The organism is Paenibacillus sp. H1-7 (genome assembly GCF_022354825.1).
Lineage (GTDB): Bacteria > Bacillota > Bacilli > Paenibacillales > NBRC-103111 > Paenibacillus_S.
In genome coordinates, this window is record NZ_CP031168.1 from 3,226,430 (window position 1) to 3,283,094 (window position 56,665).

Here is a 56,665-nt window from a genome sequence, read left to right on the forward strand (position 1 = left end):
CGTGGGCGGCTTTCTTACGTTACTTGTCCAAAAATTCGTTGCTCTTTGAAATAGTTTCTTTTATATTTAAGCTAAAAGCATGAAGTGAAAGAGGTTTTTTTGTGCGGTTATTGCCAACGCGATCTTGCATTCCAGGTATGAGGCTCGGCAAGTGCATCTTTAATGAGGACGGCATCATCCTGCTGAACGAGCATGTGGAGCTGACTCAAGGGCTGCTCAATCGGCTTCAGAATCTGGGTATCGATTTTGTTTATGTCGAGGATGAAGCGACGGACGATATAGTAGTAGAAGATCCGATTTCCGATGAGACCCGGGTCAAAGCACTCGCTGAAATAAGAAGCAACTTCCGTATCGTGATGGAAGGCAGCAGTAAAGCGAAATTTTCCAAAAGCCCCTACATGGGCAAAGCCTTTAACAACGTTATCAAAATGATTATGGATGATCTGGATTCCCGGGAAGACACGATGATCATGCTAATGAACATGAACGTGCTGAATAACTACTTGTACCAGCATTCGTTGAACGTGTGCATTTATGCGACGATGCTCGGGATGGCTCATGGATATGGCCGTGATGAATTGACGACACTTTCTCTTGGGGCGCTGCTCCACGATATTGGCAAGACCAAGATCAATCCGGACATCATCAAGAAGCCGGGGCCATTATCTCCTGCAGAGCTAGCCGAGGTACAGAAGCACGCCGAGCACGGCTTTAAACTATTGAAGGACGAGCCCAACATTCCGCTGCTTGCCGCGCACTGCGCGTTTCAGCATCACGAACGGTTGGATGGCTCCGGCTATCCTCGCGGCATCAGCGGCAATGAGATTCACGATTACGCCAAATGGATCGCCATCGTCGACAGCTACGATGCCATGACGACTCACAGGCCACACCGGTTGGCGATGCTGCCGCATCAGGCTATGGAGATTTTGTTCGCCGGCGTCGGAACGCTCTATGATCATAAGAAGGTGGCCTTGTTCCGGGATAATGTCGCGATTTACCCTTTGGGGCTTTCGGTAGAGCTCAGTACCGGGGAGCGGGGCGTAGTGGTGCGAATTAATCCGGCGGTTCCTCAGCGTCCGGTAATCCGGATTTTGGAGAACGAAGCCAAAGAGAGATTGTCACAGCCTTACGAGATTGATTTATCGGAGAAGCTGACGCTGTTTATAAACCGCGTGGACGAATGAGTTGGAGAAGGGAGATGGGGGAAAGCCATGTGCGGACGATACACGGTTACCGTTACGATGGAAGAGCTGATGCTGCACTTTATGCTGGGCAACTCTTTTCAATACAGTCCCCGATACAACATCGCCCCGGGTCAATGGATTCCAGCCATCATCGGCAGTGAAGCTGCGGATCAACGCCGCATAGGCGAGCTTAGATGGGGGCTTGTGCCGCATTGGTCCAAGGAGGAGAAAGGCGGAGCGCAGCCGATCAATCTGCGTGCGGAAACCGTTGCCGAGAAGCCTTCTTTTCAGCAGCTGTTAACCCGGAAAAGATGCCTCATTCCAGCCGACGGCTTTTACGAATGGAAAAAATCCGGAAATGTCAAGCAGCCGGTCCGCTTTATCATGAAAGACCAGTCGTTGTTCGGAATGGCCGCTCTGTACGATACGTGGATTCAGCCGGACGGCGGGAAGCTGCATACCTGTACGATCATTACTACGGAACCGAATCCGCTTGTGGCCGAAGTTCATAACCGGATGCCCGTCATTTTGCCTCGCGAAGCGGAGAGCCTTTGGCTGGACCGGTCCGTGACAGAAGCCAAAAAGCTGATCCCTTTGCTGCAAACCTTTCCCGAGGAGCAAATGAGGGCGTATGAAGTCGACCGGAAAGTAGGCAATTCCCGGTACGACGAGGCGGATTGTATCGAGCCTTTACAAGCGCTTTGGTAACAAAGCTTACATAAAACCTGTATGGCACTTAGCTGCCGTACAGGTTTTTTTGCATATATAGAATTTATAAAATAGGGGCTCTCCGCAAAGTATCTGATTGACTTCGAAGCCAAAGTTCCGCTTTGTGGGGTTATTTTGTGCTGCCGGCGCATTCGGCCGAATGAGTCCTTTCTCAATCAGACATTGGACATAACCTAGGTGGATAAGCATATACATGTACAAGATGGCAGAATGCGGTTGAGAAGCGTGCCATGTTCTCGCCGAGTGTATAACGGTGTAGGAGGAACGATAGCCACATGAAAAGATGGGTTTCATTTTGTATGGCGGGAATATTGTCTGCTGCCGTGCTGATTTGGCCGTTTACGGTACAAGCTGCTCCGCCGTCGGTTAGTACGAATGCGGAAACGGCCGCATTGATTGATGTGACCTCAGGACGGATATTGTACAGCAAGCAGGGAGACAAGCCGATGCGGATCGCCAGCTTGACCAAGATCATGACGGCTATAGTTGCTATCGAGCACGGCAACCTGTCGGATATGGTCAGAGTGAGCAAAAACGCGTTCGGCAAGGAAGGCTCCTCGATCTACTTGAAGCTGGATGAGGAAATGAGCTTGAATAACTTGCTGTACGGGATGATGCTGCGCTCGGGCAACGACGCTGCAACGGCGATTGCAGAGCATGTGGGGGGCACTGTCGAGGGCTTCGCTTACATGATGAACGAAAAGGCGCGCATGATCGGCATGGAGCGAACGACCTTCAAAAACCCTCACGGCCTCGATGCCGACGGCCACTTGTCTACAGCGAACGATATGGCAAAGCTTGCCGCTTATGCGCTTCATAATCCGGTGTTCCAGGAAATTGTCAAAACAAAGGTGAAAAAAGCCCCCAATCCTAACGATCCATGGGATTATACGTGGCTGAACAAAAATAAGATGCTGAACATGTACGATGGTGCCGACGGCGTTAAAACAGGCTATACGAAGACGGCAAAGCGGTGCCTCGTCTCCTCGGCAACCCGCAACGGACAGCAGTTGGCCGTGGTCACTTTAAACGACGGCGACGATTGGGCTGATCATGCCAAGCTGCTCGATTACGGGTTCCAAAATTACCCTCTTCAGAAGGTGATCGGCAAGGGAGACCCCGTGGAAGGCACGGAGTACGTAGCGGGCACTACCTTTATGTATCCGGTGCTGGATTCCGAGAAAGGGCAGTTCACTTCCAAAGTACAGCTGAACGCCGCGAATTCCATCAACAATAGACTAGGAGAGGCCGGAAAGCTTCAGCTTAGCTTAAGCGGCAAGCCTATAGGCAGCATTCCTGTGTATACCAAAGGAAGCCCGCGGCTGAAGCTGCCCGAGCGGCCGGCTTTTACGTTCAACCAGTCCGATAAACCGGTAGTGGGCTTTGCCGATAAATGGCTGTATACGATCCAGTTCCTGGTTCGCGTCCTGTTCACCGGCCGATCTGTATAAGTTCATGAACTAGAAAGAAAGGGGCTCGGTTTATGGTCAATCTGATCTGGCTGTTCTTCATCGTTGCCGGCTTTGCCGTCGCAGCCTTTCAAGGGAACATCGAGGTAGTAACCCAAGCGGCTTTTGACGGGGCCAAGAGCGGCGTTACCGTCTGCTTCGGGCTGATCAGCGTGATGGTGTTCTGGCTCGGAATGATGCGTATTGCCGAAGACGCCGGATTGCTGCAGAAGCTGGCTGTGCTGCTCGGGCCCATTGTACGCTTCTTATTCCCGAGCGTCCCTAAGGATCACCCCGCTCTGGGCTACATCATGTCCAATATGAGCGCCAACATATTGGGACTCGGCAATGCAGCTACTCCGATGGGAATTAAAGCGATGCAGGAGCTGCAGCTGCTGAATCCCGACAAGGATGTGGCGAGTCCTGCGATGTGCACGCTGCTTGCCTTGAACACGGCCAGCATAACGCTGATCCCGACGACGCTGATTGCCATCCGAATGAACTACAATTCGGTCAATCCGGCGGAAATCGTCGGTACGACGCTGATGGCCACGGCGATCTCCACGCTCGCTGCCATTCTGGTCGATAAATGGTACCGGCGCAAGAGCCGGTTTATTACGGGAAGGCCTCCTGTCAATCCGAAAGGGAAAGGATGATCCGACTTGTACTCGTTCGTCAGTTTAATCTCCGCATGGGCCATTCCGGTGATCATCGTGTTCATCCCTTTGTTTGCCGCTTACCGCAAGGTTCCCGTCTACGAATCGTTCGTAGACGGGGCTAAGGACGGCTTCGATACCGCGATCCGGATTATTCCGCACCTGGTCGGCATGATGGTAGCCATCAGCGTGTTCCGCGCGTCCGGAGCCATGGAGCTGATGATCGGCTGGATCCGCCCGTTATGCGCCATGCTCGGCATTCCGAGCGAGGTGCTGCCTTTGGCCATTCTGCGACCTATCACCGGTGCGGGCTCGCTTGCTTTTACCACCGACTTAATGCAGCAATTCGGTCCGGATTCGATGATCGGACGAATCGCCTCGACCATCCAGGGCAGTACGGACACGACGATGTACGTGATTACCGTTTATTTCGGAGCTATCGGCATCCGCAAAGCCAGCTACGCTCTAAAGGTAGGACTGATTTCCGATGCGGTCGGCTTCATTGCCTCCATCGTCATCTGTTATTTGGTATTTGCCTAGAACCCCTGTTTTTCTCCGCACATATACTGTACCAGCCAGACAAAGCAGAGGTGAGCTGTGTGCAGTATTACGGAATTATCATTCATCACTCCGCCTGTTCCTCGATTAACGGCAAGGGCTACGATTATTTTATAACCCGAGACGGTTCCATCATTCCATCCTCTGACAAGACCGATCCCCTTTACATTCATATTTGCGTGGAGGGAAACTTCTCCGCGCCCCGCACCCATTTGACGCCAGCCGAGCAAGAGCAGTTTTTCGTATTGAATAAATTGATCATTCGCCTTGCGGAAGTGTACCGGTTCGAGCCGGATGATCTGTTTCCGCACGATATTTCGTGTCCAGGTCCGCTTTTTCCTTGGTCTCAGCTTGTGATTTCACCTGAGGATAGGTATCATTAGGGTTGAGGTGAAGAGAGTCCAATGGAACGATTACAAAAAGTGTTGGCAGAAGCGGGAGTGGCCTCCCGGAGAAAATGTGAAGAATTGATCACCGCAGGCCGCGTGCAGGTGAACGATAAAGTGGTAACCGAATTAGGGGTTAAGGTCGACGCTCAGAAGGATGTTATTCAGGTTGACGGAAAGGTAATCCGGCAGCAGAAAAAAGTATATGTGCTGTTCAATAAGCCGAAAGGGGTTATTACGAGCGCGTCCGACCCGGCAGGCAGAAAAATCGTAACGGATTATATGAAGGATATCAAAGAACGGATCTATCCGATCGGAAGATTGGATTACGATACGGAAGGGCTGCTGCTGCTTACGAATGACGGGGAGTTTGCGAACCTGTTGACGCACCCTAAGCATCACGTTCCTCGTACATATCATGCTACGGTCAAAGGCGTGCCCCACGGCTCCCTGCTGGACAAGCTGAGAGACGGGATCGAGCTGGAGGACGGCATGACGGCTCCTGCCGAAGTGGAATATTACGATGTTAAAGAGGAAACTAATGAAACTATCGTAACGATTACGATTTATGAAGGGCGCAACCGTCAAGTAAGAAGAATGTTCGACGCCATTCAATTTCCCGTGATCAAGCTCAGGCGCGTACAATTCGGCCATATTCCGTTAACGGGAGTGCCTCGGGGCAAATACCGGTTTTTGAAGCCGCAGGAAGTGAAGGAACTCACCGATAGCGCTCTCAAGACACATAAAATTCAAAAAGGGAAATAAGCGTATGCGGTAAATTTCGCTATAATGAGGATAGACTCGACTAGAGATCGTTTGAGGTGGGGAACAATGGGAAAAAATAAACGTTGGGTACAGCTGGCTATTTTTACGGTGGTCATTGTAATCGGGGCGCTGACCCTGATCAACAATTTGTATGCGACAGACAAGAAGCCTGTCGAAGGCTCCAAAGCTCCGGATTTCACCCTCGTCGGCCTGGACGGCAAGCAGCATCAGCTATCCGAGTATAAGGGAAAGACGGTTATGGTAAACTTCTGGGGAACCTTCTGTCCACCCTGTAAAGACGAGATGCCGGCAATTCAGCACCAGTACGACAAGCTGAACAAGCAGAACGCGGAGTTTCTGGCATTGAATTTGGGTGAAAGCAAAATTACCGTTCAAAGCTTCGTTGATCAGTATAAGATTAATTTCCCGATCCTGCTGGACGATAAGGAAGAAGTGCGTAAGCGGTATGGCGTCATGCAATATCCAACGACGTTTTTTATTGACCCGGAGGGCAAGATAGCCAAGATTCGGATCGGGGAAATGGATGAAGCGTTCATTGAGCAGACTATGGCTTCCATCCAGGGAGCAAGCGGCAAATAAACGCCGGCTTGTCCCGCAACGGCTGGCAGCTTAAGGAGAACAGTGCCGGGAAAGCAAACGCGCTGGCTCTGCGGAGCGAGTTCGTTTGCTTGCCGCCTTTGAAAATGGGTAATTGCCGGAGACATCCATATTAAATTACCCATTTTCAATGTCGGCCGGAGGCGCTTCCTTTTCCAATCGGATGTTTCAACGACCGTCCGGAGCTTCCCTACGTATGCTTTCGAAGTCGAAGTAAGCTTTTCTAAGAGAAAGGTGCTCAGGAGGACATCATGATTGAGAATACAAAATGCGAATGCGGCCACCAAAATTTTGTCGGTACCGTACTTTGCGAATCATGCGGGAAGCCGCTGTTCGAGGACGATCAATCGGCTCCGCTTGAGATGCGTTACGACGGAGTAGCCAGGAGATCGCAAAAAACGAATCCAGGCTTGATAGACAAGGTGTGGAATTTCTTCTCCTCTGTCAAAATTGCCGTATACCTGATTATTATTACGTTATTGGGCGCGTCTCTCGGAACGATATTCCGGCAGGAGAGCAATTTCATCAACTTCGATCCGTCCACCTATTATAAAGAAAACTACGGGACGTTCGGAGACATCTATTACAAGCTGGGGCTGTCCCACACCTATGAATCCTGGTGGTTCATTACGCTTCTGTTTATGATCGGCACGTCGCTGGTCGTATGCAGTCTGGACCGGGTGCTTCCGTTGTACCGGGCGCTCAGCAAGCAGCAGATCCGTAAGCATCTCAGCTTTATTTTGCGCCAAAAAGTAAGGTACTCGGGGCAATTAAAGAGCGGGGACACCGATTATTCCGAATCGGAATCCAAGGCATGGATCGAGCAGACAGCCAAGGCGCTTAAGAAATACCGCTACAACGTACATACGGACGGTTCGGCGCTCCTTGCGGAGAAAAACCGCTTCAGCCGGTGGGGCCCCTATATCAACCATATCGGTCTAATCATTTTCTTGATGGCCGTTCTCATGCGAAGCTTGCCGGGATGGCATATGGACCAATACGTTTCCGTAGCCGAAGGGCAGACCGTCAAGCTGCCGGATACGTCTTTTTATTTGAAGAACGAGAAGTTCACGCTGGAATATTACAGCCCGGAGGAAATGTCCGAGGAGTTCAGAGCGAAGAATATGGCGGTACCGAAAATTTTCGAGACCAAGGCCGTTTTGTACAAATGTACCGCGAATTGCGACGACCCGCTGAACGAGCCGAAGCTGGAAGAGGTTCACCGTCAGGATATCATCGTCAACAAGCCGCTGAATTACAGGGGGCTGCTCGCGTACCAAAGCGAATATTCGCAATTTCCGCTTCTCATCTCCGTTAAGCCTTCCCTAAAGAACAAGAAGACAGGGGAAAACTACGGGAGCATCGATCTATCGATGTCCAGACCGGTGGAAAGCTATAAAATCGGCCCTTACGATTTGAAGCTGAAAGGGTATTATCCCGACTTCGGCATCGAGAACGGAATGCCGATTACGAAGTCCAAAGATCCGGTGGCTCCGGCATTTATCTTTCATATTACCGGTCCCGATCTTGCGCCGGAAGGACAGCCTTACATCTACTTCCCGCTGCCCGTCGATAAGGAAGAGTTCAAGCAGGATGCGATTAACCGCGAGATTGCGGACAAGCTCGATCTATCCGTAAACTCCATGCAGGACGTTCAATTCTCAGAGTACACCAGCTACTTGAATATTCGTGTCGATCGCGCGCTGCCGTACATATGGACGGGGGCTGCCATCTCGATGATCGGACTGGTTATGGGCTTTTACTGGCATCACCGCCGTATATGGATCCGGATCGATAACGGCAAGCTTTCGTTGGGCGCCCATACGAACAAAAACTGGTACGGCATCCGCAAAGAAGTAGAACACATCTTAAAAAAATCAGGGATTGATGTGGATCCTAAAACGTTAGAGGCAGGGGTGGGTCGCAATGGATAGCAGTTCATTTTTATTTCTTGCTTTTATTGTTTATAGCGTTGCCTTTTTAATATTTGTCGTGGCGATAACGGGGAAGCAGTGGAATCAGCAAAACCCTGAGGAGCATGTGGCAAAATGGGGCAAGGTGGGCATCATCGCCTCCATTATCGGCTTTGCCTGTCACGCGGCCTTCTTCTTCCTGCGGTGGGCGGAGGCCGGACATATTCCGACGAGCAATATGTTCGAGTTCATGACGTTCCTCGGAATGATGATTATGCTTGCCTTCATTATCGTGTACTTTATTTACCGGACGCCGGTGCTTGGCGTGTTCGCCTTGCCGGTGGGCATTATTATTATCGCGTACGCATCGGTATTCCCGAAAGAAATTCAGCCGCTCATCCCGGCGCTGCAAAGCTACTGGTTGAAAATTCACGTGACGACGGCCGCCTTGGGCGAAGCCTTCTTCGCAGTAGGGTTCGCAGCGGGACTCATGTATTTGCTTCGGACCATTGATTTCGGCAATAAGGACAGGTCTTCGAAGAAAGAACGCGTCGGCGTAGAAATCACGATGGGCTTCCTGATCGTTATCGTAGCCTTCGTCGTATCCATTTTCAGCTTCAATGCCGCAGGGTATCATGCTTCCTTTGCCGTTACGAGTACGGACGATACCGGCAATACGGTGCAGTCTACTTCCAAGTATGTGCTTCCGCCTATTTTTGCGCCGGATAATTCCGAAGTGATTGAGATGAAGCCGTTCCTCGGCATGACAGAACCGCTGCTCGAAGCTCCGTCGTTCTTCAAGGGCAGCGATGCAGGAAGAAAATTAAATACGGTGGTCTGGTCCATCCTTGGCGGTATTGTCCTATATCTCTTGCTGCGTCTAGCTGCCCGCAAACCGCTGTCCGCCGCTATCAGCCCCTTGATGAAAGGGATGGAGGAAGAGGACATCGATGAAATCAGCTATCGGGCCATCGCTATCGGCTATCCTATCTTTACGCTGGGTGCCCTTATCTTTGCAATGATCTGGGCTGCTGAGGCCTGGGGCCGATTCTGGGGCTGGGACCCGAAGGAAGTATGGGCTTTGATTACATGGCTGTACTATGCCGCTTACTTGCACCTCCGCCTGTCGAGAGGCTGGCAGGGGAAGAAGTCGGCCTGGCTGTCCGTAATCGGATTTATGGTCGTCATGTTTACGCTGGTAGGAGTAAATCTGGTCATTGCCGGACTTCATTCCTACGCCGGAGTATAACCCATTGCGCAGTGCAATAAGAAAGGATTGAGGCCCATGTCGGAAAGAAAGATGACTATTTTGGTAGTTGACGATGAAGAGCGGATTCGCCGTTTGCTTCGGATGTATTTGGAAAAGGAAAACTTCGCTATAGATGAAGCCGAGGACGGCGAGACTGCTTTGAAAAAAGCGGTGGAGTCGGACTACGATCTGATATTGCTCGATATTATGCTTCCCGGCATCGACGGGAATGAAGTATGCGCCAGACTTCGCCAGGTGAAATCGACACCCGTTATTATGCTGACGGCCAAAGGGGAAGAAACGAACCGGGTGCAGGGCTTTGAAGTGGGGGCTGACGATTACGTGGTCAAGCCATTCAGCCCGCGTGAGGTCATCTACCGGGTGAAGGCGATCCTTCGCCGTTCTTCGGTAACCGCGTATTTGTCCAAAGAGGTCAATTCGAGCAACAATATCGTATTTCCTAATCTCGTGATCGAGCATGATGCGCACCGTGTAACGGCAGGCGGTCAAGAGGTGGCTCTGACGCCGAAAGAATACGAGCTGCTTCATTATTTGGCTGTATCGCCCGATAAAGTGTTTTCCCGTGAAGAGCTGCTGAAGGATGTATGGAACTACGAGTTTTTCGGGGATTTGCGGACGGTAGATACCCATGTGAAACGGCTTCGCGAGAAGCTGAACAAAGTCTCCCCTGACGCAGCGTCCATGATCACAACCGTATGGGGCGTCGGGTACAAGCTTGAGGTGCCTAAATAGGTGTTTATTCTAAGAAGCATCGTCGGCAAGCTGTGGATAACGATCATCGGGCTGGTAGCGGTCATATTGATGCTGTTGGGCTTGTTTTTGCTGAATTACATTCAAACCTCGTTCCCGAAGTCTCAGGATCAGATCGAGAACCTGCATAAGCTCGCCAAGAAGGTAGCCAGCGGCATTTCGGTTCACAGTGAAGACGATCATTATATCACGATGGTTAACGATCTCCTGAGCGCTCAGGAAGCGACGGTTTTTATAGTGGATACCCAGTTCAAGCAGTCCGGATTTTTCGACGACGGATCGCTTGGGGATCTGCATTACGACGACTTTTTCAGTAATCAGGATATGCAAAAGGTGTTTGCCGGCGAATCGATTGACAATCAGCTGGAAGGGAAAGCTGGAGTGAAGCTGCGGGCCAACAATCTGTATTCGGCCGTTGCCGTTCCTCTGATGGATGCTTCTCAGCAAAAGATTATAGGTGCCGCCGTGCTGTATCAGTCGACCCAGTCGGTTGAGGCGACGCAGACGTATGTCATGCGATTGTTCGTTTATGTCGGCATCGCCGGGTTTCTGATGACCACATTTTTTGCGTTCTTCCTGTTGACCAAGATTACCCAGCCGCTGCAGCAGCTAAGAAAAGCGGCCGATCTCATATCCCATGGGGAATTTGGAACGAGAGTGCCTATCGCGTCCGATGATGAACTCGGGGAGCTGTCCAAGACGTTCAACCGGATGGGTGAGGAGCTATCGGATACGATCAAGGCGTTGAACCACGAGAAGGAGCATTTATCCAGCGTCCTGCGCAGTATGTCCGATGCGGTCATTACGTTCGATGCCGACGGGCAGGTGATCTTGACCAATCCGCAGGGCTACAAGATCGTTCGCGACTGGAATCAGCTCGAATGGAACGATTTTGACGCCGATCCAGACACGGATCCGCAGCAGAGTACGCAGCTTGGCACGATTCCGCCTCCGGTCCGGCCGTTGTTCGAAGAAGTGATTAACGGGGCCAATGAAATAACGGAAAACCTTCACGTGAAGAATGAAGTATGGTCCATTGTGATGGCTCCGCTGCATTCTCGTGATGTCGTACGGGGCGTCGTCGCCGTAATGAGGAACGTGACCGAGGAGTTCCGTCTCGATAAGCTTCGCAAAGATTTCGTGGCCAATGTGTCCCACGAGCTTCGCACGCCGCTGTCCATGCTGCAGGGCTACAGCGAGGCGCTGCTCGACGATATCGCCTCCTCGCCGGAGGAGCGGCAGGAGCTCGCTCAAGTCATCCATGACGAATCGCTGCGTATGGGCAGACTCGTTCGCGATCTGCTAGATCTCGCAAGAATGGAGACAGGCAATCTGGAGCTTCACATCCGGCAGGTCGATGTCGGGGGCTTCATGAGAAGGATGCATCGCAAATTCGCCGTACTGTCGAAGGAGCGGGGCATTACCATGACGTTGGAGCTGCCGGAAGACAGCCTGAACATTCAGGCGGACGAAGACAGGCTGGAACAGGTTATGACGAATTTGCTCGACAATGCAATCCGGCATACGCCTTCGCAAGCACAAATTCGGATGCGTGCCGTAACTGTGATGCATATGGGCAGGGAGGCCGCGCTGCTGGAAATATCCGATGAAGGGCAGGGGATCCCTGCAGGCGATCTGCCTTTTATATTTGAACGGTTTTACAAGGCGGATAAGGCGCGTACGCGAGGCACGACAGGGGGAACCGGCTTAGGTCTCTCCATTGTGAAAAACCTGGTGGATGCGCACCAGGGAACGGTACAAGCAAAGAGTATGGTAGGGCAGGGAACGACGTTCTCCGTCATTATTCCATGCCGGCAGGCATAGAGATTATACTCCTTACAACTGACTCCAGAGCGCGTTTTTGCTCGAAAAAAAAGAGAGCATTCGATAATCGTATCGGATGCCCTCTTTTTTTGTTGAAAAAACAAAGTAAATCTTGTTGTTCGTGAAACAAAGGATGGATTATTGTAAAGTCAGCTCGGTTACTTTCTCGATCTCTGGAAGCTGACCCAGTTGATCCAACACGTCTTTCGGCGCCGGTTTATCTGTGGTGAGCACCATGATTGCGGAACCGCCGATCACTTTACGTCCTACTTGCATCGTAGCGATGTTGACGTCGTTGCTGCCGAGCAGCGTACCGACGCGGCCGATGATTCCCGGCTTATCGTTATGGGAGATCAGAAGCAGGTTGCCTTGAGGCGCAATATCGACAGGGTATTGATCGATTTGCACGATACGCTCGCCATAGCCGGACAGAAGCGTTCCTGCCAATGTGCGCTCTTCGGTTTTGGTTTTCAATGTAACGGATACCAGGTTGGTGAATGTTTTGGATGCCGTAGATTTTTGAGTCACGATATTCACGTCGCGCGTTTTAGCCAAATGCATAGCGTTGACGATGTTTACGCCTTCGAGCTGGTTGGCCAGAACGCCTCTTACAATATAACGGGTTAGAGGAGTCGTGTCGACATCGCTCAAATCACCGGAGTAGTTAACGATAATTTCCTGCACCGCGCCTTCGGTCATTTGGCCGACGAATTGTCCCAGGTGCTCGCCCAAGTTGAAGTAAGGCTGCAGCTTGTTGAGGACGGTCGGAGGTACCGGCGGCATGTTAACCGCATTTTTGAACGGCTGGTCACGCAAAATGTGCAGTACTTCTTCCGATACGTCGATCGCAACGTTCTCTTGCGCTTCTACAGTAGAAGCTCCCAAGTGCGGAGTTACGATGATTTTCGGATTGTTCAGGAACGGATGATCCGCTTTAGGCGGCTCTTGCTCGAATACGTCAAACGCAGCTCCTGCAACGATTCCGGCATCGATAGCTTCTACCAAAGCCATTTCGTCGATAATACCGCCGCGAGCACAGTTGATAAGGCGTACACCTTTTCTCATCAGCTCGAATTGAGGGCGCGAAATCATATGGCGCGTTTCATTCGTGAGCGGAGTATGAACAGTAATGAAATCGGCTTGAGCACAAATCTCGTTCACCGTGCCCAATTTGACACCGATCTTTTCGGCACGCTCTTCGGTCAAGAACGGGTCGTAGCCGACTACGTTCATACCGAAAACTTTGGCGCGCTTAGCTACTTCGCTTCCGATACGTCCCATACCCAAAATACCTAACGTTTTGTTGCGCAGCTCTACGCCAACGAACGTTTTGCGGTCCCATTCGCCGCCAACGGTTTTTTTGTAAGCCTGAGGGATCGAGCGTGCCACCGACATCATCATGGCGAAGGTCAGCTCACAAGTTGCGATAGTGTTGCCGTCCGGAGCGTTGATAACGACGATACCGCGTTTGGTAGCAGCTTCAAGGTCAATGTTGTCTACACCGACGCCTGCACGGCCGACGACCTTCAGGTTGGAAGCGGCAGCCATGATTTTCTCGGTTACCTTTGTCTGGCTTCTAACCATCAAAGCGTCGTATTCGGCGATAATGGCAACCAGCTCATCTTCGGACAATCCGTTTTTCTTCTCAACCGTTACATCTTCCGCATCATACAGCATTTGAATCCCCATGTCGCTGATGCCATCCATTACTAACACTTTAAACATTGTTCATTGACCTCCATTTATAATCATTTTCATTGCCAGAATGCTTGCCGGGTGGCGAGTAGGAATGCAGCCGGAGACAAATTGGGCATAAAAAAACTCCTCATCCCCATACGATTGCCGTATTATGAAGGGACGAAGAGTAACTCTCGTGGTACCACCCTAATTCGCTGCGCGTTCGCACGTTGCAGCCTTGTCGAGTCCAATGACTCAGAAATGTAACGGTTTCTAACCGGCTGTACCTACTAGGGCTCTGTCCGAATAATCGGTAGAGGTTCAATACAGCAACTCTGAAGTGCTCCGTGTAAAAGATAATGTCCGATTCGCACCTACCATCGGCTCTCTGCGCATTACCGGTTCACACTGTCTCCGTCGGTGTTGATTACTAGATGAAATTTTCATTAGCGTAACATGACCCTCAAGCTTGTGTCAATAGGTGTCGAAAACGATTAGCGCACCCTGTAACAGCATTGGAACACTCGGTAAATCTACGTACATAACATAGAGAAGATTGATAGATTGTTCGTCTTTACCGGGTCACAAACCATATTTTATGGCAATTTCACCGGAATTGCAATGGTTTTTACTTGTTTAATTGTGAATTTTTCGTTATGCTTCTATACAGTACAGCGCGAAGGAAAGGATGAAGGTCATGGAACCGTTTGAAATGATAGATCCGAGATCGTTTGTTGAGAAGCTCGAGACCAAACAGCTCGGAGATGCGCTGATCATCGATGTCCGCGAGTCGTGGGAGTGGGAGTACTATCATCTGGACGAAGCGAAGCTCATTCCGATGAATACGATTCCGGCGAGGATGGGGGAGCTGCCCGAGGAGCAAACCCTTTATATTGTTTGCGCACATGGAGTTCGAAGCGCGAATGTGTGCTATTATTTGCGCCAGCAGGGATACGAGAATGTGGTCAATGTAGAGGGCGGAATGGCCGCAGTGGCCATGCTGAGAGGGTTTCAATACGATTGATTTCGTCTTCAGGGCATTCAATTCAATAAAGCCGCTAAGTCATAAGTCAGCTGCTGCTGTCTTGGTCTTAGCGGCTTTTGTTTTTCTTACCATATTGGAACTAATTAATGTTTTCTCAATTCGCACTGGCGAAAAACGGGATTTGCGGCAGCGTTTCGTTCGCGTACCAGCGGGTTTTGTTGCGGGCAAAATCGCCGGAACCAACCGCATTGGTCGCCAACAGCACGTCGATGACGTTCTGCACCTGGGATAAATTCATCTTGCCCGATTGGCCGGATGCAATCATCTCGTCGATTTTCATCGACAAATCCTGCGGCGTGAACGGCTTGAACACATTGTCTTGCGCAAGCTTGCTTGCTATGTATAAGTTCTTCGCATTTAAGGACAGCGTATTCCACTCCGCTATTGCGAGCGGATTGTCTTTGCCCGCGTGCTTGAATTGAGGATTTTCCGATTCGTTCCATTTCACGATGGATTCGTAATAATTGCTTTGCGCGGCCAAGGCGAACTTCCGTGCTTCAGTGAAGTAAGGGTCGCTATTCATCGCTTTTACAAGCTCGCTTCCCGGTATGGAATTGGCTTTGGCCTGGAAGCTCGTCAGCGCTTCATGGAACAGCTTCAGGCTTTTCGCATAATTTTGTTGGCCTTGCTGAAGCAGAGGCGACGAATCCGGCATGGACGTGGAGCTTACCGCGTCGTACTTCGCTTTGGCCAGCTTGCCCAAATCTTTAAGAATCAAGGAGGCATCAGCCGATCGGTTGATCTCCAGCTCGTGAGTTTTGTCGAACCAGCTCTGCTGAAATTCCCTGTACGGCTCATAAATGGTATGATAATATGACACCAAATACTGTTGATGATAAGCGGAATAACCTTTGGCAGCTTCGTTTTGTTTGGAGAAGAGCTCCTCATACTTGGCTGCGGATCGTTCCTGTCCTAATTTCAACCCCATGAAAAAAGTGCCAACCGATAAGACAAGCATAAAAATGAAGGTAAGGACAAACAAGTAATCTGTACGGTTAAGACTTCTGTCCATAAGCATGCTCCTCGCAGTATGTTATCAATTGATAGTATAGGTGATATTGTCGATAAAAGGAATAATTTGCATGAAAAAATTCGATTTCAAACCGTTTAAATTCAGGAAATTGAGTATTGACGAAATGGACGACCGGTTTCTGCTCATCAATTTGTACGTAACGCAACTTATCGTTCTTTTATTGGGCGTCATCATTATGCTGTTTCAAAAGCCTTCGCTAAGCGCCATGTTCTCTATTAAGGGCGGGTATTGGATTCTGCTCTGGGGCGCCGCTTATGCCGCGGCCGTCCTGATTGTAGATATTCTCATCTCCAGATGGGTACCGCCTGAAGTGACGGATGACGGCGGCATCAACGATATGCTGTTCAAAAATCGGCCGTTATGGCATATCGCCGTAATGTCGTTTATTGTAGCTTTTTGCGAGGAGCTGTTGTTTCGCGGAGCGGTCCAGGCGGCTTGGGGGCCTTATTGGACAAGCATATTGTTCGCAGCCATTCATATCCGCTACCTGCAGCATTGGCTTATGACGGGACTTGTTTTCGGCATCAGCTACGGACTCGGCTGGATCTATATTCAATCGGGCTCCTTGTGGGCGCCTATCGCCGCACATTTTGTCATTGATTTCGTTATGGGTTGTATTATTCGTTACAGGAGAGAGGATTAAATGAGTTCCAGACAGCCAGAGGATAACAGCACAATGATGCAGCATCCGATAGAGGAGAAGGAGGAAACCTTTCTCCCTCCCCGTAAGACTGTTCACGCTACGGAGAAGGAAAAGTGGCTTCCGATCTTTTACCGGACTTTGCTTTGGTTATTTATTGCGCTTGTCGTTGGACTGCTTGTTTGGGGATGGCGCCGTTATATCAACGGACTTTTGTAAGGTGTATGGTTTAAGGTGCGACCTCGATGGAAGCCGGATCGACAAATCCGTACTGCTTCTGCTCGAGCTCCGTCAGCAGTTTATCCAGAGCTTTATCGGTCCATGCGAGCTCGTGCATCAAAATATTGCTGCCCGGACGGAGTTGTTCCAGCACATTGGCTACGACCTGATCCGGGTTATTGCTTTTGGAAGTCATTTCCCAATCCTTCGAACCGTTGGACCAGGTCATGAAGAGCATTTGCTCCTCCAGTGCCTTGGCCCGAACCTCATCGCTCCCGGAACCGAACGGCGGACGGAAAAATTTCGGCGCGGTGCCGATCGTATCTTTTACTAACTGCTGAACGTCCCCGATCTGCTGATTCACCTTCTCCTTGCTTTCCTTCTTGAGATCGATATGATCCCACGAATGGTTGCCAATCGTTTGGCCTCTGTCATGGATCAGCTTCAACAGCTCGGGCTTTTGCTTGGCTCGGTAGCCGTTGACGAAAAAGATCGCTTTGGCATGATGCTTGTCCAGCGTGTTCAGCATCGACTCCAGCATGTCTTTGTCTTTGGGGCCGTCATCGAACGTTAAAAGGACGACCTTTTTCTCCGTCGCGGCAGAATCTATAGGAACGATATCGTAGCTTTTCGGATTCATTCGGTACAAGGGCTTCGCTTGTTGAATCGGCGCAGGTGTAGGAGCAGGAGTTGCCGCAGCTGTACTGCCGGCTTTATTGTCAGCTGCTCCGTTTCCTTGTGCGGGCTGGACTTGCTCCGTCTCTTTTGCAGAGGAGCCGGCGTTAGGAGCTGGCGCGGCATTCGTCGGTTCTGCGGCGGATGGGACAGGCGGCTTCGATTCGTTTTGGCAGGCGGCCGCGGCCATGAGAAGAAGGGCGGCAAGTCCGCACAGCAGCTTTTTGTTCATGTTGGTAACTCCTATTCTCAGATGGTTTCCTGATTTTATCATGCATGGTTCGTCCCATCATAGCGGAAAATACATTCGAATACTACTCTGATGGAGGGATGGCCATGAAATTCGGATCTTTCTTGCTCGGCGGACTTGTCGGCGCTGCTGCGGTTATCTATATCAATAATAAAAGCAAGTCCATGCTGTTCTCCGCGATGAGCAGCAATCAGTCGCTTGGCAGCTCGGCCGATAGGGGCAGATCGAATGAGCGTTCGATGGATTCATCGAATCAAAACAAAACAAAAATGAATCAAACTGCCGCCTCTAGCCTGAAAAAAGATGAGCATTCATCTTCATCTTTATCATCCTCTTCGACCCTCGGTAAGGTAGAGGAAATCATCAGCCAGGATCCCGAGCTCAAATCGACCGTCAACGAAATTTTAGCCGAGAACGGCCAAGAAGAAGTATACCAGAAGCACTGATGGTTGTAGATGGATCATAAGCACCAGACACAGGCAGAGCAACCTGCTTGTGTCTTTTCTTTTTTTCAGGACATTCGCACATTTCTTGTTATGTTGTGATATAATAGTCATATAATTGAATACAAGCTGTAAAAGCTTACTCACCTTTTTAACCTTACTTCATAAGCTGTTAATATATGCGTCGGCAAGGAGGAAACCTGTATGAAAATGGAGCGTTTAAGTCAGGACAAGATACGGATTTTCCTCACATTCGACGACTTGACGGAGCGAGGCATTCAAAAGGATGACATGTGGAGAGAAATTCCGAAAGTACACGAGCTGTTTAGCGACATGATGGATCAGGCATACAGCGAGCTCGGATTCGAACCATCCGGTCCGTTAGCCGTAGAAGTGCTGCAGCTGCCAGCACAAGGTATGGTTGTCATCGTTACCCGCGGTAAAGTCGATTTCCAATCCTCCGTCGAGACCTATGACGAGGAAGTGGAGGAAATGTATGAGCTGGAGGTTACTCTAGAGCAATCCGACCAAATTTCTTACGTTTTCCATGACTTTGAAGACTTGATCCGTATGGCCAAGGTGTTGAATCCATTCGTTACTGACGGAGGTACCCTGTTCTCATACAAGAACAGATGGTTCCTGCTGTTAAATGCCGACGAACTTGATGAGAGCGGATACCAAGCAGTAATTGCGGTATTATCGGAATTTGGCGATGCTGCTACCGTAACAAGAGCCGTGCTTGAGGAATATGGCAAGACGGTGATTGAAACCAATGCCGTACAAGTGCTGTGTTCCCATTTTAAATAACCCATATGAACGATTAAGAAACAGGTTGGCGGAAGCATTCTTCAAAAACAGTAGTTTTTGCGGAGTGCTTTTTTTGCGGCTTCTTTTGCTGAGAATGACAGCAGCCGCGCATAAATAGATAGCTTTGCAAACAGACGATAGCAGCATGTAGGGGGAGACCGTATGACGGCAATGAATATGGGGGCGTCCAAGTCCACCTTCGATTTGGAGGATTTGGTCCATCATTATCAGAAACAGCTTCGGGATGAAGCTTTTTTGTATTTGTATAAAAGAGGGATCGAGGAAGAGACGATCGAGCAGTATCGCTTGGGCTTCGATCAGGGGAAAATAGGCTTTACCGTCAATCCGGATGTTCTGAGCGATTACTTTGCCAACCGGGTCATCATTCCCGTCTGTGATGCCAATGGAGCGGTCATTGAACTGATCGGCCGCGCCGTCGATCACCGGGAGCCCAAATATAAAGCGCTTCTCGGCATCGAGGATTACATGTTCAATGAACAAATATTGGAGGAGACGGAAGATGTCATCCTGTGCAACGGGCTGTTCGATGTGATGAGTCTGGCCCAAGCAAGGCTCCCTGCCGTCTGCGTCCCTCACTGGTTCGGCTTTAAGGACATTCATGCCGAGCGTTTGAAGGGGAAACGGGTGTTTATTTGCATGGGGAACGATGAATTAGGCAGAAGGGAAAGTGTCAAAATACAAACGATGCTGCAGGAAACGGCTGCGGAAACGTATATTGTTAATTTGCCGGAATCGATCCGCGATTTGAACGACTTTTTCGTTAAAGTCCAAAATCCGCTGGAAACGTTCATGCAGCTTCTGAATCAAACGATGGAAGAAGCGATGCTTGTACCGGTTGCTCCCGATGTGAAAAATATTACGGTATATGCCGAAGAGTACATGAAGCGGTACCGCGGGCAGGTAACTGGCGTTTCGAGCGGTATCAGCCGTTTGGACGAAGTACTGTACGGCGGCTTCCAAAGCGGATTGTATTTGATATGCGGGGCGGCTTCCAGCGGGAAGACGATGCTAATGAAGCAGATGGCCGATCACATTGCCGAAGGACAAACCCCGGTCGTATATGTGTCGTGGGATATGACGAGCTTTGAGCTGTGGGCGAGAAGCATCGCGAGAATTATCGGCGTCGAGCCGCAGAAGGTATTGAACGGAAAGGTCGATCCCGAGCAAATAAACGAAGCAAACAAAGCGTATCTGCCTATAAGCAAAATGCTGTGGACATTGGAATGCTCGCTCGATACAACGCTCGACAAAGTGATGGGCTCTATTGAAAAAATAGCTTCGCTGGCCGATAAGACACCGGTTGTTTTCATCGACCATTTGAATAGGGTGCCGGCGCGGGCTTCCGGGCATGCTTCGTCTTCCGACGATCACCGGACGTTGATCACCTATGCGCTTAAGCAGTGGTCCAAGGAATGGAATGCAACGGTCATAGCGGCGATGCCCGGGGAATGCAGTCCCAACCGGTTCCCGGAAGGCATTGAAGCGTGCGCCGATGTCATCATGCTGCTCCAACCGCAAGAGGCTAAAGAAAATCAGGAAACGGAGATGACTTCCGTCATGCTGAAACTTCTGAAAAACAGAAACGGCACACTGGTCGACATTCCGCTAAGCTTCCAGCAGGAGAAAGCAATGTTTACGGAAAAATAGAAAGCAAAAAGGATGGTTCCGATGGCTGAAAACCTTAACGTGCTTCATGCTACACAGGTAATCATTGAGCAGGCGCTCGTCAAGCTGGGCTACCCACAAGCGATGGTGGACCTATTGAAGGAGCCGATGCGAATTATGACGGTTCGCATTCCGATTCGTATGGATGATGATTCGATCAAAATTTTCACCGGTTACCGCGCGCAGCATAATGACGCTGTAGGTCCTACTAAGGGCGGCGTCCGCTTTCATCCTGACGTAACCGAGGACGAGGTCAAAGCTCTGTCCATCTGGATGAGCTTGAAGTGCGGCATTGTCGATTTGCCGTACGGCGGAGGCAAAGGGGGCATTATTTGCGACCCGCGGCAAATGTCGTTTCGGGAGCTGGAGCGGCTAAGCAGAGGATACGTTAGGGCGATCAGCCAAATCGTCGGGCCGACCAAGGACATTCCGGCGCCTGATGTCATGACGAACTCGCAGATTATGGCCTGGATGATGGACGAGTACAGCCGGATCCGCGAATTTGACGCCCCGAACTTTATTACGGGCAAGCCGGTCGTCTTGGGAGGCTCTCATGGTCGGGAGACGGCTACGGCCAAGGGCGTAACGATCATGATCGATCAGGCGCTGAAGAAGAAAGGGATCCGGATTCAAGACGCCAAGGTGATCATCCAAGGCTTCGGCAATGCCGGGAGCTTCCTGGCCAAATTCATGCATGAAGCGGGAGCGAAGGTTATCGGGATATCCGATGCTTACGGCGCGCTGTACAACAAAGACGGGCTGGATATCGAATACTTGCTGGACCGTCGCGATTCGTTCGGCACCGTAACCAAGCTGTTCCAGAATACAATTACGAATAAGGAGCTGCTCGAGCAAGATTGCGATATTCTTGTCCCGGCCGCGATCGAGAATCAGATCACATTGGACAATGCCGATCGGATCAAGGCGTCCATAGTGGTGGAAGCGGCCAACGGCCCAACGACTCTGGAAGCGACGAAAATTTTGACCGACCGCGGCATCCTGCTGGTTCCCGATGTGCTGGCGAGCGCAGGCGGGGTGGTCGTATCTTACTTCGAGTGGGTGCAGAACAATCAGGGATATTATTGGACGGAAGCGGAAGTGCATTCCAAGCTGCAAGAAGTAATGGAAAAAGGCTTTGAAAATGTCTATAATATTCATATTACAAGAAATGTGGATATGCGTTTGGCCGCTTATATGGTGGGCGTTCGTAAGATGGCTGAAGCCGCCCGTTTTCGCGGGTGGGTTTAATTTTATAAATAATGGCATGTTTTTGATTGGGGTTCACTTGGCTATCGTCATATGGAAAACGGAGGTCGGCATAACTGCCGGAAGAGTTTACGTGCCGCCTTTGAAATCGGGTTATCACCGCCAATTCTCATCCATTTAACCCGATTTCAACAGCGGCCGGAGGCAGTTTGTGCTGATCCGGAGTTTTTCTTCATATGACGTACTTGCTCTTGAACCGCATCAAAAACACGGAAACGGAGGGGGACACATGAGCGTCTTCTCAGTCTTGACGGCAGCGATAGCGCCCGGTGTCGCTCTGATGGCTTATTTTTATTTGAAGGACCGTTACGATACGGAGCCGATCCATCTCGTCATGAAAGTATTTTTATTCGGAGTGCTGCTGGTATTCCCGGTCATGGTCATCCAGCGCGCCTTGGTTCATGGCTTGGGTGAGAATCCGTTCGTATTCAGCTTTATCATTTCATCCGGAATTGAAGAATTTCTGAAATGGTTTCTCGTTTATTTCATCATCTACAAGCATACTTCGTTCGACGAGCCTTATGACGGAATCGTCTATGCGGTAGCCGCTTCGCTCGGCTTCGCTACGCTAGAGAACGTATTTTATGCGCTGCTCAATTCCTCGTCCATTTCGAGTCTGTTATACAGAGCGCTGCTGCCGGTATCGGGGCACGCGATGTTCGGCGTTATCATGGGCTATCATTTGGGAAGAGCCAAATTCGTAGAGGAGCTGAGGACGCGCCACTTGATCTTCTCGCTTATGCTCCCGATTTTTTGGCACGGGGTATTCGATTATGTGCTCCTTACCGCCAAGGCGTATTGGATCTGGTTTATGATCCCGTTAATGGCATTCTTGTGGATAAGAAGCATAAGGAAGGTCAACCGCGCGAATGCCCGATCGCCGCTGCGCGTCGTGCGCAGGGAGGAGCAGATTAAAATTTAACCGGTTTGTCTATACTTGTCAGTATAGAATTCATGCCGGGAGGGTAAACATGACCGTAAACGAACGAGTAAAGGTAACGATTCGCTGCAACTGGTGCGGGGAACGGTTCATTTTGAAAGGAAGAAGAGACAAGGGCAAGATCGATACGGGATTCAAGCAGTGCATTTGCAACAACGAGAACGACTTTGATATCGAAACCCATGATTTCTAAACGGGAGAGGCCTGATGCAGGCTTCTTTTTTTGTGAATAAGACATCTTCCTTGGGCGAAAACTAAAGCCAAGTTTGGCTGAAGAAGGGAGAATTCACATCCATGTACAGAAGATTAAGCATCGTAATGTTTCCGATTTTAGTCGTTGCCTTGATCGGGGCGGGCGTATGGGGGTATTTGGAGCATCAGGAGAAAAACGCGATTCTCATTAAAGCGGAAAACCAGTATCAGCGGGCATTCCATGACCTTTCCTTTCATGTGGACCGGCTCCATAACGAGCTGGGCAACACATTGGCCATTAATACCGCATCTCAGGACAGCTACAAAAAAGGGTTGGTCAATGTATGGCGTATAACGAATCAGGCTCAAAGTGAAATAAGCCAGCTTCCACTATCGCTGCTGCCGTTCAATAAAACGGGGGAATTTCTGGCGAACATGTCGAACTTCGCGTACCGGGCCGCCGTTAGAGATCTTAACAAGCAGCCGTTAAATCAGGAGGAAATGGCCACATTAAACGCATTGTACACCCATGCGGACGAAATCAGCAAAGATCTGCGCGGCATGCAAAACAAAGTGCTGGCGAACAATTTGCGATGGATGGACGTTGAAATGGCGCTGGCGACAGAGAAAGAGCCGCTGGACAATACGATCATCGACGGCTTCCAGACGGTCGACAAGAAGGTATCCGAATACTCCGACGTCAAGTGGAGTCCTTCGATCATGAACCTGTTCCAGACTCGCGATATGAAAATGCTGTCCGGCAACGACGTCACCGCAGACGAAGTGAAACAGAAGGCGGCGACCTTCCTGAACATCGATCCTTCCGCTCTGCAGGTCGTCGAGAATGGAGCTGGTTCCGAGTACCATTCGTTCAGCGTTTCAGCCAATCGGGGCAATAATCCGGGCGGAATCCAAATGGATTACAGCACCAAAGGAGGCCAGCTGCTCTGGTTCTCGGCCGACAGAGAAGTGCCTGAGAAGAAGCTGGATTTCCGCCGTGCCCGCGACGCGGCGGCTGAGTTCCTCGATAGCCACGACTTCAAAAATATGACGGCGGTAGCTTACGACGAATACAGCAACAATGCCAATATTACGTTTGCCAGCCGTGACAATAACATGATCAACTACCTCGACAAAGTAGCGGTCAAGGTGGCGATGGATAATGGAGAAATCATCGGGCTTCAGGCAACCGACTACGTGTTTGATCACAAGGAACGCCAGCTGAAGGCACCTAAGCTGACGCAGGAGGAGGCGCGCAAGGTGCTGAATCCGAATTTCAAAGTCGATGGAGAAGCGATGGCTTTGATCCGCAACGATATGAAGGAAGAAGTGCAGTGCTATCAGTACACGGGGAAAATCAACGGCGGCATCTATAAAATTTTTATTAACGCCGATACGGGTGCCGAAGAAAAAATCGAGCATGTCCGCAAGGAAGATCAACAAGTACAAACATAACATCTGATGGAAGAAGCTGAGAGGCTTCTTCTTTTTTTTCTTCCCATATGAAAGCCGCATGGTATAATATAGGTGGATTCTAGTTCTTAGGCACTGTTTTTTGTCAAATTCTGGGGGGAGGAAGCTTTTTGCTGCCGAAAGTCAATCAGATTTTACATATACAAGTCAATTCCATCGACGATGAAGAGGCGAAGCAAGAGTTCAAATCGAGAATCGCCGATATCAATGATCGCCAAATCATTATGGAAGTACCATTAAACGAGAAGACGGGACGATTGAAAAGACTCTACATGGGCGATGAATTGTCCGTTTATTTTATTACCGACGGCGGGGTTAAAAATTATTTCAATACGTCTGTGCTCGCCTTCTCGGAAGAAACGATCCGGATGGTTCATATTAAAAAACCGGAGCCCGAGACGATAACGAAGGTGCAGCGGCGCAACTTCCTGCGGGTACCTGCGGAGCTGGAGCTTGCGGTTACTTATTCGGAGCAGCTGCGATTTGTCGCTCTAACCGATGATGTCGGCGGGGGAGGGATCTCCTTCCTCTGCGACGGTTACATACCGCTGAATATTCAGCAGTCGGTTCATTGCTGGATGCTGGTTCCTTACAAGAACGGGCAAATCGAGCATGTTCCTTTTCGCGGGGAGCTGGTTCGAATCAAGCCGCTGGAAACAGGCATACAGCAGGTTATGATGAGGTTCGCGGAAATTACGGACCGAGACAGGCAAAAAATCATCCGTTATTGCTTCGAAAGGCAGCTGGACTTGCGTAAATAATCCGCTGCATGAAATGTCGAAATTTGGATAGACTACCACGAAAAGAGCTTTTTTTGGAGTGGTAGATGATGGAAGAAGAGACAAGCGTGGAAAAGGAAAATGGGTACGAGGACCTATTTTTACAATTTTCCTCGATTTTTGAACGATGGGTCAAAAGAGTGCTGCTGGTGCTCGTATCCTTGCTGATCTTGAGCCAGCTGCTGCTGCAAGTACCTTTTCTACGATATTATATGGTCAAAGTGGAGCAGTTGGAAGGAGTTCCTTACTCCCGAACCGCTTCCTAGACCGCTTCGTTATGGGGCGAGTAGGCATCGAAGACTTTTGCAATCCTTCTAACACCTATGGTATAATTTTCTTCGATCGCAGGCTGGGCCTGTTTTTATTCAACTTTGTTCATTATAGTGCTGGGAGGCCCGCGTTTTGGAAAAGATCAATATCGCTATAGATGGTCCGGCAGGAGCTGGGAAGAGCACGATCGCTCGGCTTGTCGCGAACGAATTGGACTTCGTTTATGTGGACACCGGTGCCATGTATAGAGCTGTCACATGGAGTGTATTGAAAGCGGATCTTCGTCCGGATCAGGAAGCGGAGGTTGTACAAGTCGCTACGCGGCTTGACATTCGTCTGGTTCCAGGGAAAGACGGTCAGCAGGTCTATGTTGACGGACAAGAGGTAACAGCGGCAATCCGCTCCGCCGAGGTAACCGGTAACGTGTCCCGTATTTCGCAAATTCCAGAAGTGCGTCGCATTTTGACGGATAAGCAGAAGCTGCTTGCAGCCGACAAAGGTGTTGTTATGGACGGAAGAGATATCGGGAGCAGCGTGCTTCCGGATGCGGAGCTCAAAATATTTTTAACCGCCAGCGTCAGAATTCGCGCCGAGAGACGGTTCAAGGAAATTCAGGATGACAGGCCTGAAGTCACTTTGGAGCAGCTCGAGCAAGAAATTGCGTCGCGCGACAGAATGGATGAGCAGAGAGAAACGTCTCCGCTTGTACAAGCTCCTGATGCGGTGCTGCTCGATACGACGGAAATGTCGATAGCGGAAGTGGTTGAGCGGATCTTGGAACTTTGCAGAGCCAAAGTCGGAGGGAAGTAATATGCTTTACTCTACGCTTCGTGCCTTATTTCACTTTATATTCCGGACCGTGTTCCGTTTAAAAGTGATCGGCAAAGAAAACGTTCCCGAAGGAGTACCCGTCATTCTGTGCGCCAACCATACGAGCAATTTCGATCCACCTCTTCTCGGGTCGCCGCTTGTAGGGCGCAGAGTTCATTATATGGCGAAAGCAGAGCTGTTCGACGTTCCCGTACTGGGGTGGGTGCTGCCCAGAATCAGCGCTTTTCCCGTCAAACGAGGCGGCGTCAGCAAAGAATCCATCCGGTTGTCGCTTCAACTGCTCAAGGAGAACAAGATTCTCGGTATTTTTCCGGAAGGTACCCGCAATAACGCGGAAGGAATGGGCAAGAAGGGCGCTGCTATGCTGGCCTTGAAGTCCGGCGCTACAGTAGTTCCAGCCGCTATAGTAGGCAAATACAAGCCGTTCCGGCAAATGAAGCTGGTCTACGGCAAGCCCGTCGATATAAGCGAGTTCGCCGATGCAGGCGGTGAAGGCCTGGAGCAGGCAACCGATAAAATCTTGAAGGTTATCCGTTCCATGGTCAAGGAATACGAATCGAAATGATAAATTGTGGAATACTTAGTAAAACAATTAACCGCGTATTCTTTATGCGTCGGTAAATTATATAAGATAGCAGCAATTGTAACTACTATTATTGAGTTAGGTTGCTAATTGAGGAGGGTATTGAACCATGTCAGAAGAGACAAGAGTGGAGCAAAACGAACAAGAAGAGCAAGCACAGCAAGAGGTATCCCAAGAGGAATCCATGGCTAATGTTTCCGTACTGAAAAAGGGAGATACCGTAAAAGGGAAAATCATCAAAGTCGACGATGACCAAGCTTTCGTCGATGTAGGTTATAAGTATGACGGCGTAATTCCTATCCGCGAGCTTTCCTCCGTTAACCTGGGAAGCGCCGGCGAAGGCGTTCAAGTAGGACAAGATGTTGAATTGAAAGTATTGACCATTGACGATAACAAAGAAAAGCTTGTTCTTTCCAAGCGCGTAGTGGACAGCGAAAAAGCTTGGGAACAGCTGCAAGCCGACATGGAGAACAAAACGATTATCGAAGCTAGAGTGGCCGAGGTTGTTAAAGGCGGTCTCGTAGTGGATATCGGTTTGCGCGGCTTTGTGCCTGCTTCCATGGTTGAGCGTACGTTCGTTGAAGATTTCAGCGACTACAAAGGCCGCACATTGAAACTTCGCGTGAAAGAAATGGACCGCGAGAAAAACAAAGTGATTCTTTCGCAAAAAGACGTTCTGGACGAAGAGTTCGAAGCTAAGAAAAAAGATCTGATCGCAGGCCTGTCCGTTGGTCAAGAATTGACCGGTACAGTACAACGCCTGACTCCGTTTGGCGCATTCGTAGATATCGGCGGCATCGACGGCTTGGTGCACATTTCCGAAATGGCATGGCACCATGTAGAAACTCCTTCCGAGGTCGTTAAAGAAGGCGATCAAGTGAAAGTGCAAATCTTGAAGCTGGATCCGGGCAGCGAGCGCATCAGCTTGAGCATTAAAGCGACTCAACCTGGTCCTTGGCAGCAAGTGAGCGGCAAATTCAACATCGGCGACATCTTGACAGGTACCGTAAAACGTCTTGCACCGTTCGGCGCTTTCGTTGAGGTTGCTCCTGGCGTGGAAGGTTTGGTTCATATTTCCCAAATCGCTCATCGTCATATTGCAACTCCGTTCGAAGTACTGAAAGAAGGACAAGAAGTGAAGGTGAAGGTGCTCGATCTGAACGTGGACGAGAAGCGCATCAGCTTGAGCATCAAAGAAACCGAAGAAGCTCCTGCCGATGCAGCCCCGGCTCCTAGATCGGAGAAGCCTGCAAGAAACCAAAAAGAAACGGTTATTGCTGAAGAGTATCAAAACCAAGGCTTGAACCTGACGCTCGGCGAGCGTTTCGGCGATAAACTGAGCAAATTTAAATAAGCATCGGAAATTAGGGGGAAACAGGGTGCGTATTCCTAGGAAGCTGGAGCATGTTCATTATGCTCTGAAGCTTGGACAGAAGGGAAGCCACGGCTTCTCCGACATCAAGCTGATTCATAACTGTATCCCTGAATCCTGCACGAAGCTAATTTCATTGCAAACTACGATCGGCGAACTCAATTTGAGCTCGCCGATTATTATTAATGCGATGACTGGCGGCGCTCGGGAAACAGAGGAGATTAACCGGGAGCTGGCCGTTGCCGCTAGGGAAACCGGGTTGGCGATGGCGGTTGGGTCGCAAATGTCGGCGATTAAGAACCGTGAAGTCGTTTCAAGCTATAGGGTCGTCAGGCAAATGAATCCGGAAGGCATCGTCATAGGCAATTTGGGAAGCGAAGCTACGCCCGATCAAGCGGAGCAGGCAGTCGAGATGCTTCGTGCGGACGCGCTGCAAATCCATTTGAATGTGATGCAGGAGCTGATCATGCCGGAAGGGGATCGTGATTTTCGCGGGACGTCCGAGAGGATAGCATCCATAATGGAGCGGGTACACGTTCCGGTTATTGTTAAGGAAGTGGGCTTCGGGATGGCTCACGAAAGTGTCACGGCGCTGGCGCGCTTAGGGGTCACCTTGTTCGATATCGGAGGCTCCGGCGGAACCAATTTTGCCGCCATCGAGAACGCACGCCGATCCGAGCCGATCTCATGGCTGAACGATTGGGGCAGCACGACGGCGGTCGCTTTGCTTGAGGCACTCCATGCTCTGAAGAGCCGTAAAGCTCAGACGGGGGAAGCGATTATTGCCACCGGCGGCATCTCCGGCAGCAGGGAAGTCAGCAAAGCGTTAATTCTCGGCGCTTCCGCGGTGGGGATTGCAGGAGCTTTTTTAAGCATATTGCGAACGGGCGGAACGGCCGCGTTGATAGATCGAATTCGCGCCATTCATCATGAATTGACGCTTGTCATGACGGCGCTTGGGGCTCCTGCTATAGCTGATCTATGGAACGTTCCGGTGGTCGTTGGCGGCGAGACCGCGCACTGGTGCATGACCCGCGGAATCGATATCACCAGCTATGCAAATCGATCCGGTTTTGATAAAAACTAAATAACCCAGCCATACTAAGGAACGGATGACAAATTCGGCTGATGCATTATCCCGTCTATGTCTCCGCAGCAACTATAGCTCTTAGGTGGGTGCACATGAATCCAGGATACTTGTCCTTATTACTCATGGTCGTAACACTGATCCTGTTCGCCAGCGGCTGGAAAGACTTATTGGTAAGAGGTATAACTTCAAAGGTGATACTTCTTTTTTTTATTTCGTGGTTCATCGCTACGAAGTTTTCCCTAACGCTCAGGGGCGGGAAAATCAACTTTTGCATTGCCGTTCTATGCATACTTATCATCTGCGTTCTATGGCGGGCACACGGCTGGTTGTACCGGATCCATATCTTATCGGCGGGAGCGCTGCTCGGCTCCATCTACTTTTTTATGCTGGAGACGATTCATCTCGTACCGGCCTGGATCATGGGCAGCACGGAGATATCCATGGCGCTCCTCATAGGAGCCTTAGTGAGCGGCTTGACCCGCCTGCCTGCCGTTCAATTGGCTTCGGTATCCATAGGCTTGCTGCTTGCTGAGCTGTACCGCGGTTATATGCACCGGGATTTTGCCGGGTTTCAGCTCGGATTCCCGCTGTTTCAGGATCGCTGGTGGCTGACCGTATATATGACTAGGATATGCTCGTTGCTCTTGGCCAGCGCGATGTTCGCATGCAAAAAAAGCGTCCATTGGGTGACGGATGGTATAAGAAGAATGAGCGGCGGCGATAGTGAATAGAGAGGGGCGATGACCATGCTGGATTGGATCGTGGAACAAAAATATACGGTTGGGATCGTCCTCGGGGTTCTGTTCGGGATCGGCGCAAGGCTAAGCATGCTGCGGACGGATTACCGGCAATATCCTACTTATCCTCACGGAAAGATCATTCATATTTCGCTCGGCGTCATAGCAGCCGGATTAGGCTCTGTAGCGGTGCCGTCGCTTCTGGATAAAAACTATACCGCGATTACCTTCCTGTCGCTAGCGGCACAGCAATTTCGCGACGTCCGGAATATGGAGAGGCAAACGTTGTCCAAAATCGACAGCATGGAGCTCGTCCCGCGAGGGGCTACGTACATAGAGGGCATTGCGATGGTATTTGAAGGACGCAACTATATGGTTATCTTCACCTCGTTCGTTACCGCCCTATTCAGTATCGTATTGGCCTGGTATTGGGGAATCGTCGCCGGCATCGGCGCCATCATGATCACGAATCATTTCAAAAGCGGCAAAAGCATCTCCCATATAGCCGATGTCAGCGAAGCGAAGGTGCGGATGGACGGGCCGAATCTTTTTGTAGGCGACATTTACATTATGAACGTAGGCTTGGAGGATACGAGAAACATTATCAAGGAGCGCGGAATGGGGTTCATCCTGACTCCCAAAAACCAAAATTGCCGCGTAACCTTGGCCAATGTCGGACAACGCCAGGCGATGCTGCACGATTTGTCCACCATTATGGGCGTATACAGGGATGAGGGCGAGCCTTCGCTTTTGCCTCTCGCCAAGCTGGATATGGCCGACGGCAGACTGGCCGTGTTCCTGCTCCCGCAGGAGTTGAATGGGGCTAGAGCGAGGCAGGTGCTGCTGAAATCGCCGGTTCTCGAAAGTGCGGTAAGAATGCCTTCCGAGGCGGATGTCAGTCCAAGTAAAGGAGAGGCATAATCCACATGGGTAAAATTATGGCGATTGTAACGGCGAATCGAGACCAGGTTGCGGGAGGGGCGCCCATCTTTATTGTCCACAATGCGGAGGAGCAGCAAAAAGTGGCGTTTAAGCTGGAAAAAATACTGGATGCGTCTGCCCACGATTTGGAGAATGGAACGCTCATTCTGGTCGATCACAAAAGCTCGTCCGATGGATAAGTTGGTTATAGATTGCATTGCTTTCAATGAAGGCAAATGCTATGATGTAGATTGTGAAATTTTTCATGTTGCGGTATGTTGCAGCTAGAAGGGAATGAAGTCAAGTGGCAAGACCCATTGTGGCTATAGTCGGCCGTCCGAATGTGGGCAAATCTACTATTTTTAACCGCATTATCGGAGACAGGCTTGCAATTGTAGAAGATATGCCGGGGGTTACCCGTGACCGGTTATATGGAGTCGGAGAATGGCTGGATCGGAGTTTCAGTGTAATAGATACCGGCGGTATTGAAATCGACGGGGATAATGAAATGATGAAATCGATCCGCGCCCAAGCGGAGCTGGCCATTGAGGAAGCAGACGTTATCGTGTTCATGGTTGATGCCAAAGCGGGTGTCACCGCCTCTGATTCGGAGGTTGCCGAGATGCTGTTTCGCGCGAAAAAACCGGTTGTTCTTGCAGTCAACAAAGTAGATAATATTAAGCGTCTGGACGATATTTACGAGTTTTACAGTCTCGGCTTCGGCACGCCGTTCGGCATTTCCGGTTCGCATGGCACAGGCATCGGCGACTTGCTGGACGAAATCATTCAGCACTTCCCGGATACCGAGGAAGACGAGTATGGAGAGGAAGTGATCCGTGTCGCGCTGATCGGTCGGCCTAACGTCGGCAAATCGTCCTTGACCAATACGATTTTGGGCGAAGAGCGCGTCATTGTCAGTGATGTAGCCGGTACGACACGCGATGCCATCGACACGCCGTTCGAGAAAGACGGGCAAAAGTACGTTATCATCGATACGGCTGGGATGCGCAAGCGCGGCAAGGTGTATGAGAATACGGAGAAGTACAGTGTGATGCGGGCGTTAAAGGCGATTGAACGCGCGGATGTTGTCCTGGTTCTCATCAATGGTGAGGAAGGCATTATCGAACAGGATAAGCATATTGCGGGCTACGCTCATGAAGCGGGGAAAGCGGCCATATTTGTGGTGAACAAATGGGACGTCGTCGACAAGGACGACAAAACGATGCAGCAATTTACGCAAAAAATCCGCGATCATTTCCTGTTTATGACCTATGCGCCGATCGTATTTTTGTCCGCGAAGACGAAGCAGCGTGTTCATAAATTGCTTCCTATCGTCAACCAAGTGGCCGAGCAGCATGCTATGCGCGTACAAACGCACGTGCTGAACGATGTCATCTCCGATGCGGTTGCGATTAACCCGCCGCCTACGGATAAAGGAAGAAGATTGCGGATCAATTACGCTACGCAAGTGTCCGTGAAGCCGCCGACGATTGTGTTCTTTGTCAACGACCCTGAGCTGATGCATTTCTCGTACGAGCGGTATTTGGAGAATAAGGTTCGGGCCGCATTCGGCTTTGAAGGAACGCCGTTAAGAATGTTTACTCGAAAGAAATCGGATGATGAATAGGGAGAGATAAGCGGTGTTCTCAGTAATTTCCATCATTGTAGCGTATTTGTTAGGATCGATCAGCTTTAGTTATCTTGCGGGGAAAATGCTGAAGGGAATCGATATTAGAAATCATGGAAGCGGCAATGCCGGGGCAACCAACACGCTTAGGGTCCTCGGCAAAGGGCCGGCCATAACGGTACTCCTGCTCGATGCGTTAAAAGGGGTTGCGGCGGTATGGATCGGCCGATGGCTGGGACAAGGCGATATGCTGATCGAAGTATTGTGCGGCATTGCAGCGATATCCGGCCACAATTGGCCCGTCTACTTCGGCTTCCGAGGCGGCAAGGGGATCGCTACTACGATCGGCGTCATGATCACGCTGGCCCCAATGGCCGTAGTGTACGCCGGTATTGTCTGCATTTTGGCCATCGCGCTTACCCGATATGTTTCGCTAGGCTCTCTGGTGTTTACTGCACTCTTACCCATCTTACTTTGGTTTATGCAGGGACCGAACGAAATTTTCTGGCTAAGCTTGCTGCTGTTCGTATTCGCATGGTTCCGTCACCGCACCAATATCGTGAAGTTAGTCAAAGGACAGGAAAACAAGCTCGGTTCCAAAAAATGATCCGGAGGTGTTGACTTTTGCCCAAGAAAGTAGCTGTGCTTGTAGCTGGAAGCTGGGGAACGGCCATTGCCTCTGTATTGGCGGAAAACGGTTTGGACGTCCTGCTGTGGTCGAGAAATGAGCAGCAGGTGACAGAAATGAATAAGGAGCACCGCAATCGGCGGTTTTTGGGGGATGTTGCGCTGTCTCCCGCCATTCGAGCGACCAGTTCCATGAAAGAAGCGTTGGAGGAAGCCTACGCTGTTGTTGTCGTTGCCCCTTCGGCGGCGATGAGAGAGGTAGCGTCGCAAATGCGGCCGTATTTGAGCAAGGAGACCCTTCTCATCCATGCGACCAAAGGCTTCGAGGCGCAGACGCTGAAAAGAATGTCTACCGTGCTTGCCGACGAGCTGCCCGATTATGACGCTTCCCGCATTGTGGTACTGTCCGGGCCTAGCCACGCCGAGGAGGTCATACAGCAATCCCCTACGACAGTCGTCGTAGCGTCAGAAAGCGTAGAAGCGGCGGAGGCTGCTCAGGACCTGCTTATCAACTCCAGCTTCCGCGTGTACACGAACCCCGATGTCATCGGAGTAGAGGTCGGCGGAGCGCTCAAGAACATTATTGCGCTGGGCGCGGGCTTAACGGATGGTCTGGGCTATGGCGATAATGCCAAAGCGGCGCTATTAACGCGCGGATTAGCCGAGATCTCCCGCTTGGGAACGGCTATGGGCGGCAATCCTCTTACCTTCTCCGGGCTGGCTGGAGTCGGAGATCTCGTCGTAACTTGTACGAGTAAGCACAGCCGCAACTGGAGAGCCGGCTATTTGCTGGCACAAGGGCATCCTTTGGACGAGGTGCTGAAGCAGATGGGAATGGTCGTGGAAGGCGTCAAGACGACGCAAGCGGCCTACAAGCTGTCGCGCCAGTATGATGCCACTATGCCTATTGCCGATGAGCTGTATGCCGTATTGTTCAACGGGAAAACGCCTGAAGCTGCCGTTGAAGATTTGATGGGCAGAGGACGTACTCACGAGATTGAAGAAGTAGCCAAGCCCGTGCAAACTAAGTGGTTCAGCTAGTTATACGCCTACACGGCTGAAGGCTTCTGTTCATACAATACCTTAGATTCGTAACTCCGCCAATGGCAAGGAGCTATGAGGGTAAGGAGGGACAGAACAGTGGCTGATAAGAATACGCCGAAAGACGTGTTGAACGTCGTCAAGAAGAAAACCGGCAAATCCATCGATGAGAAGGACATTTATAAGCTGGCCAGCGGTGTGAAGCCTTCTACCATGCAAAATGAGGCTCAGCTTAGACAATTGATAAAGCAGGTTTCCAATCTGGTCAACGTACCGGTATCGGAGTCGACGATCAACGAGATCATTCAATCCGTCAAAGGCAGCAAAAACGGCAATACATTGGAGCAGCTGATGAAGCTCCTTTCGAAAAAGTAACAGTTTCGTGGCATAGGCGGCCATTTGGCACGCTTATGCTTTTTTTATGTTATAATAGCAAAGAATATTTTGGGTATTCCGGACGATACATAAAAATAAAAGGATAGGGGTCTGAATATGTCACCCATGGATAAAATGTGGGCATCGTTTATCGCCATCGGGCTAATGGTGCTGGCATCGTTGCTTATTTCTTTTGCAAGGACAAAAACGAAGGGCGCGGTTCGGGCGATTTTGTCGTTCGTCGCATTTTTACTGTTTATTCCTATTTTATTGTATATGGTAGTTTCCTTGCTTTGATGCGGCGGGGCTAGCGCCAACGCTCTGATATGCATCCATTTATTTATTTGCGGAGGGTTAGTCATTTATGATCACATTGATGGGACGTAAAGTACAAAAAGAGGTCGAGTTCGATAGCGGCCTTACGATATTGGATTTGGCCATGAAGCATGAGGTGGATTGGTCGTTCAGCTGTACCAGAGGGACGTGCGCCCGCTGCAGATGCTATGTAAAAGAAGGCGCCGAATTATTAAACGAGCCGACGGACGCCGAGCTGGATCGGCTAGAGCCGGAAGAAATAGAGAAGGGCTTTCGTCTCGGCTGCCAGGCGGTTGTGAAGCAGGACGGCCCCGTGACCGTATTGTACAAGCCATATTTCTAAAAACCGGCAGCCGCCGGTTGTTACGAAGAGGGGACTAAGAGTGTCACATATAGAGAATCTGGGCGATGCCCTGAGACAGCTGGCGGAAGACTTGACCGGCATAGGTCAGCCGTGGCTCGTCGGCGGCAGCTGCGGGCTGCTGATGCAGGGGGTAGCGCTTGCCGAGGCCCCGCATGACCTTGATGTGTATGCGGACGGCGAAGCGGCAAGGCGCATTCACGCCGAATTGAGAGCCTATTCCACTGACGAACAGACAGAGGATCGCTCTGCGATATATTATTCGATCTTAAGCCATTACCAAATCGGTGGCGTCAAGGTAGAATTGGTCGGGGACTTTCAAGTGACCGCCTGCGACAGCGTGTATCGGGTCGATGCCGCCCGATATTACGAGCAATACGCCGTAACTCATACCTTAAGCAGTGAGCGCAACAGCAATGCGATCAAGCTCATGCCTTTGGAGCACGAACTGGTGTTCAATATCCTTAGAGACCGTCCCGACCGGTATGAAGCGATAGCCCGGGTGATGGTGGAGCGGCACGGCGGAGCAACACGGACGCTACAGGAGCTTGCGGTAAGCAACCGGTTGAGCAACAAGGTGACGATGAAGCTGGGGCAGCTGTTAAGCGGAAATAAAATCTGATCGTTGAAGGAGGATATGCGGATGCCAATACGGGTTACCTTTTTGCCAGACGGGAAATCGATTGAAGTGCGACCGGGAACGACTTTGTTGGATGCATCCCGCAGAGCAAGAGTCAATATCCGTACCCGATGCGGAGGGAAAGCCGCCTGTTTGATGTGCAAGGTAATAGCCTCAGACGGAAGCGGTCTTGCTCCGATGAATATAAACGAGCGATTGAAGCTGGGCGGGCTGCAGGAGCAAGGATACCGGCTTGCATGTCAAGCAAAGGTGACAGGCGATGTTACGGTTACTACACCCGAGGACCCGTTGAAAGCAGCTATCAGGAAACAGCTGGAACGTCAGCAGGAGGATCTATAAATGCTAGCAAAGCTTCGAAATTCAAGCCTGGCCATAATCATTGTTGTACTCAGCCTGATGCTGTCGGGCTGCATGTACCCGAAGGATCAATTGAAGCAAAATCAAATCGCCACCGGCGAATTTGTCGTCGTGGTGCAAAATGCCGTTGACCAGTTCCACGCCAAAACCGGCGTATTGCCGATAAAAAACAGCGAGCAAACGACCCCGCTGTATGAGAAGTATCCCATCGATTTCAAAAAGCTGAAAGAACGAGCCATGATAAGCAGCATCCCGGCCAATGCCTTCGAGAACGGCGGCACCGCGGTGTATGTCCTGGTGGACGTGGAGACGAAGCCGACGGTCAAAATGATGGATCTGATTTCGTTCCAGCTAACGGCCGAGGTTCAGAAGCAGGTGGACGACTATAGAGCCAAAAACTACGGCAAGCTTCCTACCGGAGAACAGGTGGCGCCGTCCTTTTACCGGATCGATTTTGCCAAAATGAACAAAAAGCCGGTTCAAGCCGCCAGCATGTATACGCGGCAAGTCATGCTTCCGCTATTGCTGGACGACACTGGACGCGTATCGATAGACTATGCCGAGGAAATGATGCGGCTTATCGACAAAAAATCGCTTCAAAAGAGCCTCGATAGCAAGCAGGATTTGCGAGAGCTGCTGGTTAAGGAATCGTTCTATGTACCGGCGCGGACCGGCCCGTATCACTGGCTGAACGGCCAACCGACACCGGTGGTTGAATAATATCATCTAAGCCTCTATTAACCTTTACAAGGGAGATAGAGGCTTTTCTTTTTTGTTCATCCAAAGAATAACGCGGCGGTGCCGTTCATATATTCTCATAGAGATTAAGCCGCGGTGCCATGCCGTTGTCAGCTAAGGAGTGATTCAAAAATAAAATATGATAAGGTTCATCATATTTTGTTAGCTAGTACATATATTTTTACTAGTCCAAAAAGCATGTGTACGAGTTTCGTCTTAAACAACCTGTAGGAGGGATTCTCATTGGAAAAAGTGGATATCTTTAAGGACATTGCAGAGCGTACTGGCGGGGATATTTACCTGGGGGTCGTTGGAGCGGTCCGTACGGGAAAATCAACGTTCATCAAGCGCTTTATGGAGTCGATCGTACTTCCAAATATTCAAAACGAAGCGGATCGCATTCGGGCAACCGATGAATTGCCACAAAGCGCGGCGGGCCGAACCATTATGACGACGGAGCCGAAATTCGTACCGAACAATGCAGTACAGCTGCATGTTGCTGAAGGACTGAATGTCAATGTTCGTCTGGTGGATTGCGTAGGCTATGTGGTGGAAGGCGCCAAAGGCTATGAGGACGAGAACGGACCGCGCATGATCAACACGCCTTGGTTCGATGAAGCGATCCCATTCCAGGAAGCGGCAGAAATCGGCACTCGCAAAGTCATTCAAGAGCATGCGACCTTGGGCGTCGTAATCACGACGGACGGCTCGATCGCCGAAATTCCCCGCTCATCTTATGTTGATGCCGAAGCAAGAATCATCTCCGAGCTGAAGGAAGTCGGCAAGCCGTTTATCGTCATTGTCAACTCCACGAAGCCGAACAGCGAGATCGCTCAGGAATTGAGAAGCGAGCTGCAAACGAAGCACGACGTTCCTGTAGTTGCGATGAGCGTAGCGAATATGAACGAAGACGATATGATCTCCGTACTTCGCGAGGTGCTGTACGAATTCCCGGTACACGAAGTCAACGTCAATCTGCCGAGCTGGGTGATGGTGCTGGAGGAAAACCACTGGCTCCGTTCCCACTTCGAGAACTCGGTACGGGAAACCGTCCAGGATATCCGCAGGCTGCGTGACGTGGACCGCGTAGTGAGCCACTTCGAGGAGTATGAATTTATCGATAGAGCCGCTTTGGCCGGCATGAATATGGGCCAAGGGGTTGCGGAAATCGACCTGTACGCTCCGGACGAATTGTATGACCGCATTCTGATGGAAGTCGTGGGCGTCGAAATCCGGGGTAAAGACCACTTGCTCCAGCTGATGCAGGAATTCAGCCATGCCAAGCGGGAGTATGACCACTTTGCCGAAGCGCTTGAGATGGTCAAGACGACAGGCTACGGCATCGCGCCTCCGACCTTGGCGGAAATGGCTTTGGATGAGCCTGAGCTCATTCGTCAAGGCTCCCGCTTCGGCGTACGCCTGAAGGCAACCGCGCCATCCATTCATATGATCCGCGTAGACGTCGAGTCGGAGTTTTCTCCCATCATCGGTACAGAGAAGCAGAGCGAGGAGCTTGTACGCTATCTGATGCAGGACTTCGAGGACAACCCGCTGAAAATTTGGGAATCCGACATTTTCGGCCGCTCGCTGCACTCCATCGTTCGCGAAGGCATTCAAGGCAAGCTTGCCATGATGCCGGACAACGCCAGATATAAATTGCAGGAAACGCTGGGACGCATTATTAACGAAGGCTCCGGCGGCCTGATTGCCATCATTCTGTAATATACTTCACAAATGGCTATAAAAATGCACTCCGGAGGGTGCATTTTTTTGTTTTTACTTGAAAAAGTAAGGCGTGTGTATTACTATAGTCTTGATTTACAAGCAATTAGCGCGTTTCTATGTATATTTTGCGACTTTTCGGTTAACAAAGGAAGTAACGGGACAAAGTTGCTTTTAGGCATCGCTCTTAATTAGCTTTGGGGGGAGGTGAATGGCATGAATAAATCTGAATTGATCAACAAGGTAGCAGAAACTAGCGAGCTGTCCAAAAAGGATGCGACTAAAGCGGTGGAAGCTGTTTTTGAAGCAATTTCCGAAGCTCTGCAAAGCGGAGATAAAGTGCAATTGGTAGGATTTGGTAACTTTGAGGTTCGTGAACGTTCCGCTCGTAAAGGACGTAACCCGCAAACCGGCGAAGAGATCGATATTCCTTCCAGCAAAATTCCTGCGTTTAAACCAGGGAAAGCACTGAGAGACGGAATTCAATAATCGGCTCCAAAGTCTTTGTACATATGCTTCATGCTTTCTATAAGAGACACCTGAATGGCTGCATTCAGGTGTTTCATTTTTTTGGGAAATGCTTCTTTACAAGTCAGCGCTTCCATTTTATAATTAACAGTACATTGTGAATCGGGGTATGGCGCAGCCTGGTAGCGCGCACCCTTGGGGTGGGTGAGGTCGCACGTTCGAATCGTGTTACTCCGACCATACATGGATGAGACATCGTTATAGCGGTGTCTCTTTCTTTTTGGTTTTAGTTTAGTTGTATTATTAAAATTTCATGAAGCCAAACGGATTCGAATTTGGTATACTGGATAAATGTGATTGGAGCTATGCTTTTCAGAGGGGGACTACTAGAGTGAAAGACAGAGCGCGTGTGTGGCTCACATCCAACGACTGGACGATGTACGGCATCATTGCGTCCATTTTTCTCGTTTGGCGTATCGGCGTAGCGGGAGGATGGACCACGGAATGCTGGATTCTGCTGCTCGTATGCTTGCTCGGCGTTAGAAAAGACCAAATCGACGTCGATTGGAAACGTTTTTTTGTTTTTGCCATACCGTTATTGGGCGTGTTTTACTATTTCTACGGATCGGGCAACGGCTTGTGGTGGAAAATAGCCAACTGGATGTTCGAAAATAACCGCCATCCCTGGACCTGGGACACGATGATGAGGAATATCCCCGGAAACGACGCCGCATGGGCGAGAGCGTTTCATCGTGCATCTCTGGACCGCATTATGGTGTGGATTTATAATTACGGGTTTGTGCTGTCGCTTTGGATTTGCATCGTTCGCAGCTTCTGGACGAAAAGCATCAAGAAGATGATGTCCTATGCATTATCCGGGCATATTATGCAGTTTCCTCTCATTTTGCCGTTTTACAATCTGATTCTGCTTCGCGAAGTATGGTGGGTAAAGGGGCAGCCTGACTTGCTTGGCCGCGTCTTTGCGACGGAGAACGATAAGCTGGTGGCGGTGATGAATTGCTTCCCTAGCATGCACACCTCCATCTCGTTTGCGATGCTGCTGCTTGCATTGCGGGAGAAAGACCGCATTTTCAAATACATGATGGTTACGTATTGCGCACTGATCATCTTCTCGACGATGTACCTGCAAATCCACTGGGTGCTGGATGTTATTGCGGGCATGGCGTTCGCGTTTGGCACGGTCAAGCTTGCCGATCTTGTCATCCGGTTGGCGACGCGTTTGGTGCCGGCTCGGATCAAAAGCTTTTACAGCGGCAAGAAAGAGGCCGTATACGGCAAGGGAACGATGGCTGCCTGACAAGGCAGCTTTTTTGCTGAAAAAAGTGTCTCCGGGGAGTTGGACGGAGCGCCTGTTATTTTTCATGCAAACGGCTGTGTGCAGTTGACATCGCCCTTAATTTTTTGCATCATACAAGTAGGACAAAGATTGGAACAGGGAAGGAAGATCATGATGGAACCACAGCAACCGCAAGGGGATTATTTTATCATCAAGGCCAAGGAAAACGGAGTTCAGGTGATCGGTCTAACCCGTGGTCAGGATACGAAATTCCATCACACCGAGAAGCTGGACAAAGGCGAAGTGATGATTGCCCAGTTCACTACTCACACCTCGGCAGTCAAAATCAGAGGGAAAGCCGTTATTATGACGAAATACGGGGTTATGGATACGGAGGAATAATTTTTCAGTTTGCGCAGGCATAGCCTGCTTTTTTTCGTTGTACAATGATAGAAGAGGGATCGGTCAAGCATTCGAACGAGCCTTGAAGGAGGAATTCGCCCGATGAAATGGATTTCCCGTCTTCTGCTAACCGTTGTACTATCGATAGCTCTCGCCGCAGGGCTTTCCTTGCTGCCGCAATTGGAAAATATGGCCGTATTCCGCTCCGCCAAAGCACAGCCTGTCTCCGAATCGAATATCGTGGATGTGCTGAGCAAAACGCAGCTGCACCTTCGGATCCGAAAAGTCGAGTTAAACCACGCGATTGTCTCGATCGATTTGTTCGCATCGCCATCCTCGGACAAGAAGCAGATTGTGGAGGATCTGTACGAATTGCCTCTGTATATGTTCAGAACGTCGACGAACATCAATCAAATCCTGATCCGGGTGCTGGACGGCTCCAAGGACGGCGGCAAAAGCACGTCGCTGTTGCTTGCGGCGGATGCGCGCAGAGAGAAGTGGCTCCCAAGCGATACGTTTGCCAGGACGGAAAGCGTCGAGGAGATGGAGCAGTATTTACAATCCCATTTCCAAATGACGTATACGCAGAAATGGCGCGACCGGTTCGAGACAAAAAGTTGAGCCAACTATTGTGCGTCCATCTTGGGATTGTGCTATAATAATTTAGATTGAGATAATTGCGATTCTTTGTACTGGTTCGGAGGCTAATTATGAATTCTTATCGGATCCCGGAGATGGCCCGAAAATATATGGAGTACGACATGATCCAGAAGCATACGGACTTGCCGCATTTTCCAGAATTTCGTACGCGGCTGCTGTATGCTTTCTTGAGTAAGCACAGCTCGCTGTCGGGTTATAGCGAACTATTCAGCCTGGTGACTTCCTTGGTCCAAATAGGGATGGATACGCACGATTTGGTCAGCGTCAACAATAACGTAAAGGAGACGAAAGCGGCAAGATCCAGACAGCTGAAGGTGCTGGCCGGCGACTATTTCAGCAGCCGCTTTTATTATTTGCTGTCGCATGCAGGGCAGATTGATCTGATCGGAATATTGTCCAATGCGATCTGCGAAGTCAACCGGTTGAAAATGAATTTGTACCAAACGATGAAGCAGCTGAAAATGACCGGAGACGATTACATAAAACGTACGGTAGAAGTAAGATCACAGCTTTACTTGGCTTTTACCGGTTTTATGGAGGAGTCGCTGCATCAGGCATGGCCGGACATTTTGCGGCTCTTTACGCAATGCGAGGTACTGCTGCAGGAAATTACCCGCTCGGAGGCTGCACAGCAATACCGTGACAGCTGGGGGTATTGGCACGTGCTGCAGCAAGCGTCCAAGGACGAATGCAAGCATATTCAGGCAGAGGAGCCGGATTACTCCAAAGTACGGTCCATCTGGCTGAAATATAAAGTGACTCCGCAGCTGTACCAAATGCTTAACCATTGTATGAAGCAGCTTCAGGAGAAGATGCAGACGCTGGAATCGAAGGAATTGGGCAAAGAGCTTCATGCGATCGGCGAGCCGTTTATGCGTTACCTCTCGACACCTAAAGCGCTGGAAGAAATATGAGGTGAATTTCGTTGCAATCTAAAGCCAAATCCAAAGAAGAATTCGTGCACTCCGTATTTGAGAACATTGCTCCTAAATACGATATGATGAACGATATTCTTAGCTTCTACCAGCATAAGGCTTGGAGAAGCTTCACCATGAAGAAGATGAACGTGCAGCCGGGCCAGACGGCAATCGATCTGTGCTGCGGCACGTGCGACTGGACCATCAGCATGGCCAAAGCAAGCAAGACGGGGAAGATGGTCGGCCTGGACTTCAGTCAAAATATGCTGGATTACGGGGCGATCAAAGTACGCGAAGCGGGACTCGACCAGCAAATCAAGCTTGTACATGGTAACGCCATGCAGCTTCCGTTCGAGGATAATACCTTTGATTACGCGACGATCGGCTTCGCGTTACGCAATGTGCCGGATCTGGTCAAAGTTATCGAAGAGATGCAGAGAGTCGTGAAGCCCGGAGGAATGGTCGTCTCGCTGGAGCTGTCCAAGCCTACCTGGCAGCCGTTCAAAGGCTTGTATTATTTTTATTTCCAAAATATTTTACCTTTGATGGGTAAATTGATTGCCAAACGCTACGAGCAGTACAAGTGGCTTCCGGAATCATTGATTCATTTTCCTGATCATAAGCAGCTGGCCGATATTTTCAGAAAAACAGGACTGACCCATGTACAAGCTTTTCCGCTTACCGGTGGCATCGCAGCACTCCATATTGGCATCAAGAAGCAGGAAGCGGAATAAGGGAAATGGGAGATGGACATTCATGCTGTTGAAAAAAGCAAAAATTTTTATGGAAATGATTAAAATCGAGCATACCCTGTTCGCGCTGCCTTTTGCCTTTATGGGAGCGCTGCTCGGTTCCGTCGTTATTTTTCAAAAATTGCCTGGCTGGGGACAGATCGGGTGGATTATCGTCGCCATGATTGGGGCAAGAAGCGCGGCTATGGGGCTGAACCGGGTCATTGATAAAGTATTCGATGCGAAGAATCCGCGGACAGCGGCAAGAGCCATACCTGCCGGGCTGATTTCTTCGAAGGAAGCTATTATATTTATTGTGATTTCCTTCACATTGCTGTTTTGGGCTACCGCCAATTTGAGCTCATTATCGATGAAGCTGCTTCCTATAGCGGTCTTTTTCCTTGTCTTTTATTCTTACACGAAGCGGTTTACTTGGGCTTGCCACATCATTCTCGGCTTTACGATCGCTCTGGCTCCGCTAGGGGGCTGGGTAGCCGTGACGAACGGAGTAACCCTTTCGGCAATCATCTTTTATGTTGCCGTCGCCTTCTGGGTGGCAGGCTTCGATATTATCTATGCGTGCCAGGATGCGGAATTCGACCGCGATGAGGGTCTTCATTCGATCCCTCAGCGCTTCGGCGTCGCCAAAGCATTGATTATCGCCCGCTGGTTCCATGGCGTTACGGCCGTCGGATTGCTGACCTTGTTCTATTTGACGGACTTGAGCTGGGTCTACTTGGCCGGTCTTATCATCGCCAACGTCCTGCTGTTTTATGAGCACAAAATTGTAACGCCAAAAAACTTAAGCCGTTTGAACACCGCCTTTTTCACGCTTAACAGCGTACTGAGCATTGCAATGTTCGCCTTCACGCTGATTGATCTGGTGGTGTTTCAGCGATGAGCAGGCCATGGGTCATCGGGATTACCGGAGCTAGCGGCGCCGCATACGGCGTCCGCCTTTGCCGGTTTTTGCTGTCCCGCGGCTATGATCTTCATCTGCTGATAACGGATGCCGGCTGGCGCGTGTTGAAGGAGGAGCTGGGCTGGGATGCAGCCCGCCGCAAAGACATGCTGGACAAGCATTTGGGAGGACAGCCGGGCAGCTATACCTACCATCCTATACAGGATATAGGAGCGAGCACGGCAAGCGGATCGTTTCGGACCAGCGGCATGGTGATCATTCCTTGCTCGATGGGCACTTTGTCGGGCATTGCGAACGGCGCTTCCGACAATTTGCTGGAACGGACCGCCGACGTGATGCTGAAGGAAGGCAGACCGTTGATCGTCGTCCCTAGAGAAACGCCGCTCCATGCGATTCATTTGGAAAACATGCTGAAGCTGTCGCGCATGGGGGTGCGTATCATACCGGCTATGCCTGCTTTTTATCAAGGGCCGCAGACGATTGAAGATATCATCGACTTCATGGTCGGTAAAGTATTGGACAATATGGATGTGGATCATGAATTGTACAAAAGATGGGGGATGACGGATGGGCAGCGAGAAACGGGCAATCCGCATCGGCCGGATTGATTTTACGAATGTTTGGCCGTTATTTTATTATTTTCCTTTAGAACGCTTTCGCGGAGACGTACAGTTTGTGACGCAGGTTCCGACCCAGCTGAACGAAGCGATGGCCGAGGGCCGGATCGATATCGGACCTATATCCTCCTTTGCGTATGGCGAGCATTTTGAAGATTACATGCTTCTGCCCGATATGTCGGTCAGCGCTTATAACCAAGTGCATTCGATATTGCTGTTTCACCGTAAGCCCTTGAGTGAGCTGACAGGCGCTTCGGTAGCATTGCCGACCACGTCGGCGACTTCGGTCAATTTGCTTAAAATCATATTGCAAAAGTTTCATCAAGTTCAGCCTGTATACCATTATGCGGCTCCTGTTCTGTCCGATATGATGCAGTCCGCCGATGCGGCTCTCCTGATTGGAGATCATGCAATTCGGGAAAGCTGGATAGAACACGGCTGGATGGTTACGGATTTGGCGGAAGAATGGACCAAGAGAACCCGACAGTGGATGTCCTTTGCCGTCTGCGCCATTCGCAAGCAAGTGGTGATAGAGCGGCCCGAGCTGATCGGCTCTATTTATCAGGCATTTATGGAGAGCAAAAGCAAATCGCTTGAGGATTTGACAGCGCTTGTAGAGGACGCAAGGACACAGATCGGCGGAACGGCATCGTATTGGCAGCAATATTTTGCCGCGTTGACCTATGAGTTCGGGCCTGAACAGCAGGCTGGATTGCAATTGTATTACCGTTATGCATGGGAGCTCGGATTACTGGATAAAGAAGTGCCGATTCAATTGTGGCACGATAAATTTTTGACACAGGTGACGGAATGAAACTGATTGAGTTGTACGCGAAAATGAAAAAAGATATTTCGTACATCGAGAAGCAGCTCGAACGAAGTATCGATACGGATCACGCCCTGCTCCGGGAAGCTTCCGTCCATCTATTGAAGGCGGGAGGCAAGAGGATCCGGCCTGTTTTCGTCCTGTTGGGAGCCAAGTTCGGCACCTACGATTTGGAACGGATCAAGCATGTAGCTGTGCCGCTCGAGCTGATTCATATGGCTTCGCTCGTGCACGACGATGTCATTGACGACGCCATGACCCGCCGCGGACAGCTGACCGTCCGGTCCAAATGGGATAACCGCATAGCGATGTATACCGGAGATTACATATTTGCCAAAGCGCTACTTGTAGCGACCAAGCTGGAGAATCCGGAAATCCACAAAATTTTGTCCAAGGCGATCCTCGAGATGAGTATCGGCGAAATGGAGCAAATCCGCTTTTTCTTCAACTCAGAGCAAACGGTACGGGATTATATGCTGCGCATCCGCCGCAAAACCGCATTGCTTATTGCCATCAGCTGCCAGCTCGGAGCTATTGCCGCAGGAGCTAGCGAGAACATATCGAACCGGCTGTACTCGTTCGGATACAATGTCGGGATGGCGTTTCAGGTGAGAGACGATTTGCTTGATTTGTGCGGTACGGAGAAAGAGATCGGCAAGCCGCCGGGCAGCGACATCCGTCAGGGCAACATTACGATTCCCGTCATTTTCGCATTACGGGAGCCGGAGCTGAGACCGATGCTGCTGACGGAGCTGAAACGTATTCAGGAAGCGGACGGACAAACCGATATAAGCCGTTTCATCGAGCTGATTCGTGGCAGTGCCGGGATCAAGCAGGCGGAAGAGCTGGCTAACCGCTATATTGACAAGGCGATTTCCGTTCTCCAAGGGCTTCCGGATATTCAGGCCAAGAAGGATTTGATAGGGGTAGCCCATTTTATCGGCAACCGCTCGTACTAATAACGTTTAACAGCGCACACGATGTGTGATATATTGAGTCAAAGGGGGAATAGGATCATGGAACGCACTTTTCTAATGGTAAAGCCTGACGGCGTACAGCGCGGTCTGATTGGCGAGATAGTCAAACGGTTCGAACAAAAAGGGTTTCAGCTGGTCGGAGCCAAGTTCCTTCAAATGTCAACGGAGCTGGCCGAGCTTCATTATGCCGAGCACAAGGGCAAAGATTTCTACGCCAAGCTCGTAGAATTTATTACTGCTGGTCCCGTATTCGCGATGGTATGGGAAGGCGATCAAGTTATCGCGCTGTCCAGAGCCATGATCGGCAAGACCGATGCGCTGGAGGCCGCACCCGGAACGATCCGCAGCGATTATGCTATACATACGAGATTCAATCTGATTCATGGCTCGGATTCAGTGGAAAGCGCGCAAAGAGAGATTGCTAACTTTTTCCAGGAGCATGAGCTGGTAAAATATACGAAGGCGATACAACAGTGGATCTAGGACGGGGATGGCTGCATGGAAGACCAGGATTTTCTTTTATTCATCAAGAAGGTTAAAGATTACACGTCCATAGATTTGGCCCAGTATAAAGAAGCTCAAATGAAACGGCGTCTGACCACGCTGAGGCTGAAAAAGGGCTATTCGACCTTCACAGCCTTCTTCGACGCTATGGCGAAGGACAAGGAGCTCTTCTACGAATTTCTAGACCGGATGACCATCAACGTGTCGGAGTTCTGGCGTAACCCGAACCGGTGGGAAGTGCTGGAGAAGACGTTTTTGCCGGAGATGATCCGCAAGTCCCGCAAGCTCAAATGCTGGAGCGCCGCCTGCTCTACGGGCGAGGAGCCTTACACGCTGGCGATGATCCTGGCGGAATTGAATGTCCTGAAGGATGCGCACGTTCTTGCTACGGATATTGATGAAGGAGCTCTGGGGAAAGCGAAAACCGGGGTGTATTCGGATCGCTCCATTCGGGACGTTCCACAGAGCTACTTGAAGAAATATTATAAGCAGGAGAATCTGACGTATTCCATTACGGACGAGCTGAAACGGGAAATCCGGTATCAAAAGCAAAATCTGCTAACAGATACGTTCGATACCCAGTTCGACCTGATCATTTGCCGCAATGTGATGATTTATTTTACCGAAGAAGCGAAGCACTTATTATATCAAAAATTTTCGAATGCCTTAAAGCCCGGCGGCATCTTGTTCGTCGGCAGCACGGAGCAAATCTTCTCCCCGGGACAGTACGATCTGGAGCCGGCAGAAACGTTTTTTTATCGGAGAAAGAGCTGAGCCTGGAGGTATAAGTTTTTCCATCCGTTCCAATACTGTGAATAGTCGACAAAGTTCAGGAGGGACCTGATGGACAAACGTAAGGTGATTACAGCTTACCGGAGAGGCTTCATTACAATGCAGGAATGTGCGCAAATATTGGGCATCGATTCGCTGCAAGTGATGGGTATGGTGAATGAGCCAGAGCTTAAAGAGCTTTCCGGTTCCATGAAAAAACAGCACGTGAATGGCTGAACTTTTGCATAAACGCGACAACCCGGAGATACGCTTCTGCAGCTTTGTAGCTGCGCTAGCGTATCTTTTATTTTGCAGCCGATAGCGACTGCTTTTAGACGGACTTCAAGCTTTCATCCTATTAGAGGATTTGCGACGATTTCTTGTCAAACGGTGGCGCCTATACTATAATTAGCACATGAATGGAGTACATAAAAGCGCTAAAGCGTTCCGTTCTGGAACGTTTTCGCTTTTTTGGGGATAGGACGAAAGGGGACAAACACGTGAGATATTTAACAGCAGGGGAAACGCATGGTCCGCAGCTTACTGCGATCATTGAAGGGTTTCCAAGCAATGTGACCATCGATTTTGAAGAAGTGAACTTTCAATTGGCACGCCGCCAAAAAGGCTACGGCCGCGGGCGCCGCATGCAAATCGAGAAAGATACCGCGAGCATTGTCGGAGGGGTAAGACACGGCAAAACAACAGGAGCTCCGATTGCGCTCGTTGTAGAGAATAACGATTGGAAGCATTGGACGTCTGTTATGAATATCGAACCGATCGAAGGCAGCGATGAGACGAAGCGCAGAGTGAACCGCCCTCGTCCGGGACATGCCGATTTGAACGGCGGCTTGAAATACAATCAACGGGATCTTCGCAACATTCTGGAGCGCTCGAGCGCCAGAGAAACGACGATGCGTGTAGCGATAGGTGCGGTAGCTCGTCAGCTTTTGTCCGCATTCGGCATTAAAGTGGCGAGCCAGGTCATTCGCATCGGCGAAATCGAGGTTCAGCGCCAGGAATTGCCGATCGAAGACCTGATCCGCATTACGGAGGAATCCCCGCTCCGCGTAGTGGACAAGGATGCGGAAGCGAAGATGATCGCAGCGATCGATGCAGCCAAGGAAGACGGCGACACGCTCGGCGGTATTGTCGAGTGCGTAATCGAAGGCGTTCCGGTAGGACTCGGAAGCCATGTGCAATGGGACCGCAAGCTGGACGGACGTATTGCGCAAGCGGTTTTGTCGATTCAGGCGTTCAAAGGCTGTGAAATCGGCATCGGGTTCGAAGCGGCTAAGCTGAGAGGCTCCAAGGTGCATGACGAAATCATGTACGAGGAAGGAAGAGGCTTCTATCGCGCATCCAATCGCGCAGGCGGCTTTGAAGGCGGCATGACCACAGGAGAACCGATTGTTGTTCGCGGTGTCATGAAGCCGATTTCGACGTTGTATAAAGCGCTGCAAAGCGTCGATATCGATACGAAAGAAGCATTCACGGCTCAAGTGGAGCGTTCCGATACTTGTGCGGTCGCTGCGGCGGGCGTCATTATGGAGAACATCGTCGCTTGGGAAGTGGCGAGCGCATTCTTGGATAAGTTCGGCGGAGATTCGCTGGAAGAAATCCGCAATAATTACAATAGCTTTTTGGAGCAAGTGAAAAGTTATTAGAAGCGGGGCGTGAATCGGATGAAAGAGCTAACGGTTGATTTAGGGGAGCGTTCCTACCCGATTTATATCGGGGAGGGCATTCTGGAGCAAATCGGCAGTCTGTTCGGCAAGCACGGTATTGGCAAGGCATCGCCGCTGCTGCTTGTTACGGACACCAATGTCGCCAAGTACCATCTTGGGCATGTAGAGGGCAAGCTGAAGGAAGCGGGTTATACCGTTGTAACACATATCGTTGCTTCCGGAGAAAAGTCCAAATCTCTGCACGTCCTGGAGGAAGTGGTGGCTACTGCGCTGGATGCGGGATTGGACCGGAAGTCAACGGTCATCGCATTGGGCGGAGGCGTTGTAGGAGACTTGGCCGGCTTCGTTGCCGCCAGCTACATGCGCGGAATTCGATTCGTGCAAATCCCTACCACCATTCTGGCGCATGACAGCAGTGTCGGCGGCAAGGTGGCGGTAAACCATCCAAAGGCGAAAAACATTATCGGCGCGTTTCATCAGCCGGAAATGGTATTGTACGATACGGCGACATTAAGGACACTGCCTCCGCGTGACGTGCGTGCGGGGCTGTCCGAGATGATCAAGCACGGTCTCATTTGGGACGAGGCGTTCACTGCATGGCTGGAGGAAAATGCCGGGAAGCTGCTCTCCTTGGATCAAGAAGCGCTTCAACACGGCCTGTACGAAGGCTGTAAGGTGAAGTCCATCGTCGTATCCCAGGATGAGAAGGAGAACGGGCTTCGTGCGATTTTGAATCTGGGGCACACCATCGGACACGCGCTGGAAGCGGTAGCCAACTACGGCGAGCTTGAGCACGGTGAAGCCATTTCCATCGGGATGGTCGGTGCTGCGAAGCTGGCTCTCCGATTGGGTCACCCGGAGCACATTTATACGAGAACGAAGAGCATTTTGCAGCGTTTTGAGCTTCCGACCCGACTGCCTGCGCATTTGGATACGGATGCTATTATGAACGCGATGATGCACGATAAGAAGTTCCAGGAAGGAACGATGGTTTTCATCATACCGACGGAAATCGGCAAAGTGGAGATCAACAAAAACGTTTCTGCGGCATGGGTGAGAGAAGTCGTAGAGCAACTGAAACAGGAGGCATAATCCATGTTCGTACGAGGAATACGCGGCGCTACTACGGTAGAGCATGATGAGAAGGAAGAAGTATTGACAGCGACCAGAGAGCTGCTGGATCAAATCATTGCGGAAAATGAGATTCATCCGGAAGATCTCGCATGTGTGTACATTACGGTAACAAACGATCTGACGTCGACATTCCCGGCGGTTGCGGTTCGTCAGCTGCCAGGCTGGGAGCTTGTTCCGCTGATGTGCTCGTTGGAGGTCCCGGTTGAGGGCAGCCTGCCTAAATGTATCCGTCTGATGGTCATGACCAATACGGAAAAAAGACAGGATGAAATCGTGCATGTGTATTTGAAGGAAGCGATGCGTCTTCGTCCCGATTTATCCAAATTGACAAAAGCATAAGAGCCATAGTATAGTTACGGTAGTGATTTGTAAGATCAGTTGAGCAGAGTAGAGCGAGAGTTTAGTTTGAGCAGAGCCAGAGAAGAGCCGAGTGAAACGACATAGCCCTGTGTGCAGCCATATGCACTTATGTTTATTTATTGTTGCCTTTTTTGTGGCACAGGAGCGACGGGACGGTTATGATCATCTGCGAAACCACCTCTACTTTGACGTAGAGGTTTTTTTATTTTTACCATGAAATGAGCTTAGAATCGATTGAGTTGAGAAGAGGAGAGAGAGCGATGATGTACACACCCGAAGCGAAAGAAGTCATCCGGTTGTCGAAGCAGTACAATTTGATTCCGGTTGTCCGTTCTTTGATGGCCGACACGGAAACGCCGATTCGCGTATTCCAGCAATTTTATCAGGAGAAGCGCGCATTTCTGTTGGAAAGCGTAGAGGGCGGAGTGAAATGGGCGCGATATTCTTTTATCGGCACGGATCCGTTCCTGATGATCACAGCCAAAAACGGCGTGACCCGAATCGAAAGCCAGAATGAAGTGAAAGCATCGATCGAGAAGCCGATTGATGTGCTGAAAGCTTACTTGAGATCTTATTCAAGCCCTGCTTTGCCTGATTTACCTCGATTTACAGGCGGAGCGGTCGGATTTTTCGGCTACGATCTATTGCAATATTATGAAAAGCTGCCGGCTCACCGCAAGGATGATCTGCAGATGAACGACATTCAATTCATGTTCTGCGACCAAGTCATCGTATTCGATCACTTCAAGCAGCAGTTGAAGGTCATAGCGAACGTCCATGTTCCCCATCATGGCTCGGACGCCGAAATTGTTGCCGCATATGAAGCGACTTGCGCCAAAATCGAAGAGACGATCGAACGGCTGAAGCGTCCGGTTCCCGCATTGGCAGTCCCGCAGCAGCCGATTCCGGAAGATATTGAGCTTGGCGAGATCAAGTCCAATTTGACCAAAGAGCAGTTTGTCTCGAACGTGGAGAAAGCTAAGGAGTATATTCGCGCAGGCGATATTTTCCAGGTGGTGCTGTCGCAGCGGTTTGAAATTGAAACCGACGTGTCGCCGCTTCACGTATACCGGATCCTGAGAACGATGAACCCTTCTCCTTATATGTATTGTCTCAAGATGGACGACGAAGTCATAGTCGGTACTTCACCCGAGCTGCTGGTGCGCGTAGAGGAAGAACGGGTCGAAACCCGGCCGATCGCAGGCACTCGTCCACGCGGTAAAACGCCGGAGGAGGATGCGGCATACGAACGTGAGCTGTTGGCAGATGAGAAGGAGCGTGCGGAGCACCTGATGCTAGTCGATTTGGGACGCAACGATATCGGCCGCGTTTCCGAATTCGGCAGCGTGCATTGCGATACGTTCATGCAGGTGGAGCGTTATTCCCACGTCATGCACATCGTGTCCAACGTAACAGGTAAAATCGCGAAGGATAAGGATTTCTTCGATGCCTTCATCTCCTGCTTGCCTGCAGGAACCGTTTCCGGAGCACCTAAACTGAGAGCGATGGAAATTATAGCGGAAGTGGAAAATGAAGCCCGCGGCGCATATGCAGGCGCCATCGGTTACTTGGGCTTCTCCGGCAATATGGATACGTGCATCACGATCCGTACGATTATTTTCAAGCACGGCAAAGCGTATGTCCAGGCCGGAGCGGGAATCGTATGGGATTCCGTTGCCGAGAGCGAGTACCAGGAAACGATCAATAAAGCGAAAGGGATGCTCAAATCCATTCGTACGGCGGAAGCGGTGTTCGCCCGCAAACCGCTGGCTCATGCGGCTATTAACCACGACTACTATTAAAAAATGCTCTTTCAGCCGAAGGGCTTCGGAGCCAATGTCGGCTGCTTATATAAAATGGGGAGGCAGTTCACATGGAAACTAAAGTTACGGTTACGGTTCAACAGGCGATTCAACAAATTATCGGGCAGCAGCATTTGACACGAGCGGAAGCGAAGGCTGTCATGTCCGACATCATGGACGGTTTGGCTACACCATCGCAGATCGGAGGTTTCCTCACGTCGCTTCGTATGAAGGGTGAGACGATCGAGGAAATCACCGGCTTTGCCGAAGCAATGCGCCTTAAGGCCAACCGCGTACAAACCGAGCAGGTCAATCTGCTCGACACATGCGGAACCGGCGGCGACGGTGCGGACACGTTCAATATATCCACCACGGCGGCAATAGTAGCCGCAGCAGGCGGGGTGCGCGTTGCCAAGCACGGCAACCGCGCCATGTCCAGCAAGAGCGGAAGCGCGGACGTGCTGGAAGCTCTGGGCGTCAATATCGAGCTGGACCAGGAGCAAGCTGCTGCTTGTCTCGCGCAGGTAGGCATTTGCTTCATGTTCGCCCAACGCTATCATCAGTCGATGAAGCATGCGGCGGGCCCGCGAAGAGAGCTTGGCGTACGGACGGTGTTCAACCTGCTTGGCCCGTTAACGAACCCGGCAGGCGCCGACCGTCAGGTGCTCGGCATTTTCGATCGAGGCAAAACAGAGACGATGGCGCACGTCATGCGGGCATTGGACGTCAAACGTGCATTGGTTGTTGCGAGCTTCGACGGACTGGATGAAATCAGCATCTCGGATGCGACCCAGGTTACGGAGCTCAAGAACGGGGATATTACAACCTACGACCTGACACCGGACGCGCTCGGGCTGCGCAGCTACAGCTTGAAGGAAGTTGTAGGCGGAGACGCGGCTACGAACGCCGAGATTATTCGCAGCGTGTTCCAAGGCGCTACCGGAGCATGCCGGGATATCGTCCTGGCCAATGCCGGCGCGTGCTTCTATGTTACCGGCAAGTGCGCAACGCTGCAGGAAGGCGTCAAATATGCGGCTCATGTGATCGATTCGCGGCAAGCATCGTCCAAATTGCAGGAGCTAGTCCAATTCACAGGAGAAATCAGACATGTTTCTTGATAAAATCGTTGCGACCAAGCAGCACGAGGTTGCTGCATTGAAAGAGAAAATCACCATCGCCGAAATGGAGCGGCAAATTGCGTCCTTGCCTTCCTGCCTAGGATTCGAGAGAGCGATATCCTCAGGTCGGAACCGCTCCATGGGGCTTATTGCGGAAGTGAAGAAGGCTTCTCCGTCCAAGGGGCTTATCCGGGAAGATTTCGAGCCTGTCAAGCTTGCGCAGGCTTATGTAAGCGCAGGTGCGGATTGCCTTTCGGTTCTGACCGACGTGGACTATTTCCAAGGCTCGAACGACTATTTGTCTCAAGTCAGGCAAGCGGTGAAGGTGCCGATTCTGCGGAAGGATTTTACGATCGATCTTCATCAGATCTATGAGGCCCGCTGCATCGGAGCCGACGCGATTTTGCTGATCGCCGCGATCTTGACGACGGAGCAGCTGAAGCAGTTCAGCGAAGCGGCCCGAAGCATAGGACTTGATGTGCTGATTGAAGTGCATGATAAGGAAGAGCTGGACCGTGTGCTCGAATTGAACCCTACATTGGTTGGAATCAATAACCGGAACTTGAAAACCTTCGTAACGGATTTGAAAACGACGGAGCAGCTGATTATCCATATACCTGACCATGTAACAGTAGTCAGCGAGAGCGGGATTTCACAGCCTTCGGAGATCGGCTATTTGCAGTCGATAGGCGCCAAAGCCGTTCTGATCGGAGAGCACTTCATGCGGCAGCCGGTCGTCGGGCAGGCGGTACACGATCTGATGGGCGTCTACGAAGCGGCGAAAGGATTGCCAAGATGACTACGGTAAAAATATGCGGGCTAAAAGATTCGGAGATGGTCAAATCCATTCTGCATTTGCCGATTGACTATATCGGATTGATGTTTGCCAAAAGCAAGCGTCAGGTTACGCCGGCGCAAGCAAGCGATATGATCCGAGTCATTAAGGATTACCGGGAAGCGGGCAATTCCGCTCCGCTTACCGTCGGGGTGCTGGTAAACCCGACAAGGGAAGAGCTGACCGCAATTATAGCGGAGGCGCCTATCGATATTTTGCAGCTGCACGGGCAGGAGACACCGGAGGAATGCCGCTGGATCCGTGAGACTTTTCCTGGGGTCAAGCTGTGGAAGGTCGTATCGGTTAGCCAGGCGAACCAAGGGGATGCTGCCGGCAGCAGCGAATCCGCACGGCAGTCGATTGCAGCAGTGTTGAATCCGTATATCGGAATCGTCGATGCCTTGTTACTGGATACGTTCGATCCGGTATACGGCGGAGGCTCCGGCAAAACGTTCTCTTGGGAAACCATTCCGCCATATCGGGAGTGGTGCCGTCATGCCGGGATTCCTCTGCTCGTTGCGGGAGGGCTTCAGCCGGACAATGTTGGAGAGCTGCTCGGCGCCTATGCGCCGGATGGAGTGGACGTATCGAGCGGTGTTGAAACGGATGGCGTTAAAGATCGGAATAAAATTATCAGCTTTGTCGAAAGGGTGAAGCATCATGTATAACGTTCCAGATGATCATGGCCGGTTCGGTAAATTCGGAGGGCGCTACGTTCCCGAAACTTTGATGAACGCACTGATTGAATTGGAAGAAGCTTACAAGAAATTCGTAAAAGAAGAGAAGTTCCAGCAGGAGCTGAACTATTTGCTCCACCGGTATTCCGGCAGACCGACCTCCCTGTACTATGCCGAGAGGCTGTCCGCGCACTTGGGCGGGGCCAAAGTGTACTTGAAGCGCGAGGACCTGAACCATACGGGTGCCCATAAAATCAACAACTCGCTCGGACAAGGTCTTCTGGCCAAATGGATGGGTAAGAAGAAGCTGATCGCCGAAACCGGGGCAGGACAGCATGGTGTAGCTACCGCAACCGTAGCGGCGCTGTTAGGCTATGAATGTAAAGTATTCATGGGCGAAGAAGACATGAAGCGCCAACAGCTGAACGTATTCCGAATGAACTTGTTGGGTACGGAGGTTGTCCCTGTTACTTCCGGAACGAAAACTCTTAAAGATGCGTGTAACGAAACGCTGCGCTACTGGGTGAGCCATGTCGACGATACGTTTTACATTCTTGGCTCTGCAACCGGCCCGCATCCGTATCCGATGATGGTTCGCGATTTTCAGCGCATTATTGGAGACGAGTCCCGCAGACAAATCGTAGAGCTTGAAGGCAAGCTGCCGGATGCAGTAGTAGCGGCGGTAGGCGGAGGAAGCAACGCGATCGGTATTTTCTATCCGTTCGTTCAAGACGAGGGTGTCCGGTTGATCGGCGCGGAAGCGGCCGGAAAAGGGATCGATACGAAAGAGCATGCGGCAACGATGACCAAAGGCAGCCACGGCGTGTTCCAGGGCTCCATGAGCTATTTGCTGCAGGATCAATTCGGTCAGGTGCAGGAAGCGCACTCGATCTCCGCAGGACTGGACTATCCGGGAATTGGACCGGAGCATGCGTATTTGAAGGATTCCGGCCGCGCCGAATACTATCCTATTACCGATAAAGAGGCCTTGGAGGCATTGCAGCTGCTGAGCCGTACGGAAGGAATCATTCCGGCATTGGAAAGCGCTCATGCCATCGCTCAAACGATGAAGCTTGCTCCTACAATGGGGAAAGACGAGATTATTGTCGTCAGCTTGTCCGGCCGC

The 56,665-nt window shown here is 50.6% G+C and carries 65 protein-coding genes, 1 tRNA gene and 1 other annotated feature (1 of these 67 only partly in view); of the genes, 63 read left to right on the forward strand and 3 right to left on the reverse strand.

What is annotated here, in order from left to right; all coding sequences use genetic code 11:
- The first annotated feature begins 101 nt into the window (after window positions 1–101).
- The 12 genes from DVH26_RS14285 (at window position 102) to DVH26_RS14340 (ending at window position 12,104) form a co-directional block, all read left to right on the forward strand.
- Window positions 102–1,187 (forward strand): HD-GYP domain-containing protein, encoded by a 1,086-nt coding sequence (locus tag DVH26_RS14285; RefSeq protein ID WP_239634349.1) that lies wholly within the window; start codon window positions 102–104, stop codon window positions 1,185–1,187.
- Between the two features lie 27 nt (window positions 1,188–1,214).
- Window positions 1,215–1,895, forward strand: a complete 681-nt coding sequence (locus DVH26_RS14290; protein ID WP_239634350.1) for an SOS response-associated peptidase — start codon at window positions 1,215–1,217, stop codon at window positions 1,893–1,895.
- Window positions 1,896–2,191: 296 nt separating this feature from the next.
- Window positions 2,192–3,367: a D-alanyl-D-alanine carboxypeptidase family protein gene (locus tag DVH26_RS14295; protein WP_481857593.1), complete on the forward strand. Its 1,176-nt coding sequence runs from the start codon at window positions 2,192–2,194 to the stop codon at window positions 3,365–3,367.
- A gap of 32 nt (window positions 3,368–3,399) precedes the next feature.
- The gene (locus tag DVH26_RS14300; RefSeq protein ID WP_239634351.1) at window positions 3,400–4,020 is read left to right on the forward strand and encodes a nucleoside recognition domain-containing protein; all 621 of its coding nucleotides are present in this window, start codon (window positions 3,400–3,402) and stop codon (window positions 4,018–4,020) included.
- Window positions 4,021–4,026: 6 nt separating this feature from the next.
- A complete protein-coding gene (locus DVH26_RS14305; RefSeq protein ID WP_239634352.1) occupies window positions 4,027–4,560 on the forward strand; it encodes a spore maturation protein in 534 nt (177 codons plus the stop codon).
- 59 nt (window positions 4,561–4,619) lie between these two features.
- Window positions 4,620–4,961, forward strand: a complete 342-nt coding sequence (locus DVH26_RS14310) for a peptidoglycan recognition protein family protein (protein WP_239634353.1) — start codon at window positions 4,620–4,622, stop codon at window positions 4,959–4,961.
- Between the two features lie 21 nt (window positions 4,962–4,982).
- Window positions 4,983–5,729 carry a pseudouridine synthase gene (locus DVH26_RS14315; RefSeq protein WP_239634354.1) on the forward strand — a complete coding sequence of 249 codons (747 nt, stop codon included), beginning with the start codon at window positions 4,983–4,985 and terminating at the stop codon, window positions 5,727–5,729.
- A gap of 66 nt (window positions 5,730–5,795) precedes the next feature.
- A complete protein-coding gene (gene resA, locus DVH26_RS14320) occupies window positions 5,796–6,329 on the forward strand; it encodes a thiol-disulfide oxidoreductase ResA (protein ID WP_239634355.1) in 534 nt (177 codons plus the stop codon).
- Between the two features lie 269 nt (window positions 6,330–6,598).
- Complete coding sequence (gene resB, locus DVH26_RS14325) at window positions 6,599–8,281, forward strand: cytochrome c biogenesis protein ResB (RefSeq protein WP_239634356.1); 1,683 nt, start codon at window positions 6,599–6,601, stop codon at window positions 8,279–8,281.
- Window positions 8,274–9,509 (forward strand): c-type cytochrome biogenesis protein CcsB, encoded by a 1,236-nt coding sequence (ccsB, locus tag DVH26_RS14330; RefSeq protein WP_239634357.1) that lies wholly within the window; start codon window positions 8,274–8,276, stop codon window positions 9,507–9,509. The genes resB and ccsB overlap by 8 nt, the downstream gene beginning before the upstream one ends.
- Window positions 9,510–9,545: 36 nt before the next feature.
- The gene (locus DVH26_RS14335) at window positions 9,546–10,262 is read left to right on the forward strand and encodes a response regulator transcription factor (RefSeq protein WP_239634358.1); all 717 of its coding nucleotides are present in this window, start codon (window positions 9,546–9,548) and stop codon (window positions 10,260–10,262) included.
- Window positions 10,263–12,104 carry an ATP-binding protein gene (locus tag DVH26_RS14340; protein ID WP_239634359.1) on the forward strand — a complete coding sequence of 614 codons (1,842 nt, stop codon included), beginning with the start codon at window positions 10,263–10,265 and terminating at the stop codon, window positions 12,102–12,104. It abuts the gene before it with no gap.
- Window positions 12,105–12,242: 138 nt separating this feature from the next.
- On the opposite strand, the gene serA is transcribed toward DVH26_RS14340, so the two are convergent.
- On the reverse strand, window positions 12,243–13,829 hold the full coding sequence (gene serA, locus DVH26_RS14345) for a phosphoglycerate dehydrogenase (RefSeq protein WP_239634360.1): 1,587 nt from the start codon (window positions 13,827–13,829) through the stop codon (window positions 12,243–12,245).
- A 125-nt stretch (window positions 13,830–13,954) separates the two neighbouring features.
- Window positions 13,955–14,211, reverse strand: a binding site (T-box leader).
- Between the two features lie 267 nt (window positions 14,212–14,478).
- On the opposite strand from serA, the gene DVH26_RS14350 reads away from it, so the two are divergent.
- Entirely contained in the window at window positions 14,479–14,805 is a 327-nt protein-coding gene (locus tag DVH26_RS14350) for a rhodanese-like domain-containing protein (RefSeq protein ID WP_239634361.1), read from the forward strand.
- 115 nt (window positions 14,806–14,920) lie between these two features.
- Here DVH26_RS14350 and DVH26_RS14355 read toward each other — a convergent pair whose 3' ends face one another.
- The gene (locus tag DVH26_RS14355) at window positions 14,921–15,838 is read right to left on the reverse strand and encodes a hypothetical protein (protein ID WP_239634362.1); all 918 of its coding nucleotides are present in this window, start codon (window positions 15,836–15,838) and stop codon (window positions 14,921–14,923) included.
- Between the two features lie 70 nt (window positions 15,839–15,908).
- Between DVH26_RS14355 and DVH26_RS14360 the strand changes: the two genes are divergently transcribed.
- Both DVH26_RS14360 and DVH26_RS14365 read left to right on the forward strand, forming a co-directional pair.
- On the forward strand, window positions 15,909–16,502 hold the full coding sequence (locus DVH26_RS14360; protein ID WP_239634363.1) for a type II CAAX endopeptidase family protein: 594 nt from the start codon (window positions 15,909–15,911) through the stop codon (window positions 16,500–16,502).
- Window positions 16,503–16,718 carry a hypothetical protein gene (locus tag DVH26_RS14365; protein WP_239634364.1) on the forward strand — a complete coding sequence of 72 codons (216 nt, stop codon included), beginning with the start codon at window positions 16,503–16,505 and terminating at the stop codon, window positions 16,716–16,718.
- Window positions 16,719–16,728: 10 nt separating this feature from the next.
- Here the strand turns inward: DVH26_RS14365 and DVH26_RS14370 are convergent, their stop codons facing one another.
- Window positions 16,729–17,625, reverse strand: a complete 897-nt coding sequence (locus DVH26_RS14370; protein ID WP_239634365.1) for a polysaccharide deacetylase family protein — start codon at window positions 17,623–17,625, stop codon at window positions 16,729–16,731.
- A 104-nt stretch (window positions 17,626–17,729) separates the two neighbouring features.
- On the opposite strand from DVH26_RS14370, the gene DVH26_RS14375 reads away from it, so the two are divergent.
- The 48 genes from DVH26_RS14375 to trpB all read left to right on the forward strand — a co-directional run.
- Window positions 17,730–18,089 carry a hypothetical protein gene (locus tag DVH26_RS14375; protein ID WP_239634366.1) on the forward strand — a complete coding sequence of 120 codons (360 nt, stop codon included), beginning with the start codon at window positions 17,730–17,732 and terminating at the stop codon, window positions 18,087–18,089.
- 201 nt (window positions 18,090–18,290) lie between these two features.
- Window positions 18,291–18,893: a genetic competence negative regulator gene (locus tag DVH26_RS14380; RefSeq protein WP_239634367.1), complete on the forward strand. Its 603-nt coding sequence runs from the start codon at window positions 18,291–18,293 to the stop codon at window positions 18,891–18,893.
- A gap of 162 nt (window positions 18,894–19,055) precedes the next feature.
- Window positions 19,056–20,561 carry a DnaB-like helicase C-terminal domain-containing protein gene (locus DVH26_RS14385; RefSeq protein ID WP_239634368.1) on the forward strand — a complete coding sequence of 502 codons (1,506 nt, stop codon included), beginning with the start codon at window positions 19,056–19,058 and terminating at the stop codon, window positions 20,559–20,561.
- Between the two features lie 21 nt (window positions 20,562–20,582).
- Window positions 20,583–21,827, forward strand: coding sequence for a Glu/Leu/Phe/Val family dehydrogenase (locus tag DVH26_RS14390; protein ID WP_239634369.1), 1,245 nt, complete (start codon window positions 20,583–20,585; stop codon window positions 21,825–21,827).
- A gap of 247 nt (window positions 21,828–22,074) precedes the next feature.
- A complete protein-coding gene (gene prsW / locus DVH26_RS14395; protein ID WP_239634370.1) occupies window positions 22,075–22,767 on the forward strand; it encodes a glutamic-type intramembrane protease PrsW in 693 nt (230 codons plus the stop codon).
- A gap of 49 nt (window positions 22,768–22,816) precedes the next feature.
- Window positions 22,817–22,978: a hypothetical protein gene (locus DVH26_RS14400; RefSeq protein ID WP_239634371.1), complete on the forward strand. Its 162-nt coding sequence runs from the start codon at window positions 22,817–22,819 to the stop codon at window positions 22,976–22,978.
- Window positions 22,979–23,079: 101 nt separating this feature from the next.
- A complete protein-coding gene (gene ypeB / locus DVH26_RS14405) occupies window positions 23,080–24,432 on the forward strand; it encodes a germination protein YpeB (RefSeq protein WP_239634372.1) in 1,353 nt (450 codons plus the stop codon).
- 128 nt (window positions 24,433–24,560) lie between these two features.
- The gene (locus DVH26_RS14410) at window positions 24,561–25,211 is read left to right on the forward strand and encodes a flagellar brake protein (RefSeq protein ID WP_239634373.1); all 651 of its coding nucleotides are present in this window, start codon (window positions 24,561–24,563) and stop codon (window positions 25,209–25,211) included.
- A 65-nt stretch (window positions 25,212–25,276) separates the two neighbouring features.
- Entirely contained in the window at window positions 25,277–25,495 is a 219-nt protein-coding gene (locus tag DVH26_RS14415; RefSeq protein WP_239634374.1) for a hypothetical protein, read from the forward strand.
- Between the two features lie 136 nt (window positions 25,496–25,631).
- Window positions 25,632–26,309: a (d)CMP kinase gene (gene cmk, locus DVH26_RS14420; RefSeq protein ID WP_239634375.1), complete on the forward strand. Its 678-nt coding sequence runs from the start codon at window positions 25,632–25,634 to the stop codon at window positions 26,307–26,309.
- Between the two features lies 1 nt (window position 26,310).
- On the forward strand, window positions 26,311–26,895 hold the full coding sequence (locus DVH26_RS14425) for a lysophospholipid acyltransferase family protein (RefSeq protein ID WP_239634376.1): 585 nt from the start codon (window positions 26,311–26,313) through the stop codon (window positions 26,893–26,895).
- Window positions 26,896–27,022: 127 nt separating this feature from the next.
- On the forward strand, window positions 27,023–28,267 hold the full coding sequence (rpsA, locus tag DVH26_RS14430; RefSeq protein WP_239634377.1) for a 30S ribosomal protein S1: 1,245 nt from the start codon (window positions 27,023–27,025) through the stop codon (window positions 28,265–28,267).
- Window positions 28,268–28,292: 25 nt separating this feature from the next.
- Window positions 28,293–29,372: a type 2 isopentenyl-diphosphate Delta-isomerase gene (fni, locus tag DVH26_RS14435; RefSeq protein ID WP_239634378.1), complete on the forward strand. Its 1,080-nt coding sequence runs from the start codon at window positions 28,293–28,295 to the stop codon at window positions 29,370–29,372.
- Between the two features lie 95 nt (window positions 29,373–29,467).
- Window positions 29,468–30,106, forward strand: coding sequence for a hypothetical protein (locus DVH26_RS14440; RefSeq protein WP_239634379.1), 639 nt, complete (start codon window positions 29,468–29,470; stop codon window positions 30,104–30,106).
- 15 nt (window positions 30,107–30,121) lie between these two features.
- Window positions 30,122–31,033, forward strand: a complete 912-nt coding sequence (locus tag DVH26_RS14445; protein WP_239634380.1) for a YIEGIA family protein — start codon at window positions 30,122–30,124, stop codon at window positions 31,031–31,033.
- A gap of 5 nt (window positions 31,034–31,038) precedes the next feature.
- Entirely contained in the window at window positions 31,039–31,233 is a 195-nt protein-coding gene (locus DVH26_RS14450; protein ID WP_239634381.1) for a capping complex subunit for YIEGIA, read from the forward strand.
- Between the two features lie 104 nt (window positions 31,234–31,337).
- A complete protein-coding gene (der, locus tag DVH26_RS14455) occupies window positions 31,338–32,660 on the forward strand; it encodes a ribosome biogenesis GTPase Der (protein WP_239634382.1) in 1,323 nt (440 codons plus the stop codon).
- Between the two features lie 13 nt (window positions 32,661–32,673).
- Window positions 32,674–33,267 (forward strand): glycerol-3-phosphate 1-O-acyltransferase PlsY, encoded by a 594-nt coding sequence (gene plsY / locus DVH26_RS14460; RefSeq protein WP_239634383.1) that lies wholly within the window; start codon window positions 32,674–32,676, stop codon window positions 33,265–33,267.
- A 17-nt stretch (window positions 33,268–33,284) separates the two neighbouring features.
- Window positions 33,285–34,328: an NAD(P)H-dependent glycerol-3-phosphate dehydrogenase gene (locus DVH26_RS14465; protein ID WP_239634384.1), complete on the forward strand. Its 1,044-nt coding sequence runs from the start codon at window positions 33,285–33,287 to the stop codon at window positions 34,326–34,328.
- A 75-nt stretch (window positions 34,329–34,403) separates the two neighbouring features.
- Entirely contained in the window at window positions 34,404–34,703 is a 300-nt protein-coding gene (locus tag DVH26_RS14470; RefSeq protein ID WP_239634385.1) for a stage VI sporulation protein F, read from the forward strand.
- Window positions 34,704–34,820: 117 nt separating this feature from the next.
- Entirely contained in the window at window positions 34,821–35,000 is a 180-nt protein-coding gene (locus DVH26_RS14475; RefSeq protein WP_239634386.1) for a DUF2768 family protein, read from the forward strand.
- A 67-nt stretch (window positions 35,001–35,067) separates the two neighbouring features.
- Entirely contained in the window at window positions 35,068–35,361 is a 294-nt protein-coding gene (locus DVH26_RS14480) for a 2Fe-2S iron-sulfur cluster-binding protein (protein WP_239634387.1), read from the forward strand.
- A 40-nt stretch (window positions 35,362–35,401) separates the two neighbouring features.
- The gene (locus DVH26_RS14485) at window positions 35,402–36,001 is read left to right on the forward strand and encodes a nucleotidyltransferase domain-containing protein (protein ID WP_239634388.1); all 600 of its coding nucleotides are present in this window, start codon (window positions 35,402–35,404) and stop codon (window positions 35,999–36,001) included.
- A 21-nt stretch (window positions 36,002–36,022) separates the two neighbouring features.
- On the forward strand, window positions 36,023–36,358 hold the full coding sequence (locus tag DVH26_RS14490; protein WP_239634389.1) for a 2Fe-2S iron-sulfur cluster-binding protein: 336 nt from the start codon (window positions 36,023–36,025) through the stop codon (window positions 36,356–36,358).
- Window positions 36,359–37,096, forward strand: a complete 738-nt coding sequence (locus tag DVH26_RS14495; protein WP_239634390.1) for a hypothetical protein — start codon at window positions 36,359–36,361, stop codon at window positions 37,094–37,096. It abuts the gene before it with no gap.
- 261 nt (window positions 37,097–37,357) lie between these two features.
- Window positions 37,358–38,836 (forward strand): stage IV sporulation protein A, encoded by a 1,479-nt coding sequence (gene spoIVA / locus DVH26_RS14500; protein WP_239634391.1) that lies wholly within the window; start codon window positions 37,358–37,360, stop codon window positions 38,834–38,836.
- Window positions 38,837–39,052: 216 nt separating this feature from the next.
- Complete coding sequence (locus DVH26_RS14505) at window positions 39,053–39,325, forward strand: HU family DNA-binding protein (RefSeq protein WP_239634392.1); 273 nt, start codon at window positions 39,053–39,055, stop codon at window positions 39,323–39,325.
- A 142-nt stretch (window positions 39,326–39,467) separates the two neighbouring features.
- A tRNA-Pro gene (locus DVH26_RS14510) sits at window positions 39,468–39,544 on the forward strand.
- A gap of 151 nt (window positions 39,545–39,695) precedes the next feature.
- A complete protein-coding gene (locus DVH26_RS14515; RefSeq protein ID WP_239634393.1) occupies window positions 39,696–40,622 on the forward strand; it encodes a phosphatase PAP2 family protein in 927 nt (308 codons plus the stop codon).
- Between the two features lie 153 nt (window positions 40,623–40,775).
- Window positions 40,776–41,003 (forward strand): trp RNA-binding attenuation protein MtrB, encoded by a 228-nt coding sequence (gene mtrB, locus DVH26_RS14520; RefSeq protein ID WP_239635367.1) that lies wholly within the window; start codon window positions 40,776–40,778, stop codon window positions 41,001–41,003.
- 102 nt (window positions 41,004–41,105) lie between these two features.
- Window positions 41,106–41,624 carry a hypothetical protein gene (locus DVH26_RS14525; RefSeq protein WP_239634394.1) on the forward strand — a complete coding sequence of 173 codons (519 nt, stop codon included), beginning with the start codon at window positions 41,106–41,108 and terminating at the stop codon, window positions 41,622–41,624.
- Window positions 41,625–41,713: 89 nt separating this feature from the next.
- Window positions 41,714–42,577, forward strand: coding sequence for a heptaprenyl diphosphate synthase component 1 (locus DVH26_RS14530; protein ID WP_239634395.1), 864 nt, complete (start codon window positions 41,714–41,716; stop codon window positions 42,575–42,577).
- Between the two features lie 11 nt (window positions 42,578–42,588).
- On the forward strand, window positions 42,589–43,314 hold the full coding sequence (locus DVH26_RS14535; protein WP_379451299.1) for a demethylmenaquinone methyltransferase: 726 nt from the start codon (window positions 42,589–42,591) through the stop codon (window positions 43,312–43,314).
- 25 nt (window positions 43,315–43,339) lie between these two features.
- Window positions 43,340–44,212: a UbiA-like polyprenyltransferase gene (locus DVH26_RS14540; RefSeq protein WP_239635369.1), complete on the forward strand. Its 873-nt coding sequence runs from the start codon at window positions 43,340–43,342 to the stop codon at window positions 44,210–44,212.
- On the forward strand, window positions 44,209–44,841 hold the full coding sequence (locus DVH26_RS14545; RefSeq protein ID WP_239634396.1) for a UbiX family flavin prenyltransferase: 633 nt from the start codon (window positions 44,209–44,211) through the stop codon (window positions 44,839–44,841). Before DVH26_RS14540 ends, DVH26_RS14545 begins: the two co-directional genes overlap by 4 nt.
- On the forward strand, window positions 44,801–45,664 hold the full coding sequence (locus tag DVH26_RS14550) for a menaquinone biosynthesis protein (protein WP_239634397.1): 864 nt from the start codon (window positions 44,801–44,803) through the stop codon (window positions 45,662–45,664). The genes DVH26_RS14545 and DVH26_RS14550 overlap by 41 nt, the downstream gene beginning before the upstream one ends.
- On the forward strand, window positions 45,661–46,635 hold the full coding sequence (gene hepT, locus DVH26_RS14555) for a heptaprenyl diphosphate synthase component II (protein WP_239634398.1): 975 nt from the start codon (window positions 45,661–45,663) through the stop codon (window positions 46,633–46,635). Before DVH26_RS14550 ends, hepT begins: the two co-directional genes overlap by 4 nt.
- Window positions 46,636–46,692: 57 nt before the next feature.
- Window positions 46,693–47,136, forward strand: coding sequence for a nucleoside-diphosphate kinase (gene ndk, locus DVH26_RS14560; RefSeq protein ID WP_239634399.1), 444 nt, complete (start codon window positions 46,693–46,695; stop codon window positions 47,134–47,136).
- Window positions 47,137–47,151: 15 nt separating this feature from the next.
- A complete protein-coding gene (locus tag DVH26_RS14565; protein WP_239634400.1) occupies window positions 47,152–47,931 on the forward strand; it encodes a CheR family methyltransferase in 780 nt (259 codons plus the stop codon).
- A 69-nt stretch (window positions 47,932–48,000) separates the two neighbouring features.
- A complete protein-coding gene (locus DVH26_RS14570) occupies window positions 48,001–48,165 on the forward strand; it encodes a hypothetical protein (protein WP_239634401.1) in 165 nt (54 codons plus the stop codon).
- Between the two features lie 263 nt (window positions 48,166–48,428).
- Complete coding sequence (aroC, locus tag DVH26_RS14575; protein WP_239634402.1) at window positions 48,429–49,592, forward strand: chorismate synthase; 1,164 nt, start codon at window positions 48,429–48,431, stop codon at window positions 49,590–49,592.
- An 18-nt stretch (window positions 49,593–49,610) separates the two neighbouring features.
- A complete protein-coding gene (gene aroB, locus DVH26_RS14580) occupies window positions 49,611–50,705 on the forward strand; it encodes a 3-dehydroquinate synthase (RefSeq protein WP_239634403.1) in 1,095 nt (364 codons plus the stop codon).
- 3 nt (window positions 50,706–50,708) lie between these two features.
- Entirely contained in the window at window positions 50,709–51,086 is a 378-nt protein-coding gene (aroH, locus tag DVH26_RS14585; RefSeq protein ID WP_239634404.1) for a chorismate mutase, read from the forward strand.
- 284 nt (window positions 51,087–51,370) lie between these two features.
- Window positions 51,371–52,909 (forward strand): anthranilate synthase component I, encoded by a 1,539-nt coding sequence (gene trpE, locus DVH26_RS14590; protein WP_239635370.1) that lies wholly within the window; start codon window positions 51,371–51,373, stop codon window positions 52,907–52,909.
- Window positions 52,910–52,980: 71 nt separating this feature from the next.
- Entirely contained in the window at window positions 52,981–54,027 is a 1,047-nt protein-coding gene (gene trpD, locus DVH26_RS14595) for an anthranilate phosphoribosyltransferase (protein WP_239634405.1), read from the forward strand.
- Window positions 54,017–54,826, forward strand: a complete 810-nt coding sequence (trpC, locus tag DVH26_RS14600) for an indole-3-glycerol phosphate synthase TrpC (protein ID WP_239634406.1) — start codon at window positions 54,017–54,019, stop codon at window positions 54,824–54,826. The genes trpD and trpC overlap by 11 nt, the downstream gene beginning before the upstream one ends.
- A complete protein-coding gene (locus tag DVH26_RS14605) occupies window positions 54,823–55,530 on the forward strand; it encodes a phosphoribosylanthranilate isomerase (RefSeq protein WP_239634407.1) in 708 nt (235 codons plus the stop codon). The genes trpC and DVH26_RS14605 overlap by 4 nt, the downstream gene beginning before the upstream one ends.
- Window positions 55,523–56,665: the 5' portion of a tryptophan synthase subunit beta gene (gene trpB / locus DVH26_RS14610; RefSeq protein WP_239634408.1), read on the forward strand. It continues 63 nt past the right edge of the window; 1,143 of the gene's 1,206 nt are visible here — the first part of the coding sequence; the start codon lies at window positions 55,523–55,525; its stop codon lies beyond the right edge, outside the window. Before DVH26_RS14605 ends, trpB begins: the two co-directional genes overlap by 8 nt.

Coding starts and splice junctions, on each gene's coding strand:
- DVH26_RS14290 (WP_239634350.1), top strand. CDS start 1,215: ATGTGCGGACGATACACGGTTACCGTTACGATGGAAGAGCTGATGCTG.
- DVH26_RS14295 (WP_481857593.1), top strand. CDS start 2,192: ATGAAAAGATGGGTTTCATTTTGTATGGCGGGAATATTGTCTGCTGCC.
- DVH26_RS14300 (WP_239634351.1), top strand. CDS start 3,400: ATGGTCAATCTGATCTGGCTGTTCTTCATCGTTGCCGGCTTTGCCGTC.
- DVH26_RS14315 (WP_239634354.1), top strand. CDS start 4,983: ATGGAACGATTACAAAAAGTGTTGGCAGAAGCGGGAGTGGCCTCCCGG.
- resA (WP_239634355.1), top strand. CDS start 5,796: ATGGGAAAAAATAAACGTTGGGTACAGCTGGCTATTTTTACGGTGGTC.
- resB (WP_239634356.1), top strand. CDS start 6,599: ATGATTGAGAATACAAAATGCGAATGCGGCCACCAAAATTTTGTCGGT.
- ccsB (WP_239634357.1), top strand. CDS start 8,274: ATGGATAGCAGTTCATTTTTATTTCTTGCTTTTATTGTTTATAGCGTT.
- DVH26_RS14335 (WP_239634358.1), top strand. CDS start 9,546: ATGTCGGAAAGAAAGATGACTATTTTGGTAGTTGACGATGAAGAGCGG.
- serA (WP_239634360.1), bottom strand. CDS start 13,829: ATGTTTAAAGTGTTAGTAATGGATGGCATCAGCGACATGGGGATTCAA.
- DVH26_RS14350 (WP_239634361.1), top strand. CDS start 14,479: ATGGAACCGTTTGAAATGATAGATCCGAGATCGTTTGTTGAGAAGCTC.
- DVH26_RS14355 (WP_239634362.1), bottom strand. CDS start 15,838: ATGGACAGAAGTCTTAACCGTACAGATTACTTGTTTGTCCTTACCTTC.
- DVH26_RS14360 (WP_239634363.1), top strand. CDS start 15,909: ATGAAAAAATTCGATTTCAAACCGTTTAAATTCAGGAAATTGAGTATT.
- DVH26_RS14365 (WP_239634364.1), top strand. CDS start 16,503: ATGAGTTCCAGACAGCCAGAGGATAACAGCACAATGATGCAGCATCCG.
- DVH26_RS14370 (WP_239634365.1), bottom strand. CDS start 17,625: ATGAACAAAAAGCTGCTGTGCGGACTTGCCGCCCTTCTTCTCATGGCC.
- DVH26_RS14375 (WP_239634366.1), top strand. CDS start 17,730: ATGAAATTCGGATCTTTCTTGCTCGGCGGACTTGTCGGCGCTGCTGCG.
- DVH26_RS14380 (WP_239634367.1), top strand. CDS start 18,291: ATGAAAATGGAGCGTTTAAGTCAGGACAAGATACGGATTTTCCTCACA.
- DVH26_RS14385 (WP_239634368.1), top strand. CDS start 19,056: ATGACGGCAATGAATATGGGGGCGTCCAAGTCCACCTTCGATTTGGAG.
- DVH26_RS14390 (WP_239634369.1), top strand. CDS start 20,583: ATGGCTGAAAACCTTAACGTGCTTCATGCTACACAGGTAATCATTGAG.
- prsW (WP_239634370.1), top strand. CDS start 22,075: ATGAGCGTCTTCTCAGTCTTGACGGCAGCGATAGCGCCCGGTGTCGCT.
- DVH26_RS14400 (WP_239634371.1), top strand. CDS start 22,817: ATGACCGTAAACGAACGAGTAAAGGTAACGATTCGCTGCAACTGGTGC.
- ypeB (WP_239634372.1), top strand. CDS start 23,080: ATGTACAGAAGATTAAGCATCGTAATGTTTCCGATTTTAGTCGTTGCC.
- DVH26_RS14415 (WP_239634374.1), top strand. CDS start 25,277: ATGATGGAAGAAGAGACAAGCGTGGAAAAGGAAAATGGGTACGAGGAC.
- DVH26_RS14425 (WP_239634376.1), top strand. CDS start 26,311: ATGCTTTACTCTACGCTTCGTGCCTTATTTCACTTTATATTCCGGACC.
- rpsA (WP_239634377.1), top strand. CDS start 27,023: ATGTCAGAAGAGACAAGAGTGGAGCAAAACGAACAAGAAGAGCAAGCA.
- DVH26_RS14440 (WP_239634379.1), top strand. CDS start 29,468: ATGAATCCAGGATACTTGTCCTTATTACTCATGGTCGTAACACTGATC.
- DVH26_RS14445 (WP_239634380.1), top strand. CDS start 30,122: ATGCTGGATTGGATCGTGGAACAAAAATATACGGTTGGGATCGTCCTC.
- DVH26_RS14450 (WP_239634381.1), top strand. CDS start 31,039: ATGGGTAAAATTATGGCGATTGTAACGGCGAATCGAGACCAGGTTGCG.
- DVH26_RS14470 (WP_239634385.1), top strand. CDS start 34,404: ATGAGGGTAAGGAGGGACAGAACAGTGGCTGATAAGAATACGCCGAAA.
- DVH26_RS14475 (WP_239634386.1), top strand. CDS start 34,821: ATGTCACCCATGGATAAAATGTGGGCATCGTTTATCGCCATCGGGCTA.
- DVH26_RS14480 (WP_239634387.1), top strand. CDS start 35,068: ATGATCACATTGATGGGACGTAAAGTACAAAAAGAGGTCGAGTTCGAT.
- DVH26_RS14490 (WP_239634389.1), top strand. CDS start 36,023: ATGCCAATACGGGTTACCTTTTTGCCAGACGGGAAATCGATTGAAGTG.
- DVH26_RS14495 (WP_239634390.1), top strand. CDS start 36,359: ATGCTAGCAAAGCTTCGAAATTCAAGCCTGGCCATAATCATTGTTGTA.
- DVH26_RS14505 (WP_239634392.1), top strand. CDS start 39,053: ATGAATAAATCTGAATTGATCAACAAGGTAGCAGAAACTAGCGAGCTG.
- mtrB (WP_239635367.1), top strand. CDS start 40,776: ATGGAACCACAGCAACCGCAAGGGGATTATTTTATCATCAAGGCCAAG.
- DVH26_RS14525 (WP_239634394.1), top strand. CDS start 41,106: ATGAAATGGATTTCCCGTCTTCTGCTAACCGTTGTACTATCGATAGCT.
- DVH26_RS14530 (WP_239634395.1), top strand. CDS start 41,714: ATGAATTCTTATCGGATCCCGGAGATGGCCCGAAAATATATGGAGTAC.
- DVH26_RS14545 (WP_239634396.1), top strand. CDS start 44,209: ATGAGCAGGCCATGGGTCATCGGGATTACCGGAGCTAGCGGCGCCGCA.
- DVH26_RS14550 (WP_239634397.1), top strand. CDS start 44,801: ATGGGCAGCGAGAAACGGGCAATCCGCATCGGCCGGATTGATTTTACG.
- hepT (WP_239634398.1), top strand. CDS start 45,661: ATGAAACTGATTGAGTTGTACGCGAAAATGAAAAAAGATATTTCGTAC.
- ndk (WP_239634399.1), top strand. CDS start 46,693: ATGGAACGCACTTTTCTAATGGTAAAGCCTGACGGCGTACAGCGCGGT.
- DVH26_RS14565 (WP_239634400.1), top strand. CDS start 47,152: ATGGAAGACCAGGATTTTCTTTTATTCATCAAGAAGGTTAAAGATTAC.
- DVH26_RS14570 (WP_239634401.1), top strand. CDS start 48,001: ATGGACAAACGTAAGGTGATTACAGCTTACCGGAGAGGCTTCATTACA.
- aroB (WP_239634403.1), top strand. CDS start 49,611: ATGAAAGAGCTAACGGTTGATTTAGGGGAGCGTTCCTACCCGATTTAT.
- aroH (WP_239634404.1), top strand. CDS start 50,709: ATGTTCGTACGAGGAATACGCGGCGCTACTACGGTAGAGCATGATGAG.
- trpE (WP_239635370.1), top strand. CDS start 51,371: ATGTACACACCCGAAGCGAAAGAAGTCATCCGGTTGTCGAAGCAGTAC.
- trpD (WP_239634405.1), top strand. CDS start 52,981: ATGGAAACTAAAGTTACGGTTACGGTTCAACAGGCGATTCAACAAATT.
- trpC (WP_239634406.1), top strand. CDS start 54,017: ATGTTTCTTGATAAAATCGTTGCGACCAAGCAGCACGAGGTTGCTGCA.
- DVH26_RS14605 (WP_239634407.1), top strand. CDS start 54,823: ATGACTACGGTAAAAATATGCGGGCTAAAAGATTCGGAGATGGTCAAA.